This is a genomic window from Curtobacterium sp. NPDC089185 (assembly GCF_040685235.1).
Lineage (GTDB): Bacteria > Actinomycetota > Actinomycetes > Actinomycetales > Microbacteriaceae > Curtobacterium > Curtobacterium citri.
This window is the reverse complement of sequence record NZ_JBFBHK010000011.1, coordinates 1-57266: the sequence shown is the minus strand read 5'-3', so window position 1 is coordinate 57266 and position 57266 is coordinate 1. Positions and strand designations below refer to the sequence as shown.

55 protein-coding genes, 1 rRNA gene and 1 pseudogene are annotated in these 57266 nt (G+C 69.2%); 22 read left to right on the top strand and 35 right to left on the bottom strand.

Annotated elements, in window-relative coordinates; genetic code table 11:
* Positions 1-43: 43 nt before the first annotated feature.
* The 8 genes from AB0N84_RS12230 to AB0N84_RS12195 all read left to right on the top strand — a co-directional run bounded on the left by AB0N84_RS12230 (position 44) and on the right by AB0N84_RS12195 (position 7432).
* Positions 44-436 (top strand): hypothetical protein, encoded by a 393-nt coding sequence (locus AB0N84_RS12230; RefSeq protein ID WP_363546623.1) that lies wholly within the window; start codon positions 44-46, stop codon positions 434-436.
* Positions 437-580: 144 nt separating this feature from the next.
* The gene (locus AB0N84_RS12225; RefSeq protein WP_363546620.1) at positions 581-1117 is read left to right on the top strand and encodes an AAA family ATPase; all 537 of its coding nucleotides are present in this window, start codon (positions 581-583) and stop codon (positions 1115-1117) included.
* Positions 1118-1164: 47 nt separating this feature from the next.
* Entirely contained in the window at positions 1165-1383 is a 219-nt protein-coding gene (locus AB0N84_RS12220; protein ID WP_363546730.1) for a cold shock domain-containing protein, read from the top strand.
* Positions 1384-1423: 40 nt separating this feature from the next.
* Positions 1424-2314, top strand: coding sequence for a chromosome condensation regulator (locus AB0N84_RS12215; protein WP_363546617.1), 891 nt, complete (start codon positions 1424-1426; stop codon positions 2312-2314).
* 752 nt (positions 2315-3066) lie between these two features.
* The gene (locus AB0N84_RS12210; RefSeq protein ID WP_363546614.1) at positions 3067-4269 is read left to right on the top strand and encodes an FAD-dependent monooxygenase; all 1203 of its coding nucleotides are present in this window, start codon (positions 3067-3069) and stop codon (positions 4267-4269) included.
* Positions 4270-4298: 29 nt separating this feature from the next.
* A complete protein-coding gene (locus AB0N84_RS12205) occupies positions 4299-5786 on the top strand; it encodes an MFS transporter (protein WP_363546611.1) in 1488 nt (495 codons plus the stop codon).
* Positions 5783-6241 (top strand): MarR family transcriptional regulator, encoded by a 459-nt coding sequence (locus AB0N84_RS12200; protein ID WP_363546609.1) that lies wholly within the window; start codon positions 5783-5785, stop codon positions 6239-6241. The genes AB0N84_RS12205 and AB0N84_RS12200 overlap by 4 nt, the downstream gene beginning before the upstream one ends.
* A 495-nt stretch (positions 6242-6736) precedes the next feature.
* On the top strand, positions 6737-7432 hold the full coding sequence (locus tag AB0N84_RS12195; RefSeq protein ID WP_363546605.1) for an alpha/beta hydrolase: 696 nt from the start codon (positions 6737-6739) through the stop codon (positions 7430-7432).
* 285 nt (positions 7433-7717) lie between these two features.
* On the opposite strand, the gene AB0N84_RS12190 is transcribed toward AB0N84_RS12195, so the two are convergent.
* The 9 genes from AB0N84_RS12190 to AB0N84_RS12150 all read right to left on the bottom strand — a co-directional run bounded on the left by AB0N84_RS12190 (position 7718) and on the right by AB0N84_RS12150 (position 16851).
* Positions 7718-8377, bottom strand: a complete 660-nt coding sequence (locus tag AB0N84_RS12190; protein WP_363546603.1) for an HAD family phosphatase — start codon at positions 8375-8377, stop codon at positions 7718-7720.
* Entirely contained in the window at positions 8374-9267 is an 894-nt protein-coding gene (locus tag AB0N84_RS12185; protein ID WP_363546600.1) for an ROK family protein, read from the bottom strand. Before AB0N84_RS12185 ends, AB0N84_RS12190 begins: the two co-directional genes overlap by 4 nt.
* A gap of 10 nt (positions 9268-9277) precedes the next feature.
* Positions 9278-10315: an SIS domain-containing protein gene (locus AB0N84_RS12180; protein WP_363546598.1), complete on the bottom strand. Its 1038-nt coding sequence runs from the start codon at positions 10313-10315 to the stop codon at positions 9278-9280.
* A gap of 11 nt (positions 10316-10326) precedes the next feature.
* Positions 10327-11868, bottom strand: coding sequence for a GMC family oxidoreductase (locus AB0N84_RS12175; protein ID WP_363546595.1), 1542 nt, complete (start codon positions 11866-11868; stop codon positions 10327-10329).
* A 28-nt stretch (positions 11869-11896) separates the two neighbouring features.
* Entirely contained in the window at positions 11897-13354 is a 1458-nt protein-coding gene (locus AB0N84_RS12170) for an APC family permease (RefSeq protein WP_363546592.1), read from the bottom strand.
* 156 nt (positions 13355-13510) lie between these two features.
* Entirely contained in the window at positions 13511-14275 is a 765-nt protein-coding gene (locus tag AB0N84_RS12165) for a DeoR/GlpR family DNA-binding transcription regulator (protein WP_363546589.1), read from the bottom strand.
* Positions 14276-14388: 113 nt separating this feature from the next.
* Positions 14389-14937, bottom strand: coding sequence for an isochorismatase family cysteine hydrolase (locus tag AB0N84_RS12160; protein WP_363546586.1), 549 nt, complete (start codon positions 14935-14937; stop codon positions 14389-14391).
* Between the two features lie 13 nt (positions 14938-14950).
* Entirely contained in the window at positions 14951-16354 is a 1404-nt protein-coding gene (locus AB0N84_RS12155) for an MFS transporter (protein ID WP_363546583.1), read from the bottom strand.
* A gap of 47 nt (positions 16355-16401) precedes the next feature.
* Entirely contained in the window at positions 16402-16851 is a 450-nt protein-coding gene (locus tag AB0N84_RS12150; RefSeq protein WP_363546580.1) for a MarR family transcriptional regulator, read from the bottom strand.
* A gap of 187 nt (positions 16852-17038) precedes the next feature.
* Between AB0N84_RS12150 and AB0N84_RS12145 the strand changes: the two genes are divergently transcribed.
* Together AB0N84_RS12145 and AB0N84_RS12140 are read left to right on the top strand one after the other, a co-directional pair.
* A complete protein-coding gene (locus AB0N84_RS12145) occupies positions 17039-17239 on the top strand; it encodes a hypothetical protein (RefSeq protein WP_363546577.1) in 201 nt (66 codons plus the stop codon).
* 204 nt (positions 17240-17443) lie between these two features.
* Positions 17444-17794: a hypothetical protein gene (locus AB0N84_RS12140; protein ID WP_363546574.1), complete on the top strand. Its 351-nt coding sequence runs from the start codon at positions 17444-17446 to the stop codon at positions 17792-17794.
* A gap of 73 nt (positions 17795-17867) precedes the next feature.
* Here the strand turns inward: AB0N84_RS12140 and AB0N84_RS12135 are convergent.
* Positions 17868-18452: pseudogene (locus AB0N84_RS12135) on the bottom strand (recombinase family protein).
* Between the two features lie 510 nt (positions 18453-18962).
* On the opposite strand from AB0N84_RS12135, the gene AB0N84_RS12130 reads away from it, so the two are divergent.
* Both AB0N84_RS12130 and AB0N84_RS12125 read left to right on the top strand, forming a co-directional pair.
* Positions 18963-19343, top strand: a complete 381-nt coding sequence (locus AB0N84_RS12130; protein WP_363546571.1) for a hypothetical protein — start codon at positions 18963-18965, stop codon at positions 19341-19343.
* A gap of 174 nt (positions 19344-19517) precedes the next feature.
* On the top strand, positions 19518-20057 hold the full coding sequence (locus AB0N84_RS12125) for a hypothetical protein (RefSeq protein ID WP_363546569.1): 540 nt from the start codon (positions 19518-19520) through the stop codon (positions 20055-20057).
* A 354-nt stretch (positions 20058-20411) separates the two neighbouring features.
* Here the strand turns inward: AB0N84_RS12125 and AB0N84_RS12120 are convergent, their stop codons facing one another.
* The 5 genes from AB0N84_RS12120 to nrdH all read right to left on the bottom strand — a co-directional run bounded on the left by AB0N84_RS12120 (position 20412) and on the right by nrdH (position 25944).
* Positions 20412-21584 carry a protein kinase family protein gene (locus tag AB0N84_RS12120; protein ID WP_363546566.1) on the bottom strand — a complete coding sequence of 391 codons (1173 nt, stop codon included), beginning with the start codon at positions 21582-21584 and terminating at the stop codon, positions 20412-20414.
* A gap of 379 nt (positions 21585-21963) precedes the next feature.
* Positions 21964-22965, bottom strand: coding sequence for a class 1b ribonucleoside-diphosphate reductase subunit beta (gene nrdF / locus AB0N84_RS12115; protein WP_065963154.1), 1002 nt, complete (start codon positions 22963-22965; stop codon positions 21964-21966).
* A gap of 94 nt (positions 22966-23059) precedes the next feature.
* On the bottom strand, positions 23060-25165 hold the full coding sequence (gene nrdE, locus AB0N84_RS12110; RefSeq protein WP_141719021.1) for a class 1b ribonucleoside-diphosphate reductase subunit alpha: 2106 nt from the start codon (positions 25163-25165) through the stop codon (positions 23060-23062).
* A 17-nt stretch (positions 25166-25182) separates the two neighbouring features.
* Positions 25183-25599, bottom strand: coding sequence for a class Ib ribonucleoside-diphosphate reductase assembly flavoprotein NrdI (gene nrdI, locus AB0N84_RS12105; RefSeq protein ID WP_182046291.1), 417 nt, complete (start codon positions 25597-25599; stop codon positions 25183-25185).
* Between the two features lie 111 nt (positions 25600-25710).
* Positions 25711-25944 (bottom strand): glutaredoxin-like protein NrdH, encoded by a 234-nt coding sequence (gene nrdH, locus AB0N84_RS12100; RefSeq protein WP_058727719.1) that lies wholly within the window; start codon positions 25942-25944, stop codon positions 25711-25713.
* A gap of 377 nt (positions 25945-26321) precedes the next feature.
* Here nrdH and AB0N84_RS12095 point away from each other — a divergent pair, with 377 nt between their 5' ends.
* Positions 26322-27527: an MFS transporter gene (locus AB0N84_RS12095; protein ID WP_069713515.1), complete on the top strand. Its 1206-nt coding sequence runs from the start codon at positions 26322-26324 to the stop codon at positions 27525-27527.
* 116 nt (positions 27528-27643) lie between these two features.
* Complete coding sequence (locus AB0N84_RS12090; protein ID WP_363546559.1) at positions 27644-28462, top strand: aldo/keto reductase; 819 nt, start codon at positions 27644-27646, stop codon at positions 28460-28462.
* Between the two features lie 55 nt (positions 28463-28517).
* On the opposite strand, the gene AB0N84_RS12085 is transcribed toward AB0N84_RS12090, so the two are convergent.
* A complete protein-coding gene (locus AB0N84_RS12085) occupies positions 28518-28856 on the bottom strand; it encodes a hypothetical protein (RefSeq protein WP_182047612.1) in 339 nt (112 codons plus the stop codon).
* Positions 28857-28957: 101 nt separating this feature from the next.
* On the opposite strand from AB0N84_RS12085, the gene AB0N84_RS12080 reads away from it, so the two are divergent.
* Both AB0N84_RS12080 and AB0N84_RS12075 read left to right on the top strand, forming a co-directional pair.
* On the top strand, positions 28958-29821 hold the full coding sequence (locus tag AB0N84_RS12080; protein WP_363546555.1) for a LysM domain-containing protein: 864 nt from the start codon (positions 28958-28960) through the stop codon (positions 29819-29821).
* A gap of 65 nt (positions 29822-29886) precedes the next feature.
* Entirely contained in the window at positions 29887-30408 is a 522-nt protein-coding gene (locus AB0N84_RS12075) for a ribonuclease H (protein WP_363546552.1), read from the top strand.
* A gap of 6 nt (positions 30409-30414) precedes the next feature.
* Here the strand turns inward: AB0N84_RS12075 and AB0N84_RS12070 are convergent, their stop codons facing one another.
* From AB0N84_RS12070 to AB0N84_RS12060, 3 genes are all read right to left on the bottom strand, one after another.
* Positions 30415-30666 carry a DUF6458 family protein gene (locus tag AB0N84_RS12070; RefSeq protein ID WP_069713507.1) on the bottom strand — a complete coding sequence of 84 codons (252 nt, stop codon included), beginning with the start codon at positions 30664-30666 and terminating at the stop codon, positions 30415-30417.
* A gap of 65 nt (positions 30667-30731) precedes the next feature.
* Entirely contained in the window at positions 30732-31232 is a 501-nt protein-coding gene (locus AB0N84_RS12065) for a GNAT family N-acetyltransferase (protein ID WP_182047609.1), read from the bottom strand.
* Positions 31233-31234: 2 nt separating this feature from the next.
* Positions 31235-33796, bottom strand: a complete 2562-nt coding sequence (locus AB0N84_RS12060) for a DUF3516 domain-containing protein (RefSeq protein WP_363546548.1) — start codon at positions 33794-33796, stop codon at positions 31235-31237.
* 120 nt (positions 33797-33916) lie between these two features.
* On the opposite strand from AB0N84_RS12060, the gene AB0N84_RS12055 reads away from it, so the two are divergent.
* Positions 33917-34924, top strand: coding sequence for an LLM class flavin-dependent oxidoreductase (locus AB0N84_RS12055; RefSeq protein WP_363546545.1), 1008 nt, complete (start codon positions 33917-33919; stop codon positions 34922-34924).
* Between the two features lie 410 nt (positions 34925-35334).
* Here the strand turns inward: AB0N84_RS12055 and AB0N84_RS12050 are convergent, their stop codons facing one another.
* A complete protein-coding gene (locus tag AB0N84_RS12050) occupies positions 35335-37818 on the bottom strand; it encodes a glycoside hydrolase family 3 C-terminal domain-containing protein (RefSeq protein ID WP_363546542.1) in 2484 nt (827 codons plus the stop codon).
* Positions 37819-37958: 140 nt separating this feature from the next.
* Here AB0N84_RS12050 and AB0N84_RS12045 point away from each other — a divergent pair, with 140 nt between their 5' ends.
* Both AB0N84_RS12045 and AB0N84_RS12040 read left to right on the top strand, forming a co-directional pair.
* Entirely contained in the window at positions 37959-38558 is a 600-nt protein-coding gene (locus AB0N84_RS12045) for a TetR/AcrR family transcriptional regulator (RefSeq protein WP_363546539.1), read from the top strand.
* A gap of 114 nt (positions 38559-38672) precedes the next feature.
* Complete coding sequence (locus tag AB0N84_RS12040; protein ID WP_363546536.1) at positions 38673-39536, top strand: NAD(P)-dependent oxidoreductase; 864 nt, start codon at positions 38673-38675, stop codon at positions 39534-39536.
* 43 nt (positions 39537-39579) lie between these two features.
* Here AB0N84_RS12040 and AB0N84_RS12035 read toward each other — a convergent pair whose 3' ends face one another.
* Together AB0N84_RS12035 and AB0N84_RS12030 are read right to left on the bottom strand one after the other, a co-directional pair.
* Complete coding sequence (locus AB0N84_RS12035) at positions 39580-41169, bottom strand: methyltransferase (protein ID WP_363546533.1); 1590 nt, start codon at positions 41167-41169, stop codon at positions 39580-39582.
* Complete coding sequence (locus tag AB0N84_RS12030) at positions 41166-41531, bottom strand: helix-turn-helix domain-containing protein (protein WP_069713503.1); 366 nt, start codon at positions 41529-41531, stop codon at positions 41166-41168. The genes AB0N84_RS12035 and AB0N84_RS12030 overlap by 4 nt, the downstream gene beginning before the upstream one ends.
* A 106-nt stretch (positions 41532-41637) precedes the next feature.
* Here AB0N84_RS12030 and AB0N84_RS12025 point away from each other — a divergent pair, with 106 nt between their 5' ends.
* Positions 41638-42888 (top strand): MFS transporter, encoded by a 1251-nt coding sequence (locus AB0N84_RS12025; RefSeq protein ID WP_363546529.1) that lies wholly within the window; start codon positions 41638-41640, stop codon positions 42886-42888.
* A gap of 13 nt (positions 42889-42901) precedes the next feature.
* On the opposite strand, the gene AB0N84_RS12020 is transcribed toward AB0N84_RS12025, so the two are convergent.
* Both AB0N84_RS12020 and AB0N84_RS12015 read right to left on the bottom strand, forming a co-directional pair.
* On the bottom strand, positions 42902-43369 hold the full coding sequence (locus AB0N84_RS12020; RefSeq protein WP_363546526.1) for a TIGR02611 family protein: 468 nt from the start codon (positions 43367-43369) through the stop codon (positions 42902-42904).
* A gap of 203 nt (positions 43370-43572) precedes the next feature.
* On the bottom strand, positions 43573-43905 hold the full coding sequence (locus AB0N84_RS12015) for a TraR/DksA C4-type zinc finger protein (RefSeq protein WP_289460041.1): 333 nt from the start codon (positions 43903-43905) through the stop codon (positions 43573-43575).
* Positions 43906-43977: 72 nt separating this feature from the next.
* Between AB0N84_RS12015 and AB0N84_RS12010 the strand changes: the two genes are divergently transcribed.
* Entirely contained in the window at positions 43978-45009 is a 1032-nt protein-coding gene (locus AB0N84_RS12010; protein WP_363546523.1) for an LLM class flavin-dependent oxidoreductase, read from the top strand.
* 134 nt (positions 45010-45143) lie between these two features.
* Positions 45144-45587 (top strand): DUF2510 domain-containing protein, encoded by a 444-nt coding sequence (locus AB0N84_RS12005; RefSeq protein WP_363546520.1) that lies wholly within the window; start codon positions 45144-45146, stop codon positions 45585-45587.
* A 180-nt stretch (positions 45588-45767) separates the two neighbouring features.
* On the opposite strand, the gene AB0N84_RS12000 is transcribed toward AB0N84_RS12005, so the two are convergent.
* From AB0N84_RS12000 to rrf, 11 genes are all read right to left on the bottom strand, one after another.
* Positions 45768-46772 (bottom strand): site-specific tyrosine recombinase XerD, encoded by a 1005-nt coding sequence (locus AB0N84_RS12000; protein WP_363546727.1) that lies wholly within the window; start codon positions 46770-46772, stop codon positions 45768-45770.
* A 55-nt stretch (positions 46773-46827) separates the two neighbouring features.
* Positions 46828-47418: a DUF1349 domain-containing protein gene (locus AB0N84_RS11995; protein WP_363546517.1), complete on the bottom strand. Its 591-nt coding sequence runs from the start codon at positions 47416-47418 to the stop codon at positions 46828-46830.
* Positions 47415-47999 (bottom strand): NUDIX hydrolase, encoded by a 585-nt coding sequence (locus tag AB0N84_RS11990; RefSeq protein ID WP_363546514.1) that lies wholly within the window; start codon positions 47997-47999, stop codon positions 47415-47417. The genes AB0N84_RS11995 and AB0N84_RS11990 overlap by 4 nt, the downstream gene beginning before the upstream one ends.
* A gap of 97 nt (positions 48000-48096) precedes the next feature.
* A complete protein-coding gene (locus AB0N84_RS11985; protein WP_363546511.1) occupies positions 48097-49818 on the bottom strand; it encodes a CTP synthase in 1722 nt (573 codons plus the stop codon).
* A gap of 159 nt (positions 49819-49977) precedes the next feature.
* Positions 49978-51672: a DNA repair protein RecN gene (gene recN, locus AB0N84_RS11980; RefSeq protein WP_289460036.1), complete on the bottom strand. Its 1695-nt coding sequence runs from the start codon at positions 51670-51672 to the stop codon at positions 49978-49980.
* Entirely contained in the window at positions 51669-52589 is a 921-nt protein-coding gene (locus AB0N84_RS11975; RefSeq protein ID WP_182048009.1) for an NAD kinase, read from the bottom strand. Before AB0N84_RS11975 ends, recN begins: the two co-directional genes overlap by 4 nt.
* Positions 52586-53437, bottom strand: coding sequence for a TlyA family RNA methyltransferase (locus AB0N84_RS11970; RefSeq protein ID WP_363546507.1), 852 nt, complete (start codon positions 53435-53437; stop codon positions 52586-52588). The genes AB0N84_RS11975 and AB0N84_RS11970 overlap by 4 nt, the downstream gene beginning before the upstream one ends.
* Positions 53430-53768: a hypothetical protein gene (locus AB0N84_RS11965; RefSeq protein ID WP_363546504.1), complete on the bottom strand. Its 339-nt coding sequence runs from the start codon at positions 53766-53768 to the stop codon at positions 53430-53432. The genes AB0N84_RS11970 and AB0N84_RS11965 overlap by 8 nt, the downstream gene beginning before the upstream one ends.
* A 10-nt stretch (positions 53769-53778) precedes the next feature.
* Complete coding sequence (locus AB0N84_RS11960; protein WP_182048006.1) at positions 53779-54756, bottom strand: HAD-IIA family hydrolase; 978 nt, start codon at positions 54754-54756, stop codon at positions 53779-53781.
* A 25-nt stretch (positions 54757-54781) separates the two neighbouring features.
* On the bottom strand, positions 54782-55531 hold the full coding sequence (locus AB0N84_RS11955; RefSeq protein ID WP_363546500.1) for a hypothetical protein: 750 nt from the start codon (positions 55529-55531) through the stop codon (positions 54782-54784).
* 1400 nt (positions 55532-56931) lie between these two features.
* Positions 56932-57048: ribosomal RNA gene (gene rrf / locus AB0N84_RS11950) — 5S ribosomal RNA — on the bottom strand.
* Positions 57049-57266 lie beyond the last annotated feature (218 nt).

Genomic DNA, 57266 nt, shown 5'->3' with positions numbered 1-57266 from the left:
GGTGCCAGTCGTGACACGCGTCACACTCGGAGCAGGCGCAGCCGTGCTCACGGTGCTCGCGGTCGTTGTCCTGGTCGAGGACGTCCGTGATTGGCCCTTCGCCCTCCTGCTCGTGGGCGTCACCGTTCTCATCGCTCTCCGCGGAGTTGGGGCCGGCATCAACCTCCAGGAGAACGAGCTGGTGCTTCGTGACTACCTGCTCACCACTCGGATCCGACGAGCGCAGATCGTCAGTGTCGAACGGTTCCCGGCGATCGACTGGCGCAGCGCCGGAGGAGTACCGCGAGAGACGCTGATGTGGGCGTTCGTCCGCCGCGCCGCCATGATCACCGCGCCCACAGACAGTGACCGCGCCCACGCCCGATCGATCGTCGAGAACTGGCTCCTCGACGGTGAAGAGCGCCATCACTCATCGAGCGACGAAGCACCGTCGTGAAAGCACAGCTTCGGTAAGTCGGCAAAGAAGCGTCCGATAGCCGACCCGCTACCGGGCACCGGCTGCCTGATGGCTCCTCGGACCAAGCCGACGTCGGGAGCTCACCTCGGAGCCGGATGACCGCGGACGTGATCGGATGGCTTCGTGCAGACAGTGATCCTGACCGGGATGCCCGGTGCGGGCAAGTCCACCGTGAGTCGACTTCTCGCGACGAGGCTGCCGCGCGCCGCGCGGATCGCAGCGGATGAATTGAACGCCATGATCATCGCCGGCGCCGTATGGCCACTTGGTCAACCCGCGGAAGAGGCCGCCCGCCAGGTCGAGCTCAGCTACCGGAATCTCGCTGCGCTGACCAAGAACTTCACCGAGGCTGGGTTCGTCACGGTCATCGACTGCGTCATCCCGGATGGTGCGCACCTCGATCGACTACTCGGGCATCTCTCGTCGGATCCCTTCTCTCTGGTTGTTCTTGCCCCGGGCGCAGCTGCGTGCAAGGAGCGCGACGCAGGGAGAGAAGCGAGCGAGCGGTTCACCTTCGACGGGTACGACGAACTCGACCGGTCGATTCGTCGCGGCTTCGGAGACCGCGGTTGGTGGATCGACACAAGCGATCTCAGCGCAGACAGAACGGCGCAACTCATCGCCGCCAGACTCGACCTCGAAACTCCTGCGTCTCGCTGAACGATCGGCTATCGGACGACCCAGCGCGGTAGCGTGCGCTGGTGCAGATGGTCGATGGCGTGTGTGTCTGGTGGAGTGATGAGGGCGGTTGGGGCGCTCTCCGTTCGGACGAGGTCGAGTCAGAGGTTTTCGTTCACTTCTCCAACGTCAACATGACCGGCTACCACTCACTTCGAGCCGGACAACGTGTTCGGTTCCAAGTGGAGCCATACCCTCCGGGGCAGGATGGCTACTTCTTCCGAGCCCACGACGTCGCGATCATCTGACCACTGAAGGATCCGCAGACGGACGGTCGATACCGCCACCATGATGAGGTCTATGCCTGTGCTGACAAGCGACGTCACCTCCGCGGTTGTCGCTGCCGGTCGACGTCACTCGATCGGAGTCCGATCGGACGGGACCGTGGTGGCCGCCGGCAGTCCTCGCGCTGAGGAGTGCCAGGTGCAGACCTGGGAACACGTTGTCACCGTCGCGGTCGGGAACGTGCACACCGCTCCGAACACGGGACGCTCCCACACCGTCGCGCTCACCACCCACGGTGCACTGCTTGCGACCGGGTGGAACGGAGACGGCCAGTGTGAGGTCAGCTCGTGGACAGGAGTCGCCGCTGTCGCCGCCGGCTGGCGACGCACTGTCGCGGTCCTGGAGGATGGCACGGCACGCGCTGCGGGCCGCCCGAATGAGGGAGCGTGCAACGTCGCGTCTTGGACAGACCTTCGAGGCGTAGCTGCGGGTGACTGGCACTCGGTCGGACTCAGGAGAGACGGCACCGTCCTGGCCGTCGGCAACAACCGCCGAGGACAGTGCGACGTCTCCGAGTGGTCGGGAGTGCGGGCCGTGGCCGCGGGCTACCTTCACACGATCGCTTTGACCGATCGGGGAACGGTCCTTGGCGTGGGTGACCACACGGCCGGCCTCCATGACCTCGCTCGTTGGAGAAACGTGGTCTCGATTGCGGCAGGCAGTCACCATTCGGTCGGTGTGACCAGCGACGGTCGGGTGTATGCCGCGGGTGACAACTCGCACGGTCAGTGCGACGTCGGCCTCTGGCGTGACGTCGTGCGGGTGTCCGCTGGCTCACAGCACACGGTCGCTCTACGCGCAGATGGGCACGTTCTCGCGTCGGGAAGCAACAGCTCCGGCCAGTGCGAAGTCACCGACTGGCTGCTGAGCGAGCCGGACGGGCCGTCTCGATAGCCGATGGGTTGACGGCACCGGGAACACCCCGGTGCTGTCAGCGCCCTGACCGACCAGCTCGTTCCGAGAAGATCAGCACCATGAACGCCATCACGACGCACGCTGCTCCGACGATCTTCGTCGGCACTCCTGGTGGCAACACGAAGAGCCCGACTCCGCATGCTGCCAGCAGGATCAGGAGCGTGAGAGTCAAGGGGCGGATGCGCATGTGCCTGCTTACCAGCAAGGCCCCACTGGCGTCTCGATAGCCGATCGCCTATCGGACGAAAAGCGGCCTCATCCCGTAGCGCCGGATCGGAGTAGGCACGCCGCCATGGATCATCCCGAGCTCGTCACCGTCGCTGACCGTCGCATCATGATCGGCGTCCTCGCGAACCTCGCAGCCGCCTTCCTCGACGCAGTCGATCATCCTGGCACCGCCGTCTCACTCATGCGACATATGACCGAAAGGTTCCGCAACGACCTCAGACGTGATCTTGGGCACGCTCCGACCGACCAGGAATGCTACGAGGCCGTCGAAGCACAGATCGATCGGCTCCGACACTCCATCGGGGAGTACGACCAAGCGTCCGTTAGACGGTCGTATTCGACACCGAGAGACGAGGGTCGGTCGCGCTATCAATGCGCATCCCGCCCGGGCTGAAGGCTAGCCAGCACCACCCTGTTTGTTCTCCCTGTGAAGTAGTATCACTGTGAAGTGTACTGTTCGGCGTAGCCAACCCTCCGTCTGCACAACTCCGAGAGCAGGAACCATGTCCCGTCCCCGTGTCCTCGTCACCGGCGCCAGTGTTGCCGGCCCGACCCTCGCCTGGGGCCTTACCCGCGCCGGCTTCGACGTGACGCTGCTCGAACGGTCGGCCGAGCAGCGACAAACCGGACAGAACATCGACGTGCGCGGCATCGGCAAGGACGTCCTCGACCGACTCGGCGTCCGGAGCATCGTTATGCAGCACCTCACCGGTGAGGCCGGCACCCGCTACGTCGAACGCGACGGCAAGCCGTACGCGGAGTTTCCGAAGAGCACCACCGGCGACGGCCCGACTGCTGAGATCGAAATCCTCCGCGGACGGTTCTCCAGGATCCTCGTCGATCTCGTCCCCGACAGCGTCGACCTCCGCTACGGCGACTTCATCATCGGTGTCCAGCAGACCTCCGACGTTGCGGAGGTGACGTTCGACAGCGGCGCGACCGAGCGCTTCGACCTCGTGATCGTGGCCGAGGGCAGGAGCTCTCGCACGCGTCGCATCCTCTTCGTCGAGGAGACCGAGCTGCGCGACTTTGGTGTGACGATCACCTACGGCACCATCGACCGGACCCCGGAGGACACCGAGTACTGGGACTGGTACACCGGCACCCGGGGTCGCGTGGCATCCATCCGCCCGGACAATGAAGGCACCATCCGGGCGAGCATGTCGTTCGAGTCCGAGCCGATGGGCTTCGAAACCCTCCCCGTCGAGGCGCAGCTTCACGTCCTTCGCGCGAGGTTCCGCGATGCCGGCTGGCAGACGAGCCGGATCCTCGACGGATTCGACGCTCGCCGTGACGAGTTCTACGTGCAGCGCATGGAACAGGTCGTCGTGTCCCGGTGGAGCAAGGGGCGGGTCGTCCTCGTCGGCGACGCCGCCTGGGGGTCCGGGCCGACCGGCATGGGCACCACACTCGCGCTCGCGGGCGGGTACATCCTCGCCGGTGAACTCGGCAAGACCCTCAACGGCCCGACGACGCACCACGACGCGTTCGGCGAGTACGAGCGGCTGCTCCGCCGATACGCAGACAGCGCACAGGGCCTCCCTGCTGGTGGTGCACGGCTGCTGCACCCGTCGACACGTCTCGGTCGTGCAGGCATCCAAACCCTGCACCGCGTGACGTCCGCGAAGCCGCTGCAGCGCTTCGCCGAAAAGCACCTCACCAGCGAGAAGCACGTCCCGGCCCTGCCCGCCTACGAAGCGCTCTGACCCGCCGAACCGACAGGAACACACACAGCATGACCAACACGAAAACGACGACCACTCCGGCGAGCCAGAGCACTCGGAAGTCGCGCGATCAGGAGCGGCCGCTCCGGACGGGCTGGATCCTTGCGACCCTAGCGGTGACGCAACTGATGGTCGTCCTCGACGGCACCATCGTCAACATCGCCCTGCCGAGCGCCCAAGCAGACCTCGGGTTTACCGACGCACAACGCCAGTGGGCAGTGACCTCATACGCGCTGGCGTTCGGCAGTCTGCTCCTGCTCGGAGGCCGTCTCGCGGACCTGTTTGGCCGGAAGGCGACGTTCATCACCGGCCTGGTCGGCTTCGCGGTTGCGTCCGCGATAGCGGGTGCTGCGACGAACCTGGAGTTCCTCATCGCAGGCCGCGCCCTGCAGGGGGCTTTCGGCGCGCTCGTTGCGCCGGCCTCGCTGGCGCTGCTCACCACGACGTTCACCGAACCGAAGGCACGAGCCCGCGCATTCGGGGTGTTCGGGGCAGTCGCCGGCGCCGGCGGCGCGATCGGACTCGTCCTCGGCGGCGCGCTCACCGAATACACCTCATGGCGGTTGTGCCTCCTGGTGAACCTGCTGTTCGCGGCCGTGACCATCCTCGGCGCCGTGCTGTTCATCCCCAAGCAGACCAAGCCCGAACAGACGCCCCGCCTCGACGCCCTCGGCACCGTGCTGATCGTCCTCGGTCTCGTCAGCATCGTGTACGGCTTTTCGTCCGCCGCGGAGAAAGGTTGGGGAGCTGCGATCACGCTTGTGCCGCTCGCGGCCGGTGTCGTGCTAACCGTCGCTTTCTGCATTGTCCAGACTCGGGTCGCGCACCCGCTCCTTCCGCTGCGGGTGGTCACCGACCGGGACCGAGGTGGCGCGTTCATCACCTTGGCGCTCGTCGGCGCAGCCCTGCTCAGCGTGTTCCTCTTCGTCACCTACTACCTGCAGGTCGTCCGCGGCTACACGCCGCTTCAGTCCGGTGTCGCGTTCCTCCCCATGCCGCTGAGCATCATGCTCAGCTCGGTACTGATCGCGCCGCGCCTGCTGACCAAGTTCGGCCCGAAGGTTGTCATCATCACCGGCGTCCTGTTCGCCGCAGCGGCGCTGATGATCCTGACCACGACCTCCCTCACCAGCAACTACTGGGTCACGATCGGTCTCGGCCTGTTTACCCTCGGACTCGGGCTCGGCAACATTTTCGGCGCCTCCTTCAACCTCGCGACCGCCGGCGTCCGCCCGGCCGACGCCGGCGTCGCTTCCGCGATGGTCAACACTGTCCAGCAAGTCGGCGGCGCAATCGGCACCGCCATCCTCTCCACAGTCGCCCAAGCCGTCGCCTCCGACTACGTACAAGCCAACGGCACCGGGGCCCGCCAGCAGCTCCTCGCTCAGTTGAGCAGCTACCACACCGCATACCTGGTCTCCGCGGCAGTGCTGGTTCTGATCGCCATCACCATGACGTTCGTTCTGCGTTCCAAGCGTGCGAGAGAATCAGCGTCGTGACTGACCCGCGGACCGACGTTCTGGAAGCACTTAGGTCTTACGCCATCCGGTACCAGGAGTCAGCGCACCACTTGGCGGCGTTCCTCGATCTCCCCATGAACGACGGCGCCGCCCTCGGCGAGATCCTCTGGGCAGAGAACGAAGGCAACCCGCTGTCCGCAGCCCGACTGCACTGGCGAATCGGGATGACCTCGGGCGCAACGAACGCACTGATTAAGCGACTTGAAGCGCGCGGGCTCGTCACCCGCACCCGCGAAAGCGAAGACCGCCGCATCGTGACGCTCCGCGCCACCGACGACGCCCGATTGCAGACGGCGCCGTTCCTGCACGCGTCTGCCGACGATCTGCAGGGGGCGTTGGCCTCGTACAGCGACACCGAGCTCGCTACGCACGCTGCCTTCCTGCGGCACTTCGCCTCAGTCTTGCCGCAGAGCACATCACCCAGCACCGACTGATCCTCTTCCCGCCCGCACAAACCTCGCGGGAGCCGATCAGGCGCCGCTACCGGAGCGACTAACCGTCGATGCCAGACGGCCAGCGGTCACCAGCAGCTCATCACAATCTCACCTGTAGCGCACAGGTTCGGTAGCCGCCACTCCGGCCAAATGCTCCTGGGGTCTTGAGCACCTCAGTCGGTGCGCAGAGCAGCAGGTCCAGGCCTACGGCGAATTGCCTTCGGCAACACTGCACCCTGAATCAATTTCTTGCTTCACGTCATGATTCGAACACCCCGAAAGGTCACCATGCAACGCCGACGCATCAACCCGGTCTTCTGGCTCCTCGCCAATTTAGGTTCCCGAGTCCGTTACGTTCCGAAGATCGCGGCCCCCCTCACTACGACGGAACTACCCGCGGAAACCCGGCTCCAGATCCCGACACGGCACGGAGTGATCACCGCGGTCGTCATCCGCCCTGTCGTCCCGACCGCGCGCCTAAACCAGATGCCGCCCGTGATCGTGCAGCTCCACGGCGGAGGCTTCCTCAACCGCTACCCGGAGCAGGACCGCCACATCGCCCGGTACTTCGCGGCGAAGCTCGGCGTCGTCGTCATCCTCCCCGACTACGCAACGGCGCCCAAAGCGCGCTACCCCGTAGCGGAAGAGCAGGCGTTTGACGCGGTCCGCTGGGTCCAGGACTTCGGCTTTCGCCACGGGTGGGACGGACGCCAGCTCCTCCTCTCCGGCATCAGCGCCGGTTCGAAGCTCGCCATCAACGTCTGTCAGCAGCTCCATGTCGACGGCGGAATTCGCCCGCTCGCGGTCTCGCTCATCGTCCCCGTCACCGATATGAGTCGCACCGACCGCACCTCCTCGATCTCCAGGCCAGCGATCAACCCATTCGTGCAGCGGCTAGTCAGCTGGGCTTACTTCCCCGACGCCGATCGGCGCCGTGAGCCCCTCGCCGCCCCCCGGTACGACCCAATGGTTCCCGCTGCGATGCCGCCAACCATCATCCAAACTGGCGAGTACGACACGTTGCGGCCGGAGGGGAAAGAACTGGCGGATACTCTCACCAGCAACGGCGTCGAGGTGACCTACAACGAGTACCCGAAGGCCGATCACGGCTTCTACTCCAGCGCCCCAATCGACCGCGTCGAGAGTCTCCTCGCCGCGATCACGACGTTCTTCGCAGACCGACTGCGCTGACCAGGACACTGTTCAGTCGGCTTGCGACGCGCTCCTCCTTGTCTCGCCAAGCTCGTGCGAGACAAGCGAGCGGCAGGTAACCCGACTGCACATCGTTCGCTGTCCCTTTGTTCCACCGATGTCTGCTCGTCCGCACACGGCGATCACTGGCGGCTAGCTGGCTAGACCGGTGGGGTGCTACCGACTGTTCGGACGAAATCCCGGCGACGTGGAACGGGATAGGAACCTGGTCCACGAGCCGTCCGGCAAGAAGCTTCATGTTCCATTGGGCGGCAGGCAGAGCAGTCATTGCTCGGACTGCAACGGCAGGTCGGCGAGATCAGTTACCGTCAGCCCTTCGAGAGTGTCTACGCGAGCCCACGATCGATTGAGCTCGATTGGAACATCGCATGGAACGGCAAGCACGGCTGCACCGCTGCGCACTGCTGCCTGCAGTCCGGTGGGTGAGTCTTCGATCGCGACACAATGGTGGATCTTGACCCCGAGGCGCTGGGCCGCGAGCAGGTACGGCTGCGGGTCGGGCTTGCCGCGCTCGACGCTTTCCTCGGTGACCAAGACGCTGATGGCACCGGCGGGCAGGGCGGCGACGACGATCTCGACGATGTTCATCGGCGAGGTCGTGACGATCGCCTGCGGTACACCGGCGTCCCGCAGGGCTCGGACGAGAGCGACGGCTCCTGGTCGCCACCGGATCTCGCCGCGCAACGCGTCTGCGACGCGCTCGGTCAGTACTCGGCTGATGTCCTCGGCGCTTCCGGGGACCCCCTTCGCGCTGATCGCCGCGGCGGTCGTCTCCATGTCGGACCCGATGAGCGCGAAACCGTCACCGTCGGACCAGGTGCCGCCGTGCTGCTCGACGAGGGTGCGCTGCGCGAGGATCCACGACGGCTCTGAGGCGATGAGCGTGCCGTCCATGTCCCACAGCACTGCCCGCAGCTCGCTCACGACTGTCCCTCCGGTCCGATGAGCAGCGCGGCGCCGATGGCGCCGCCGAGGTCATCGAGTGCCGTACCGGTGATCTCCGGGACGGGTGCGGACGTCATCGCGGACACCGTCTGCTGCATCGCATCCGCGAAGTCGGGCAGCAGCGTGGCGGCGCTGCCACCGAGGACGACCCGGTCGGGTCGGTACTGGGTCGCGAGTTCGATGATGCCCTCGCCGACCCGGGTGCCGTAGTCCTCGAGCACGCGTCGAGCTGCAGCATCGGTGGTGGCCGAACGTTGCAACGCCTGCAGGTCCGAGACACCCGTCACGGTACGAGCACGACGTTGCAGACCGGACCGTGATGCGGTCTGCTCGAGGCACGTCGCACGACCGCAGTAACAGGGTGCCGGTCCGTTCGGAACGGTGATGTGGCCGGCTTCGGCGTGGAGGCCGTCGCCGCCCCGGAGGATCGCTCCGTTGCGGACGACGGCCACCCCGACACCGGTACCCAGCGTGAGCAGGAGCATCGCTGCAGCGCCGATCCCGGCACCGACCCGGTACTCCGCCAGCGCGGCAGTGACCGCGTCGTTGTCGACGACGACCGGCACCCCGAACGCTCCACCCAGCTCGCTCGGAAGGTCGATCCCGGTGAGCGCTAGCAACGTGTCCTCGTTCCGGATGACCCCGTCACGATCGACGGGCCCGCTGGCTCCGACACCGATCCCGGTGATCGGGCGCGCTGCACGCTGCAGCAGCGATCCGATCGCCGTCCGCAGCTCCGTCACAGCGGTGGTGTGGGACGCCGGAGTGCTGATGGTGACGGCGTCGACGACATCGGTGTCGGCGACGAGCGCGATGCGGGTCGCCGTGCCACCGATGTCGAGGCCGACGCGGGCCGTTGTGGTGCTCATCGGTCGCTGATCACAGCGCCGTCGTGACTTTGCTGCCGAACGCGAACGCGCCGGGCTCGACCCCGTTCTCACGAGCGAGGTCCACGGCGAGCAGCTGCGCGACGACAGCCCCCGTCGCGAGGCCTTCCAGCCGCGAGGAGGACGGTGCAGCCAGCGTGACGGCTCCGTCGATCTCGAGGTCACCGACGAGGACCACTTGCGCGCCGGTCGCGACGAGGTCCGTGGCGAGGCGTCGGACGCTGCCGTCGGTGTCGTTGGAGCGTGCGCCGTAGAGCACACCGGTGAAGCCGAGGCCAGCGAGTTCGAAGGGGCCGTGGCGGAACTGCCCACCGACGTGGCCTTCTGCAGCGACCTTCGAGGACTCCTTGGTGATGAGCCCGGCGAACAGCGCGGTGGCAGCGTCGTCACGGTTGCCGACCGTGGCGAACCGGGGGCGGTCGGCGCTGAGGGTCGTGGCGGCGATGGCGGCGGTCGGAGTGTTGTCGATGACGTGCTGCACGGTGTCCGCGATGCGAGCCGCCTCACGCTGCGCAGCAGTGACGTCACCCCCGGTGGCGGCGGCGATGAACGCTTCGTGCGCGACGAGCGTGTTGAGGTAGCTCTTCGTGCTGACCGTCGCTTCCGGACCGCTGTGGAGCGGCAGGAACAGGTCAGCGCGCTGCGCCAGGGGACTGTTCTCGTCGGCAGCGATGCCGATGACGGCGCCGGGGCGCTTGCCACCGTCGATGCGGTCGAGGAGCTCGACGACTTCACCGCTGGCACCCGACTGGGACGTGGCGACGAGCAGCGTGTCGTCGGTGAGGAGCTCCGGTGTGTCCAGGAGCTGGCCGGCGTCGACGGCCCATGCGGTCCTGCCTGCTCCGGTCAGGGCCCTCCAGGTCGGGATGCCGGCGAAGTGGGAGCTGCCCATGCCGGTCAGCACGATGCGGCTCCAGGGGCGCGCCGTGAGGTCGGTGAGCTGTTCGGGCAGAGCAGCTTCCGCGATGCGGTGCAGTGCGGCGGGCTGGTCGAGGATGTCGGCTTCGAACGGGGTGATGGCGGTGGTCACGGGTGTTCCTTTCACGCGCTCGGGGCGAGCACGTCGAAGACGCGGCTGGTCTCGATGCCGAGCATCTTCACGGCGATGTTGGCACCGATCATGGCGGTGGGGAGGTTGATGTTGCCGCGGGTGATCGACGGCATGATCGAAGCGTCCGCGACGTAGAGGCCGTCGACGCCGTGGACCTTCCCGTCGGCGTCGACGACAGCCTGCGGGTCGTGTGCGGGCCCCATCTTGCAGCTGCCTGCGGGGTGGCAGTAGTTGACGATGTCGTCCAACGGCGCGTGGCCGCGGGGCACCGGGTCGCCGAGGACGGCGGCGAGTTCGGGCTGTTCGGTCATCCGATGGAGCAGCTCGAGCGACTCGGCGAGGACCTGCCGGTCGTAGCCCTCGGGGTCGGTGCCGTACCGGTGATCGACGACCGGCTTGCTGATGTCGAGATCCTTGTTCAGGGTGACGACGCCCTCCGACTTCGCCCGCATCGCGCCGCCGTAGAGCGAGATGGGCGGCAGCCCCGGGTGGCCGGAGTTGCTGCCGGCGACCATGAACACGTGGATGTCGTACGGCCCGTCGTCGCAGCGGCTGGATCGTGCACGTCCGACGGTCTGCTCGTCCGGGAACCACCCGAGCTTCTCGAGGTCGGTCACGAGACCAGGACGGCCGGCGAAGTCGACCGCGACGCAGGAGTGGTCGAGGAGGTGCTTGCCGACGCCAGCGACGTCGGCCGTGACCGGGACGCCGAGTTCATCGAGCTCGGCGGCGGGGCCCACGCCCGATTTCAGGAGGATGGCTGGGGAGTGGTAGGCCCCGGCCGCGACGACGACTCGTCCCGCGCTGATGTAGTGGGAGCCGGTGCCCGTCGTGAGCCAGGCGCCGACGGCGACGCCGTCCTGGACGTCGATGCGCTCGACGGCGGTGAGTCCGGCGATGGTGAGTCCGGGTCGGTCGCGGACGGCGTCGAGGAACGCGAAGGCGGCGTTGTAGCGGACGCCGTCGACGATGTTGACCGGCATCGGTCCGATGCCTTCCGCGGCGGCGATGTCGTCGAGGTCGTCGGCGAAGGGCAGCCCTGCTGCGGTTCCGGCGTTGACGAAGGCGCGCTGCGGTTCGGTGAGTTCGGTCATCGTGTAGCGGCGGGACTTGAAGCGGTCCCGCACCGTCTCGAGGATCGGAACCACCGATGCTGCTTCCCAGCCGGGGTTGCCCTCGGCTGCCCAGCCGTCGTAGTCGGCTGCGGCGCTGATCGAGACGGTGCAGCCGTTGTGTGACGAGCAGCCGCCGACGACCCGTGCGCGCGGGAGGTCGAGGACGCCGTCGCCGGAAGTGTTGTGGGTGGTGATGTCGTAGTCGTGGGAGAGCGGGATGGTACGGGCGTCGAGGACGTCCTCGGGCCAGTTCCCGTCGGCCCGGGGGCCGTAGTCGGGTCCTGCTTCGACGAGGAGGATCTGCTCATCGCTGTTGCCGGCGAGGGCGGCGGTGAAGGCGGCGCCTCCGGTACCAGCGCCGATGACGAGGGTGTCGACGCGTGCAGGGAGTGTCGGGGTGGGCAGTGCAGTGCTCATGGTGTTCCTGGTTCCGTGCGGAGGTGGCTCAGTCGATGTCGGGGAGTTCGCCGGCGTGTTCCATCCAGCCGCGCTTGCCGGGGCGGAGGTTGCGGGCGAAGAGGATCACGAGGCCGCTGATGACGTACGCGGCGGCGATGAACGGGGCGAACAGGATCGGGGACGCTGGCAGCGGGACGATGCTGTTGTAACCGATGAGGATCAGTGCGGCGGTGGAGATGATCGGGGCGACGACGTGCGCCCAGATGCTGAACTCGCCGGGTACGCGCTTCCGGAAGAAGAGGAACGCGGCGATGTTCATCATGATGAAGATCGGGATGTAGACGAAGGTGCCCGTGGTGCCGAGCATGTTGAACAGGTTCACCGGTCCGAGCGGAACCCCGACGCCGAGGCAGATGATCAGCGCGACCGCGGACTGCAGCACGACGGCGACGAGCGGGGTGCGGTACTTCTCGTGCACGATGGTCAGCGCCTTGGGGAGAGCGTCGGTGCGGGCGATGCCGTAGAGGGTGCGCGTTGCGCTGGTGGTGCACGCGATACACACGCCGAGGCCGGAGTTCACCAGGGCGATGAGGACGATGATCGAGCCGCCCGCCCAGAGCCGGTCGGAGAGGACGAAGGCGGGAGCGGTTGCTGATGTTGCCAGGGAGTCGAGCTTGTCGGTGCCCCAGCCGATCTGCAGTCCCCACGCGGTGACGACGTAGAAGACGCCGATGAGGATGAGGGATCCGATGATGGCCTTCGGGATGATGCGCTTGGGGTCGCGGGATTCCTCGCCGACTGCTGCGGCGCTCTCGAACCCGGTGAACGCGAAGATCGAGAGCACGACGGCGAGGAAGAAGCCAGAGGAGCTCGGGATGCTCGTCGGGTTGAAGCCGGAGACGTTGACTCCGCCGGGGCCGGGCGAGAACAGGCCGGTCACTGCCAGACCGAGGCCGACGACCATCTCGAAGCAGGTCATGACGACGAGGAACCGGACCGAGATGGTGATTCCTCGGTAGGCGCAGGCGAAGCAGATCACGAGGATCACTGCCGAGTACACCCACCAGGGGACGCCGAAGCCGTACTTGCCAGCGAGCTCGCTCTCGAGGACGGAGCCGGTGAAGGCGGCAAGCGCGGCGGGGACGATCGCGACGGACAGGCCGTACAGCCAGCCGACGATGAAGCCCGACTTGGGGCCGATGCCCGCGGAGACGTACGTGTAGAAGCCGCCCGCGGAGGGCAGGTGCCGTGCCAGCCCGACCATGGGCGCTGCGAGCACGAGGCAGATCAGGAAGGCCGCGAGGTAGGTCAACGGGGCGGCTCGGCCGGCCTGCGAGGTCGTGAACGCGATCGTGTAGAAGATGCCGAGCGTCGGCGAGATCTGCGCGATGGCTTGCATCAGCGCTCCGCCGAGGCCGATCGAACCGGTGCCGAGATCGGTCGAGATCGTGTTCGGTGCCGGGTCCGTGCCGGTCGTGACTCGTTGAGCGTCGCTGGTGGTCATGAAGGTCTCCGTCAGTGGGCGTCGTTGCCGATGCGGGAGAACATAGCACAGATAGGGCGTTAGTTCGAACATCGGCAATGTTCATTAGACCGACTGGATGTTCGCTTTGGTGTTTCCGCCTGGTTACGAGTGTGTTCCAGAGCTCGTGGGACGCGGCTAGGAGGCCAGGTGAACGGACTGGGTAGCTTGTTGGAGCGCGGACAAGGCGCCACCGGGCAGGTCGTCGCTCGTGACGACGCAGTCGGGCTTGTCGATCGCGCAGACATCGGCGAACGCGAGGCGCCCGAACTTGCCGGCGTCCACGGCCGCAACGCACGTCGCAGCGCTGGCAAGCGCAGCGCGTTTGACCGCTGCGTCCTCGGCGTTCCACTCCGTGAAGCCCTCGGCGATGGTGAAGCCGCTCGCCGTGAGGAGGTAGCGATCGAAGTGGTGCCGTCCGAGGTAGTCGATCGTCTCGGATCCCGTGAGGCTGAGCTCCCCGGGCCGCGCCACACCCGGCGGGAGGAGCAGGGTGACGCTCGTGGACCGTTCGAAGGCCCATGCCACCCGAAGACTGAGAGGGCAGATGGTCACTCGACGGGTGGACAGCTCGGCTGCAAGGGCGAGCCCCGTCGACCCACCATCAAGGACGACGGTCTCACCGTCACGGACCAGGCCTGCGGCAGCGGCTGCCACGGCACGCTTCTGCGACGCGTTCATCCGCTCACGCAGGACGAACGGCGGTTCGAAACTCGCTCTGGGCGTCAGCCGGGCTCCACCGTGGAACCGTTCGATGAGTCCGTCCTGCTCGAGGACCTCGAGGTCGCGGCGGACCGTCATCTCGGTCACATCGAGTACGCGCGCGAGCTCCGCGACACCCATGGTCTGCTGCCGCTGGAGGGCAGCGAGGAGGGCTTGGTGGCGGTCATCCTTAGCGCTCATCGCAGCTTCAAGCCCTTCTCGAGTACCCCCTCACCGTAGCGAACGAGACCGTCGCTTCTATCCCGGGTATCTCAAGATCCGGCGGTCGGTTGAGACGCTTGCCCGGACAGTCGCTAGAGCTGCGCAAGGACCTCGGCGGTGGTACCGGTCTCACCAAGCATCGGAAAAATCTTGGTGACGGCATGCTCGTGCGCGTCTCCGTCGTGATCGGTCATCGCGTCGGTAACGAGGGTTACGTTGAAGCCGGCGGAGTGTGCTTCGCGGGCGGTGCTGTCGACGCCGAAGCCGGTAGCAACGCCGGCGATGACCACATTCGTTACGCCGCGGGTACGGAGCCGGTCGGCGAGGTCGCTGTTGTGGAATGCACCCCAGGTGGTCTTGGTCACGGTGAGGTCGTCGGGCTGCTGGTCGAGCTCGGGCAGGAGCTCGTTCCAGTTGTCGGGGAACTGCATGTCTCCGGTCGGGGCTGCGGTGCGCCCCTCGGGCATACCGCCGACGTTGACGAGAACGACGGGGAGGTCTCGTTCACGGAACGCGGTGGTGAGCTTGGTGGTGTTCTCGATGACCGTGTCGAGGTCGTGGTGGTGCGGGAGGGACCGCTGGATTTCTTGCAGGTCGACGACGATGAGGGCGGCGTTGGGGTCGATCGTGGTGATGGGCACGAGGTTCTTCCGTTCAGGTGGAGGGGGTGGCGCGGCGGATGGTGCGGTCGCCGAGGGTGAGGGCTCCGGCGGCGAGGGTGACGCCGAGCATGATCAGGCCGAGGGTGCGCATGCCGTGGTCGGTAGCGCCGTCGCTGAAAACGACGCCGGTGACGGCGGTTGCGGCGATGGAGCCGATGTAGCTGAAGGTGCGGAACAGTCCCGATGCGGTACCGAACTGGTCGGCTGCGGCTCTGCTGTAGAGGGCGGTCTGCCCGCCGCTGGTGCTGGCACCCATGACGATCCCGAACGCGACGGTGATGACGATCACGATCCAGAGCGGCGTCGTGGAGGTCAGCAGGCAGGTCGCTGCGGCCGCGAGGACGCTGAGCCCGGCGGCCCAGAGCAGGGGGCCACGAACCGCGTTCCGACGAGCAATTGGGATGATCACGATCCCGCCGACGAGGGTCATCGGGAGCAGCAGCAGCCCCGCGGCAGTTTCGGTGACGCCGACGGCTGATTGCAGCCAGGCGGTCAGGCCGTAGAGGAGGACGGCGATGCAGAACATTACGAGGCCGAATCGAAGGTAGGTGGCGCTGAGTGCCTGGTTGGTGATGAGGAGCCGGACGTCGATGAAGGGGCTGAATGCGCGCCCTTCCCAGAGCACCATGCCGACCCAGAGAACAGCGGCGACAGCGAGGAGGGTCCAGTTCGCGTGTGGCAGCCCGAAGAGGAAGAGCAGGGTGGTGGTCATCGCGGCGGCGAACGCGACGATGCCGACGAGATCGAGCTTCCGGGCCAAGCCGGCGAACGTGAGCCGTTCGGAGCGGGTCTCGCTGGCTGGCACCCAGATGAGCGCGGAAACGAGCGTGATGGCGGCGACAGGAAGGTTCACGAAGAACACTGATCGCCATCCGAATGCTCCGACGAGTGCACCCCCGATGGGCAAGCCGAGAGATGCGATGGCGATGCCGGCGATTTGAAGGGCGCCCATGATCCCGCCGGGTGGTCGATCTAGGCCGGCGTCGGTGGCGCGGCGACGGATGAGCAGCATCGCGGTCGGGTACGCGCAGGACGTACCCAGGCCGATGAGGATGCGGGCAACGACGAGCATCAGCAGGTTCTGACCGAAACCGCCGAGCGTTCCGCCGAGGAGGACCAGGACGATGCCGGTGAGGAACACCCGGCGGGGGCCGAACACTTCCGCGGCCTTGCCGGCGGTGGGCTGCGCGATGGCGGTCGCGAGGTAGAGGACGGTGACCAGCGCGGTGGTCTGCCCGAGGGGTACTCCGATGCCGTGCGCGATCGGTGCGAGGGCGGTGGCGATCAGGGAGCTGTTGATCGGGTTCAGAGCCGAACCCAGGAGCATCGGCAGCGTGAACCGCAGTGGGAACGGCTTGCCGATCGTCGGGGCCGTGACCGTTTTTGGGGACGACAAAGAAACCCCTCTCAGGGTGTTAATGAGTGCGGCGGTACGCCGGAGGGTTAGTGCAGCTTCGTGCTGAGGGTTTGCAGCAGCGTCGCTGCCTCGTCCAGCACACGGATTTCGCGGGTGCTGAGTGAGGTGGTCATCGCTTCTGCGATGGCGACAGTGAGAGCGGTCCTCCCGGTCGTGATCCCGTCTCGGCCGGCGGCGGTGATCTGTATGATCACTCGTCGCCCATCGGTCGGGTCCGGTGTCTTGGCGACGAGCGCGAGGGCTTCCAGGCTGGCCACTGTTGTGTTGACTGCCTGCGGGCTGATCTGCTCACGTCGAGCTATTTCCGCCCCGGTGAGGCCGGATGGTTCACGCTCGAGCTGCGACAGGACTGCGAGTTGTGGGCCGCTCAGGTCACCGTCCGCCTTGAGGTCTTGCAGGCGTCGTCGAAACGCTCCGACCCCGACGCGGAGCGCACTCGCAACCGCTGAAACGTCCCGGGCCCTATCCTCACTCATATCATCAGGCTAGATTGATCAAGTTCGGTTGTTAACTCGAACCCTGCTAGGGGTTCTCGATAGCCGATCGGTGGACGAGACAGGGGTGGGTACAGCGAAAGCTGCTTGGCTTGGCGAACCAGCAGCAGCACGAACAGCGGAGGTCACGGGAATGGATGCAGTTTGGCCGCTGTGGATCGTCGGAGGCGTGTTCCTCCTGCTCGGCGTGATCTTCGCAGCGGCCCCGGAGGAGGGTCGCGAGTTCTTCGCGCGGCAGGTCAGGGTCTTCTACGGCGAACGAGCCGCACAACGCTACCGAGCTTTGCCTACTGCTCTCTTTCGCGCGGTCGCGCTTGGGATGGTGGCAATGGGCGTTGTCCTCGGCTGCTTCGCGGCCGGACTGCGATGACGTCGGCCCCAGGACTGTCCAACTGAGTGGTGCTGCGGCCGTCCGGTAGCCGATCGCCTGCCGGACACGCACGACGTACGCGTCGTGGGGAGCCAGAACCAGTTCGGAGCTACCCTCTATCGTCGGATGATGCAGACGCGGTTCGATGACTGGAGCGGACCCGACGTTGCCGGACCTACTGACCTGCAGCGACGGTCCAGGGTAGTGTCATTGGCCGACTTGGCAGTCACGGCGGCCAGCCTGGTGATGGCGTATCTGGCCACGCCAGTCGCCTGGTTCTGGGTTCTCCTCAGTCAAATGGCGTTCGACGGATGCGCGGCGGAGACCGCGCATTGCAACTACCAGGCAGGGTCGATAGTGCTCATTGGGCACCCGCTCATCACCATCGCCGCGCTTGTGTTCGGGTCACACTGGGCAGTAGCGCGTCGTCGGGAACGGCGGCTTGCCTCGTTCGTCGGTCTGAGCACCCTCGGCGGTGTGATCGTGATCTTCTTCGTAGCCGAGTTCGCCACGCACGTAGCTTCGGGCGGACGCCTCTTCGGTGCACCTGCCTAGACGGCGGGAGTGACCGGCTGTCCGGCAACGGATCCGCTCTCGGACGCGTTTGCCCGAGAGCGGATCGGTCTGGTCAGCGGTCGGGGTGAGCTTGGCGGTCGATGCAGCGGTAGACGGTTGCTCGTCCGATGCCGAACAGCTCGGCGAGCTCGGCGACCGAGTGCGTGCCGGCTTCGTGCACCTCGAGGAGATGTCGTTGCTGCGCGGCGCTGAGCTTGGGCTGTCGCCCGCGGAGGTGCCCCTTTGCCTTGGCGATCTGTATCCCCTCGCGCGTTCGGGCTCGAATCAGGTCTGATTCGAACTCAGCCACCATCGCGAGGACGTTGAACAGCAGCCGGCCCACGGGGTCGTTGGGATCGTGGACAGAGCCCCCGATGTTGAGCTTGACGTTCTTCGCGGTGAGTTCATCGACGATGTCCTTCGCGTCGCGGAGGCTCCTGGCTTATCGGTCCAGCTTCGCGATCACCAAAGTGTCGCCGTCACGGCAGGAAGCGAGCGCTTCGCGGAGACCGGGTCGTGAACGATTCGTGCCGGTCAGGCCGTGGTCGGTGTGGATGTTGGTCGGAAGGACTCCAAGCCGTTCAAGCGCAACGCGCTGGGCGGTGAGGTCTTGTTCGTAGGTTGAGACGCGGACGTACCCGATGAGGAGAGCGTTCATGGCGCGAAGATCGGCTTCCTGCGCCTGGCTTGCGTCGTCTCACGCCGGATCCTCTACCGGCCTCTCGGCCATGGACGTTCGCTTTGATTACTCACGTCTAGGCCGGACGGGCCCATGCAGTGCGAAGCCGATCGCTCCCACCACCGCGAGCACCAATCCAAAAGCAGCGATGACCAGCCCGGCCGCCACGAGTCCGAGGTAGTCCTCCCCAAGACCGACGCCGAGAAGCGCCATGACAGGGCCTCCTGCCAGTGCCCCCGCGCCGATCGCAAGGCCGAGTACACGAGGCGGGAGCCGAGACAGCATGGTTGCATTCAACTCCTCACGATCGGTGGCCGATCATCGTTCGGCCCCGTCTCGATAGACGATCGGCTACTGAGACGGCAGCTTCGCCGCGAACGGCGAGGTCGGCCAGGTCGAACCGCGTTGTCGTCGAGATCGTTGAGAAGCCCGTGTTGCCTTCGCGCACACCGCCGCCATCGTCGCCAGTGGAACTGACAGGATCGACCTGTGACCGCCGCCCCCAGACCGCGCGAACTTCCGAACGTCGACTTGGACGCGGTCGCCGCGGGCATCCGCTCGCGAATCGAGACCTGGACGCGCGCCGGCCTTGACGTGTCTGCACTGACGTGGCGTGACGCCCGTGCGTCGTGGCCACAACCGCTGCCGACCGAGAGAGCTGAGGTCATCGAGCCAGAGTCGGTGGGCGTCATTGTGCGAGCAACCGACGGCCGAAGCGTCGAGCTCGTTCTTTGGCGCGGCGGATGGACGGACGGGTTCGTGCACACGACTGCCGGCAGTGTGCCGCTCATGGCCGACGTCACGGACTTCACCGACGTGGCCTCCTGCCTCCGCATGGTCGATGAGTCGATTGAGCTGCTCACTGGCTGACGCATCGTGGCGACCGACCCCGGGATGGCCTCCGCGCGCACACTGCTTCTCGGTCGGTTCATCTGACTAGTTCGCGGTCGACCGTCGAAGCGTCCGTTAGTCGATCGGCTAGCGGACAACCCAACTCTCGTGTTTGAGTCATCATCAGCAGTAGGTTCCCCAGAGGAGGGGCAGATGGCCAGCCACAACTTTCAGAGCTTGCGGGCCGCGGTGATTGCTGGATCACGGGCTAGCACCTGGGCGGCCCCGGTCGCGGAGTGGGAAGTGGCTGGCTTGGAGGAAGAACCAACGAGCACCGGGACCTGCGTGTGCGGCAACACCGGACTTCGCTACCTCTACGCAATCCGCAATCCGGGCACTGGCCACGAGCTAGCTCCTATCGGAAGCGTGTGCGTCGAGTACTTCGAGGTTCCCGAGTTGACGGAGGGCGTGTCTGCCCTCCGGAGGCCGTTTGACCTCCGAGCTGCGTACGTGAACCTCCGGCCCGTCGCCCTCACGACCGAGTACTCCTCTCGCGCGCTGCTCGCTGACCTGTGGGAGAACGGCGCCTTCCCCGACAACGGCTACAGGAACAACGGGGAGAACGACTACCGGTTCCTTCTTGACTGGTTCAATAGCCACAGTGCGCCCAGCCAGAAGGAACGGCGGAAGATTTGGGTCCTGGTGAACAGGACCATCCCGCAGTTCGTCCTGAGTGACGAGCGGCTGAGCTAGCGCGTAGTCCGGGCTGACCGGAGAGAAGACCCGGGGTGGTCAGTAGCCGATCGGTCACCGGTCTAGCGCCAGCGATAGAACGCTCACTTTGAGAAACCAAGCACCCGGCAGGCCACCGCGATCGGGATCCGGTGTGCGGCTCAAGCGAGTGGTGGCCGGCAGGCCTTTCAGTTTCCGGGCGCCGGTGACCGACCCGGCTGACAACTCGGTGGCCGCCCGTCCCTTCAGGGTTGTCTTCTACAACGGCTTCATGCCCGTCTCGGTCGACTATGGCAGCAAGACCAGCGGCGTCATCGTCGACGAGAAGGAGTCACGAAGTAGGCATGAGATGGCAGCCGAGGACTACGGCAATCGTCACGCCGAGGTCTGGGCTGGAGCGGCGGCCAGCTGCTCTACGGCCCCGATGAGTTCCAGGACAGACGCGAACCGCTTGTTGACGTCATGCGCTGTGCACTTCTGCACGACCTTCGCAACCTCATCCTCGCCGGTGAGCAGCGACTCCCGCCCAGAGAAAATGTACGACAGCACCCACCCGATCGAGTACATCTCGTTGGCCAAGCTGTAGCTCTTGAAATCATGCAGGACCGGGTCGCGGATGGTCCCACGCATGTCCGTCTCAGTGCGAGTGAATGTCGAAGCCTGAGCCTTGACGAGCCCGAAGTCGGACAGCTTCACGAGAACGGCCTCGCTCGCGTACACCTTGATCAGCACGTTCTGAAGGCTGACATCACGATGCAGGTGGCCCTGACTGTGGATGTAGTTCATCCCGTACAGGAACTGCAACGCCATGCGCTTTCGCGACGAAAACGACAGCGCTGCGTTGCGCTTGGAGATGTAGGCGCGGAGCGTGTCGTCACAGAACTCCATGCGGTACTCATTGCGGACCTCGTCGAACCTGAACACCTGGACGACGTACGGGAAGCTCAACGACTTCATCACGTCAAACTCCTGGCGGAATCGTTGAAGATCTCGATCGCTGATGCCGCGCTTGGCCGTCTTGACCGCGAACTTGATGTCATAGTTGGGATCAACGTAGCTGTAGACGTTCGCGTACGATCCGCTGCCGACCATCTTCAGTGCGGACGGCGTTGCCGCGGTCTCGAGGCGCACTGTGCCGTCACTGACAGTGAACACGGCATCGTATCGGCGTACGTCGACAGGTTCGTAGTCATCTGGAACGGTGCTGCCACCGCTTGGGGACAGCCAAAGCCCCGCATCCTCGAGTGCCTTTTCGTACTCAGGAAGCAAGATCACGTCAACGCCAGCGAGGGACAACTCGTGCAGGTCCTGCTTGATGTCAGCGATCAGCCCAAGCAACGCACGGCTGGGGTCTGCCCAGTAGTGCTGCGTCGTCTTCGCACGGTCGTTGATGGAAGTGAAGTGACTGTTCAACTGCTCGTGCAGGACGGCGAACATGTGCCCGAAGGCCGGGTCGTTCTCGTACAGGCGCGTGTACTGCCGCGAGGCCGCGATCTGCTTGTACTTCTCCCGCAGGTCGGCCAGCCGCATTTCGCTGAGGCTCGGCATCAATCGCTCCGTTCGCAGATCGGGCCGCGGCAGGTTGCTCGTGACCAACGCTGATACTGACAGATCTTCGTCTCAAACTGGTGGGCGAATTGGTCCGCCGATCGATCACCTAATGGTCGCGCCGCGGCCCCGCGGTGGAAACGGAGATTCGCTGTGATGCTGAAGCCGCGCGGGATTTGAGGGTTGTCAAAGCAGAGGGGCCGCAGACGCCCACAGACTGACCGCTTCGCGGTCCTGGACGCAGACCGCCTGTCTCACATGACCCGTCCGGAGACGTTCTCGGTGAAGGGGCGCCATCCGGACACGTCCACGGCTCGGGGAGAACGAGAACGCCCCGCCAGCCGAAGCCAGCAGGGCGCCCCCACGAGTCACACCGGGATCAGAAGTCCCAGTCCTCGTCCTCCGTCACGACGGCCTTGCCGATGACGTACGACGAGCCCGACCCCGAGAAGAAGTCGTGGTTCTCGTCCGCGTTCGGCGACAGCGCCGACAGGATCGCCGGGTTCACGTCCGTCGTCTCCTTGGGGAACATCGGCTCGTAGCCCAGGTTCATCAGCGCCTTGTTGGCGTTGTAGTGCAGGAACTTCTTGACGTCCTCGGTCAGCCCGACGCCGTCGTAGAGGTCCTGCGTGTACTGCACCTCGTTCTCGTAGAGCTCGAAGAGCAGGTTGAACGTGTAGTCCTTGATCTCCTGCTTGCGCTCCTCGGAAGCGCCCTCCAGGCCCTTCTGGAACTTGTAGCCGATGTAGTACCCGTGGACGGCTTCGTCGCGGATGATCAGGCGGATCAGGTCGGCGGTGTTGGTGAGCTTCGCCCGCGAGGACCAGTACATCGGCAGGTAGAAGCCGGAGTAGAACAGGAACGACTCGAGCAGCGTCGAGGCGACCTTGCGCTTCAGGGGATCGTCACCGGTGTAGTAGTCGAGGACGATCTGAGCCTTCTTCTGCAGGTTCACGTTCTCGGTGGACCAGCGGAAGGCGTCGTCGATCTCGGGCGTCGAGGCGAGCGTCGAGAAGATCGACGAGTAGCTCTTCGCGTGCACCGACTCCATGAACGCGATGTTCGTGTAGACGGCCTCTTCGTGCGGGGTGATCGCGTCGGGGATCAGGCTGATCGCGCCGACGGTGCCCTGGATGGTGTCGAGCAGCGTCAGGCCGGTGAAGACCCGCATGGTGAGCTGCTGCTCCTCCGGCGTGAGCGTGTTCCACGACTGCACGTCGTTCGACAGCGGCACCTTCTCGGGCAGCCAGAAGTTGTTGACCAGACGGTTCCAGACCTCGACGTCCTTGTCGTCCTGGATGCGGTTCCAGTTGATGGCACTGACCGCACTGATCAGCGGGATGGACTTGCCCGTGGCGTGGACCGGGTCGGTGAGGGTCATGGCTTTCTTCCGGGTGGTGGTGGACAGAACGATCAAGCGGACTGGAGGCGCGGGGCGGGGCCCGCCCCGCGCCTCCAGGGAGAGAGCAGCGGCTCTACAGCATGCAGCTGACGCAGCCCTCGACCTCGGTGCCCTCGAGGGCGAGCTGGCGCAGACGGATGTAGTAGATCGTCTTGATGCCCTTGCGCCATGCGTAGATCTGCGCCTTGTTGATGTCGCGCGTGGTGGCGGTGTCCTTGAAGAACAGCGTCAGCGACAGGCCCTGGTCGACGTGCTGCGTCGCCGCGGCGTACGTGTCGATGATCTTCTCCGCACCGATCTCGTACGCGTCCTGGTAGTAGTCCAGGTTGTCGTTCGTCATGAACGGCGCCGGGTAGTAGACGCGGCCGAGCTTGCCTTCCTTGCGGATCTCGATCTTCGACGCGATCGGGTGGATCGACGACGTCGAGTGGTTGATGTACGAGATCGAACCGGTCGGCGGGACGGCCTGCAGGTTCTGGTTGTAGATGCCGTGCTCCTGGATGGACGCCTTCAGCGCCTTCCAGTCGTCCTGCGTCGGGATCGCGATGTTCGCGTCGTCGAACAGCGAGGCGACGCGCTGGGTCGCCGGCGTCCACGCCTGCTCGGTGTACTTGTCGAAGAACTCCCCCGACGCGTACTTCGAGTCGCGGAAGCCGTCGAACGTCTCCCCCGTCTCGATCGCGATGTTGTTCGAGGCACGCAGGGCGTGGAACAGCACCGTGTAGAAGTAGATGTTCGTGAAGTCGATGCCCTCTTCGGAGCCGTAGTACACGCGCTCACGAGCGAGGTAGCCGTGCAGGTTCATCTGGCCGAGGCCGATGGCGTGCGACTTGTCGTTGCCGTCCTCGACCGAGCGGACCGACGAGATGTGCGACATCTGCGACACCGAGGTCAGGCCGCGGATCGCGGTCTCGATGGTCTTGCCGAAGTCCGGCGAGTCCATCGTCAGCGCGATGTTCAGCGAGCCGAGGTTGCAGGAGATGTCCTTGCCGATCTCCTTGTAGGAGAGGTCCTCGTTGAAGGTCGTCGGGGTGTTGACCTGCAGGATCTCCGAGCACAGGTTGGACATGTTGATCCGACCCTTGATCGGGTTGGCCTTGTTCACCGTGTCCTCGAACACGATGTACGGGTAGCCCGACTCGAACTGGATCTCGGCGATGGTCGTGAAGAAGTCACGCGCCTTGATCTTCGTCTTCTTGATGCGCGGGTCGTCGACCATCGCGCGGTAGTTCTCGGAGATCGGGACGTCGCCGAAGGGGACGCCGTAGACCTTCTCGACGTCGTACGGCGAGAACAGGTACATGTCCTCGTTGTTCTTCGCGAGCTCGAACGTGATGTCCGGCACGACGACACCGAGCGACAGCGTCTTGATGCGGATCTTCTCGTCGGCGTTCTCGCGCTTGGTGTCGAGGAACTTCATGATGTCCGGGTGGTGCGCCGACAGGTAGACGGCACCGGCACCCTGACGCGCACCGAGCTGGTTCGCGTACGAGAAGGAGTCTTCCAGCAGCTTCATCACGGGGATGATGCCCGAGGACTGGTTCTCGATCTGCTTGATCGGGGCGCCGGCCTCGCGGATGTTGGAGAGGAGCAGGGCCACGCCGCCGCCGCGCTTCGAGAGCTGCAGCGAGGAGTTGATGCCGCGCGAGATCGACTCCATGTTGTCCTCGATGCGGAGGAGGAAGCAGGAGACGAGCTCGCCGCGCTGGGCCTTCGCCGTGTTGAGGAACGTCGGGGTCGCGGGCTGGAAGCGGCCGGCGACGATCTCCTCGACGAGGTCGATCGCGAGCTGCTCGTTGCCCTGCGCCAGGCCGAGGGCGGTCATGACGACGCGGTCCTCGAAGCGCTCGAGGTAGCGCTTGCCGTCGAACGTCTTGAGCGTGTAGCTCGTGTAGTACTTGAACGCACCGAGGAACGTCTGGAACCGGAACTTCTTCGAGTACGCCAGGTCGTTGAGCTGCTGGATGAACTCCAGCGAGTACATGTCGATCGTCTCGCGCTCGTAGTACTCGTTCTCGACCAGGTAGTCGAGCCGCTCCTTCAGGTTGTGGAAGAAGACGGTGTTCTGGTTGACGTGCTGCAGGAAGAACTGCTTGGCAGCCTCACGATCCTTGTCGAACTGGATGTTCCCGTTCGCGTCGTAGAGGTTGAGCATCGCGTTGAGGGAGTGGTAGTCCATCCCCGTCTGCGGCGACGTCAGATCGACGTCTGCAACTGCTGCGTCCAAAATGCATCCAATCCTTGGTTGACCGCCTGGACGTCGTCCGGCGTTCCGAAGAGTTCGAACCTGTAGAGCAGAGGGACGCCGCACTTCTGCGCGATGACGTCCCCGGCGAGGCCGTAGGCCTCGCCGAAGTTCGTGTTGCCCCCGACGATCACGCCGCGGATGAGCGAGCGGTTGCGTTCGTCGTTGAGGAACTTGATGACCTGCTTGGGCACCGCGCCCTGCCCGTTGCCGCCCCCGTACGTCGGCAGGACGAGCACGTAGGGCTCGTCGGCCTGGAGGAACGGATCACGCGGGTGGAGCGGGATGCGGTCCGCGTCCCTGCCGAGCTTCTCGACGAAACGGGCCGTGTAGCCGGAAACGCTGGAGAAGTAGACGAGGCGACTCATGCGCGCGCTCCTTGGGAGAGGTGCGGACAGCAGATCGGGGGTGGCCCGTCGGAGGCGGTGCGTGCCTCCAGGCCGGCGGAGGTGCGGGTCCCGTGACAGGACCCGCACGCATCACGCGAGTTCGGCGCTGAGCGTCGCGATCTTGTCGGGACGGAAGCCCGACCAGTGGTCGTCGTCGGTGACGACGACGGGGGCCTGCATGTAGCCGAGGCTCTTGACGTGCTCGAGCGCTGCCTCGTCCGCGGAGACGTCGAGGACCTCGTACTGGATGCCCTTGTTGTCGAGGGCGCGGTACGTCGCGGTGCACTGGACGCAGGACGGCTTGGTGTAGACGGTGACGGCCATGATCTCCCCTGGTTCTTGCTGGGTGTTCCGATGCTGTGGAGGTGGTGCTGATGCTTGTCCGCAGACACGGTCCGGGAGGGGCCGCTGCGATGACTCCACACTACATCTAGTGGCTGGCCGCCGCACCGACCACAAGAGGAAGTGTTACAGCCGTGTAGTTCTCCACAAGCTCTCCACAGTGTGAACACCTCGGGGAGGCCCGTGATTCCGCCAGTCTGGGGCCGACCACCGACACTTCCCCACACACGTGGACAGGTTCGATCCACATGTGTGGAATCCGACGATCGGCGTGTCGCGGAGGGCCCTCCGGAGGTCGCTCGTCCCCAGCGCCCCCGGACGGGTGACAGCCCCTTCCGTCCGGTCCGTACACTCGTCTCGTGAGTGCCTACGGACCCCTGCTGAAGACCCCCGGCGTCGGTCGCGTCATCGCTGCGCAGCTCACCGCCCGGTTCCCGTTCGGCATGCTGTCGCTCGCGTACCTGCTGCACGTCGAGCACATCTTCGGCTCGTACGGCGCCGCCGGTCTCGTGCTCGCGACGACCAGCATCGGCCAGGCGATCGCCGGACCGCTCACCAGCCGGTGGATGGGCAGCTGGGGCATGCGCCCGGTGCTCGTCCTGACCAGCGCGGTCGCGCTCGTGAGCATGGGCGTCGTCGCGTTCGTGCTCATGCCGCTGTGGGCCTACGTGGTCGTCGGGTTCCTCGGCGGCCTCGCGGTGCCGCCCGTGCAGCCCGCGGTGCGCACCATCTACCCGAAGATGGTGACCTCGTCGCAGCTCACGCCCCTGTTCTCCCTCGACGCCAGCGCGCAGGAGCTCATCTGGGTGGCCGGGCCCGTCATCACGACGTTCGTCGCGACGCAGATCGGGACCGTGCAGGCGATCGTCGTCGCCATGGTGTTCCTGGTCGTCGGCGGCGTGTGGTTCATCGCCTCCCCCGAGCTCGGCCGCGTCCGCATCCCCCGGTCGAAGCGCGCGTTCGGCGTCGTGCTCCGGCGCCCCTCGGTCGTCGTGGCGACCCTGACCGGTCTGCTGCTCATCGGTGCGTGCTCCGCGGTCGAGGCGAGCGTCACGAGCGTCTTCGGCGAGGGCAGCCCGAACGCCGGCATCGTCCTCGCCGTGTTCGCGGTCGGGTCGCTCGCGGGCGGCCTCGCGCTCGGACACCGCCCGATCTCGCGCAACACCCTCTGGGCCCGCATGTCGATCGTCTTCGTCGGCCTCGCCCTGGCGGTCGGCGGCACCGACTTCTGGTGGCTCTGCCTGGCGCTCGTGATCGCCGGCGCCGGCATCGCGCCCGCCCTCGCGGTCATGTTCGGCTCGGTGTCGGCGACCGTGAAGTTCTCCGACACCGCCGAGGCCTACGGCTGGATGGGGACCGGGCAGCTCATCGGCGCGGCCGGCGGCTCCGCGGTGGCCGGGTTCCTCATCGACGCGAACGGCCCCACCGGCGGCATGACCGTCGGCGCCGTGATGGCCGCGGCCGGGGTGCTGCTCCCGCTGTTCACGAAGCGGTGGCTGCCGGACCTGCGCGGTCGCGACGCGAGCCCCCTGCCGGACACCGAGCCGGTCACGCTCCCGAGCTGACGCGGCACGCCGACGGGGCGGGCGCGCCTGGTCGGACCGGGCGTCCCTGGTCGGACCGGGCGTCCGCTCAGCCGGGAGGCACGACGCACCACCGCCACGGTCGGCAGGATGGGTGCATGGTCACCTCTCTCACCCTCCGTGACGGCGCGACGATCCCCGCGGTCGGGTTCGGCGTCTACAAGGTCGACGACACCGATGCCGAGACGGCCGTCGGTCTCGCCCTCGATGCCGGGTACCGGCACGTCGACACCGCCGAGATGTACGGCAACGAGACGGGCGTCGGGAAGGCGATCCGTGCCTCCCGACTGGACCGCGACGACGTCTTCGTCACGACCAAGGTGTGGAACGACCACCAGGGGCGCGACGCGACCCTGCGGGCGTTCGACGCCAGCCTCGAGCGGCTGGGACTCGACGCGGTCGACCTCTACCTGATCCACTGGCCGGCGGCGGCGAACGACCGCTACGTCGAGACCTGGCGGACGCTCGTCGAACTGCGCGAACAGGGTCGGGCACGGAGCGTCGGCGTCTCGAACTTCCAGGTGCCGCACCTGCAGCGCGTGATCGACGAGACCGGCGAGGTGCCGGCCGTCAACCAGGTGGAGCGGCACCCGTGGCTGCCGCAGCGGGAGCTGATGGCCTTCCACGCGCAGCACGGCATCGTGACCGCGGCGTGGTCGCCGCTCGGACGCGGGCGGCTCGTCGACGACCCCGTGCTCAGCGGCATCGCGGCGGCGCACGGGGTGAGCGTCGCGCAGGTCCTCGTGCGGTGGAACGTGCAGCAGGGGGTCGTGGTGCTGCCGAAGTCGGTCACGCCCGCGCGGATCCGGTCGAACCTCGACGTCGACGGCTTCGTGCTGACCGACGAGGACCTCGCGGCCATCGCGACGCTCGAGTCCGGCCAGCGGACGGGGTCGCACCCGGACGCCGTGTCCTGACGGGGCAGGACCGGCGTCGACTCGCCGGACCCTGACAGCGCGGGGCTGGCGCCGGTCAGCCCTTCCGGTCCTCCTCGGACTGCCACGGCAGGTGCAGGTCACCGGGCTCGGGCTCGACGTCACCGGCGTCGTCCGCACCACCGGTGCCCGGCGCAGCGACGACCCGCGACGGGTCGATCCCGTCCTGCTCGAGGTCCTCGTCACTGCGCTGCTGCGTCTGCGACGCGACGGTCTCCCGCTCACTCGACGGGCTGTAGGAGGTGTCGGCGGCGCGCTGCTCGGACTCGCTCACGCCGTCGCGGTCGTCGCCGTGCGCAGCGTCGCGCAGCGCGTCGTTGCGCGCGCGGTCGTCGGACGGCTCGGGGCCGCGGACGTCGGGGGTGTTGTCGCTCATGCCCCGCACAGTAGGCGTCGACCCTGGGGTACCGGTTCGGTCACGACGGCGCTGATCCGGTTCCCGCTCGGGTACGGTCATCCCGACGAAGGGGGATGTCGATGGGTCGGACGAGGACACGGGGCGCGACGGCCGTCGCGCTGGTGGGCGTGAGCACGCTGCTGTTGACGGGCTGCTCGCTGTTCGGCGACGACGCACCGTTGCCGGCGCCCACCGGACACGCGGCACCGAGCGCCTCCGCGACGCCGGGGCCCGTCGACGGGTCGGCTGCCGCCGACGCCACCGCTCAGCCCGTCGCGGCGCCGCAGGCGGTCCCGACCGGAACGGTGGTCGCGGAGACCGACGCCGTGTCGAAGTCCGGCGACACCGCGGTCCACGTCGAGGTCGTCGCGAACGACCACGGCACCTTCGACGCGGAGCTCTCCGGCTACCGCACCACGCAGCCGCAGCCGATGTCGGTGGAGTTCCGGCGCACGGCGCAGTACGGGGACGGCTACGACGGCCGCGCCGTGAGCACGACGAGGTGGGGCGCGCAGGAGCAGCCCCCGGCCGTCGTCAGCCTGGCCGCAGCAGGGGCGGATCCGGACTGGCTGCGCACCGTCGTGCTCGTGCCCGACCAGTCCGACGGTGACGACAGCGACCGCCCGTGGGTCCAGAAGGTGCTCGCGATCGGCACGCTGTCGTGGTCGATCCCGGACCCGGAGCCGGATCTCCACGTCACGCTCGGCAAGGCTCGCCCGGGCGCCTACGGCTACGCGTTCGACGCCGCCGACGAGACCCTCCGCGGGACCACCGGCACGCCGGTCAGCTACCGCGTCAACCAGGGTGACGACCTGATCACGATCGCGAAGCGCTTCGGCGTCACCGTCGCCCAGTTGCGGTGGCTGAACCCGCAGATGGAGACGGAGGGCGACGACTGGGTGATCAAGGGGACCCTGCTCAACCTCGACCCCGCCACGCGCTGACACCGGGCGCGGGCGCTGGTCCGTTACGCTCGACGGGCAGTCCGCACCACCCAGGAGGTCCCACCGTGACGATCGTCGCAGCCGCAGACGGCTCCGCACTCGGCAACCCCGGCCCGGCCGGCTGGGCCTGGTACGTCGACGACGACCGGTGGGCAGCCGGCGGATGGCCGAGGGCGACGAACAACATCGGTGAGCTCACGGCCGTGCTGCAGCTGCTCCGCGCCACGAAGGACACCGGCGAGCCGCTGCACATCCTGTGCGACAGCCAGTACGCGATCAAGGCGTGCACCGAGTGGCTCGCCGGGTGGAAGCGGAAGGGCTGGCGCAAGGCCGACGGCAAGCCGGTGCTGAACGTCGAGATCATCAAGGAGCTCGACGCCGAGCTGCAGGGCCGCAAGGTCACGTTCGAGTGGGTGCGCGGGCACGTCGGTCACGAGATGAACGAGGCGGCCGACGTCCGTGCCCGCGGCGCTGCGACGGCCTACCAGAACCGCACCGAGGTCCCGACGGGGCCGGGCTGGCCGGGCGTCGAGGTCACGGAGCCGTCGGCCCTCCCCGAAGCGACCCCGCCCGCGACGCTGTTCTGACGCGCGTCAGTACGTCCCGTCCCGCCGGTCCTGCCGCGTGATCTGCTCCCCCGACGCCGGGTCGACGCCCGACCGGGTGGTGGTCGTGGTCCGACGTCCGCCGAAGCCGACGGCGAGACTGATGATGAGCAGCACGACCCCGGCCGCCATCAGGATGTAGCCGATCAGGCGCAGGTCGACGCCCGCCACCTGGAAGTCCAACGCGAACGCGACGATGGCGCCGATCACGATCAGGGCGATGCTCGAGCCGATGCGCATGGCAGGTCCTTCCGATGGTCCCGACCGCCGGGTGGCTCGGGGTTCCCACCGAACCTACCGAGAGTTCAGCAGCGACGTTCCCACAGGGCGACGGTGCTCCGCAGGTGGTCGTACCGGTACGGCTTCGTCTCCCCGGTCGGCTCGTACCCGAGGGCCCGCCAGAACGGCTCCGCCACGGCCGCGTTCGTCGCGACGATCCCGAGCCGCAGCCGGGTGACCGTCGAGGCCGAGCGCGCCAGGTCCACCACGGCGTCGTGCATCCGACGACCGAGCCCACGGCGGTGGGCACCGCCCCGCACGACGAGGAGGCCGACGAACGCGACGGCAGGGTCCGGGTACCCGACGAGCACGTCCGTGAACGCCACGAGCTCGCCCCCGTCCCACAGCCCGAGGCCGTGCTTGCCGGACGGGTCGAAGCCGTCGGGCACCGAGATGAGCGCGCTCAGCCCGTCGGACGGCCCCGGCGGGTACCCGGTGATGCGTTCCGCGTACGACGGCACACTCTCGAGCAGGCCCTGCAACGCCTCGACGTCGTCGGGACCCAGCAGACGGAGCGACAGCGCCACGATCAGTCCACGTCCACCTCGGACCAGCCGTCGAAGCGGCCGATCTCGGTCACCCGCACGACGGCCTCGCCGGTCTCGTCCGACGCGTCGAGGTCGATCGTGGCCGAGAACCCGAAGTCCTTGTCCCCGGACGGGTCGGCGAAGATCTGCCGCGCCCGCCAGGTGCGCCCCGCGCCGTCCTCGTCGAGCACGAGGTACTGCATCGAGCGGGCGTCCCCGTCGGTGCCGATGGTGTCGTGCTCGTCGTAGTACTCCTCGAGCACGGCGTCCCACTCGTCCTGACCGAAGCCCGCTGCACCGTCGAGGGCGGCGAGCCCCGCGACGTCGTCCGCCGCCGCGAGCAGCACCCGCTGGAAGAGCGCGTTCCGCACGAGCACCCGGAACGCCCGCGGGTTGCCGGTGAGCCGGGCGGGCTGCGGCGGTGCGATCTCGTCGTGTTCCGCTGCGGCCTCCGCCACGTCGCCGTTGACCAGGGCCTCCCACTCGTCGACGAGCGACGAGTCGGTCTGCCGGACGACCTCGCCGAGCCACTCGATCAGGTCGTCGAGTTCGGGGGTCCGCTGTTCCTCGGAGATGGTCTGCCGCATGGTCCGGTACGCGTCGGACAGGTAGCGGAGCACGAGTCCCTCGGAGCGGGTGAGCTGGTAGAACCGCACGAAGTCGCCGAAGGTCATCGCCCGCTCGTACACGTCGCGCACGACGGACTTCGGGGAGAGCCGGAAGTCGAGCACCCACGGCTGCTCGGCGGCGTACGCCTCGTAGGCGGCGGTGAGCAGCTCGTCCAGCGGCTTGGGCCACGTGACCTCCTCGAGCAGCTCCATCCGCTCCTCGTACTCGATGCCCTCCTGCTTCATCCGGGCGACGGCCTCGCCGCGCTCCTTGAACTGCTGCTGCGCGAGGATCGCCCGTGGGTCGTCGAGGGTCGCCTCGACGATGGACACCATGTCGAGCGCGTACGTGGGCGACTCCGGGTCGAGCAGCTCGAACGCGGCGAGCGCGAACGGCGACAGCGGCTGGTTGAGGGCGAAGTTGACCGGCAGGTCGACGGTCATGCGGTACTGCCCGTCGATCTTCTCGATCACCCGGGCGTTCACGAGCGTCCGTGCGATGGACAGCGCGCGTCGGGCCATGTCGAGCTGTCGCGCGCGCGGCTCGTGGTTGTCGAACACGAGCGAGCGCACCGACGCGAAGGAGTCGCCACCTCGTGCGACGACGGCGAGCACCATCGCGTGCGTGATCCGCATCCGCGACACCATCGGTTCGGGTTCCGCCGCGATGAGCCGGTCGAACGAGGCCGGCCCCCACGACACGAAGCCCTCGGGCGCCTTCTTCTTCTTGACCTTGTTCTTCTTCTTCGGGTCGTCCCCGGCCTTGGCGACGGCGCGGGCGTTCTCGATCTCGTGCTCGGGGGCCTCGGCGACGACGTCACCCTCGGTGTCGTACCCGGCACGGCCGGCGCGACCGGCGATCTGGTGGAACTCGCGCGCGGACAGCTGCCGCATGCGGGACCCGTCGAACTTCGTCAGCCCGGTGAGCAGCACGGCGCGGATCGGCACGTTGATCCCGACCCCGAGGGTGTCGGTGCCGCAGATCACGGGCAGCAGTCCCCGCTGCGCGAGCTGCTCGACGAGCCGCCGGTACTTCGGCAGCATCCCCGCGTGGTGCACGCCGATGCCGGCGCGGATGAGTCGCGAGAGGGTCTGCCCGAAGCCGGCGCTGAAGCGGAACCCGGCGATGGCGTCGGCGATCTCGTCGCGCCGCTCTCGCGATGCGACCTTGACCGACATGAGCGCCTGCGCCCGCTCGAGCGCCGCCGCCTGCGCGAAGTGCACGATGTAGACGGGCGCCTTGCCCTCCTCGAGCAGCCGTTCGACCGTCTCCTGCACGGGCGTGAGCACGTACTCGTACGACAGCGGCACGGGCCGCGAGACCCCGGTCACGCGAGCGGTCGGACGCCCGGTCCGGCGCGACAGGTCGTCGGCGATGGTGGTGACGTCACCGAGGGTGGCGGACATGAGCAGGAACTGCGCCCGCTCGAGCACGAGCAACGGCACCTGCCAGGCCCACCCGCGGTCGGCGTCGCCGTAGAAGTGGAACTCGTCCATGACGACGACGTCGACCTCGGCGTCCGGACCCTGCCGGAGCGCGGTGTTCGCGAGGATCTCGGCCGTGCAGCAGATGATCGGGGCGTCGGCGTTGACGCTCGAGTCGCCCGTCACCATGCCGACGTTCTGCGCGCCGAACAGGTCGACGAGCTGGAAGAACTTCTCGGACACGAGCGCCTTGATCGGTGCCGTGTAGTAGCTGCGCTTCCCCTCGGCCATCGCCGCGAAGTGCGCGCCGGCGGCGACGAGCGACTTGCCGGTACCGGTCGGAGTGCTGAGCACGACGTTCGCGCCCGACACGAGCTCGATGAGCGCTTCGTCCTGCGCCGGGTAGAGCGGTCGTCCGCCGGCCTCGGCCCAGTCGGCGAATGCCTGGTAGACCGCGTCGGGGTCGACGGCGCCGTCGACCGCCGCCGGCAGGGCGGCGACGAGTGGCGGGGCGGTGGTGACGTCGGTCATGGGTCCATCCTCCCAGGTGGGTGGTGACCGGGCGACGGACGGGAGGCACGGTGCGGCCCCGCCACGCGCCTCCCGGCCGACGCCCTGTCGCCTTTCAATGCATTCGCATACGATCGAGGCGTGCGCGAACTCGGCTTCCTCTCCTTCGTCCCCAACCACGGCGGCACCGCGGGTGCGGCCGCAGCGCTGGAGGACGGCCTCCGCCTCTTCGCGACGGCCGAGTCCCTCGGCTACGGCACCGGCTGGGTGCGCGGGCGCCACTTCGAGCCGTTCCTGACGAGCCCGATGACCTTCTTCGCCGCCGCGGCGCAGCGAACGAGCACCATCGGGTTCGGCACCGCCGTGCTCGGCATGCGCTACGAGGACCCGGTGCGCCTCGCCGAGGACGCCAGCACGGTCGACCTGCTCAGCGGCGGCCGGGTGCAGCTCGGCATCAGCACCGGCATCGCGGGGTACGGGCCGATCCTCGACCCGGTCTTCGGTGCGTCGGAGCGCAGCTTCCGCGACGAGGCCGAGGCCCGCGCGGCCCGTCTGCTCGAGGTCCTGCAGGGCGATCCGCTCGGCAGCGCCGGCAAGGGGTACGAGAGCATCCCGGCCGGCGCCGACCTCACGCTGCAGCCCCTGTCGCCGGGCCTGCGCGACCGCGTGTGGTGGGGCGGCGGCAGCACGGGCACCGCGATCCGCACGGCCGAGAAGGGCCTGCTGCTGCACTGCTCGACGCTCAACACCGAGGACACCGGGGCGCCGTTCGCCGAGGCGCAGGCCGACCAGGTCCGGGCGTACCGCGAGCGCTTCGCCGAGCTGCACCCGTCCCGAACCCCGAAGGTGGCGGTCGGTCGGATCGTCGTCCCGCTGCTCGACGACCACGACCGACAGGTCCACGAGGAGTTCCTCACCGGCTACGCGAGCGGGATGGACGACGAGGGTCGCCCCCTGAACGGGCCGCCGTTCCGGTTCAGCAAGGTCGTGTCCGGCGGCGTCGACGAGATCGTCGACGCACTGTCCGCGGACCCGGCGGTGCAGGCGACCGACGAGCTCGTCATCACCCTGCCGGCGAACGGCGACGCGGCATCGCACGAGCGGATCCTGCGGATCGTCGCCGAGGAGATCGCTCCCCGAGTGGCCTGACGCCCGCTCCCCGAGGGCACCCGGCCGGGGCACTGGTGTGGTGAGGACCCGGTCCCCGGCCGGATGGCCATCCCGTTCCTGATCCGCACGGGATGGTCGTTCCACTCTCCCACCGAGTGGAGTGTTTGTCACTATCGGGAACCGGACAAATGAGGATCATTCGGAGCATCGCCAGCCGGCTCACGGAGCGGGCGGCGCCGAGCGGTGTGCCGCGCCGGGACGACGAATGCGCCCCCGCGCGGACGCGGGGACGCATTCTGGACGCATCGGGACCGAAGGGGCTCCGCGACCGGATCAGGAGGTCACTTCGCACGCACGACGATCCCTCGATGATGCGCGCGCCGACGGTAACCAGCCGTCAGGCGCAGAACAATGGTACTGAACGAAACCCTTCGTGCGCGGAAACCGGATCACTCCAGTTCGAGGGGAGTCGAACCGACGATGTCCGCGACCGACGCCCCGACGTGGAGCTCGAAGGTGCCGGGCTCGTACCGCCAGGCACCGTCCCAGTGCGCGAACGCCCGTGCCGGCACCTCGATCGAGACCTCGGTCGACTCGCCGGCACCGAGCCGCACGGGCGCGAAGCCCACGAGCCACCGCACCGGCCGGTCCACCGCGGACTCCGCACGCGAGGCGTAGACCTGCACGACGTGCTTGCCGGCGCGGTCCCCCGTGTTCGCCACCGTCGCGGTCACGATCGCGGCGTCCCCCTCGGTCACGGTCGGCGAGGCCGAGACCCCGTCGATCGTCCAGGTGGTGTAGCCGAGGCCGTGGCCGAACGGGTACGCGGGCTCGGTGCCGGCGCGGAGCCAGGCCCGGTAGCCGACGTGCACGCCCTCGTCGTACGCGACCTTGCCGTCCACCGGGGTCACGTCGAGCACCGGGACGTCGGCCATCGTCGCCGGCCAGGTGGTGGGCAGGCGCCCGCCGGGCTCGGCTGCACCGGTCAGCACGTCGGCGAGGGCGTTGCCGTACTCCTGCCCGCCGAACCAGGTCAGCAGCACCGCGGCGACGTCGTCCCGCCACGGCATCTCGACCGGCGACCCGGAGTTGACCACCACGACGGTGTTCGGGTTCGCGGCGGCGACGGCGCGGACCAGGTCGTCCTGGTGCCCGGGCAGCGCGAGCGACGAGCGGTCGTACCCCTCGGACTCCACCTTGCTGTTCGTCCCGACCACGACGATCGCGACGTCCGCGCCGGTGGCGGTGGCCACGGCCGCGTCGATGAGCGTCGCCGGGTCCTCGTCGCTCGGCTCGGTGCCGAACTGGTACGCGAGCACCCCACCGAGCGCCTCGTCCTGCACGATGTCGTACTCGATGCGTATCGCGACCTGCTGGCCGGCCTCGACCGACACCGGCACCGAGCGCGCCGGCGGGTTGAGGAACGCGGCGCCGAGCTGGTCGCCCTCGTACGGCACCGTCTCGTCGAGCAGGAGCTCGCCGTCGATCCACAGGCGCGAGTGACCCGCGGCACCGATGCCGATGCGCACGGTGCCGGTGGTCTCGGCGGTGTACGTGGTGGTGATGTCGAGCCGGTCGGCCTCACGGGTCGGGGCATCGCCGCCGAACCAGAACAGCGCGGTGGCGCGACGGTCCTCGACGTACAGCTCCTCGCCGCCCTTGACGAAGGCGACCCGCGCGCCCGGCTCGCCGGTGGACGGGTTCGTGATGGCCGACAGCGGGAACTCCGCGATGCCCTCCTGCACCACCGCACCGATGGCGTAGTCGACGGTCGCACCCGGGAACGCGGCGCGGATCCCCTCGATCGGGGTGACCACGCGCTCCGGGACCACGGTCGCCGAACCGCCGCCCTGGGAGCGGGCCTGGTCGGCGTTGTGCCCGACGAGTGCGATCCGCGACACGGCGCCGGCGTCGATCGGCAGCGCCCCGGTGTTGCGGACGAGGACGGTGCCCTCGGCCTCGGCCTCGCGGACGAACGCGACGCCGTCCTCGACGTGCACGGGCTGCGCGGCCACCGGCTCGAAGCCCTCGAGCGCGCCGACGCGGGCCGCCAGCGTCAGGATGCGGCGCACCTTCCGGTCGATCGCGTCCACCGGGACCTCACCCGACTCGACCGCCGCCAGCAGCGGGCCCTCGCTCCACCACGGGTTCGGCCCGGGCATGGCGACGTCCTGCGACGCCTTCGCCGAGTCGACCGAGCGCACGCCGGTCCAGTCCGACACGACGATGCCGTCGAAGCCCCACTCGGAGTTCAGCGGGGTCTCGAGCAGGTCGTTCTCGGACGCGGTGACGCCGTTGATCGCGTTGTACGACGACATGACTGCCCAGGCGTGTGCCTCGGTCACCGCCTTCTCGAACGCGAGCAGGTACAGCTCGCGGAGCGCACGGTCGGACACCTCGGTCGACGCGGTGAAGCGGTCGGTCTCGTAGTCGTTCGCGATGTAGTGCTTCGGGGTCGCGGCGACGCCGTTCTCCTGCACGCCCGCGACGTAGGACGCCGCGAGGTCGCCGGTGAGCACCGGGTCCTCGCTGAACGCCTCGAAGTGGCGGCCACCGAGCGGTGAGCGGTGCAGGTTGATGGTCGGGCCGAGCACGACGTCGACGCCCTTCCGACGGGCCTCGACCGCGGCGGCGGCGCCGTAGCGCTTCGCGATCGCGCGGTCCCAACTGGCGGACAGCGCCGTCGCGGACGGCAGGTTGAGCGAGGGGTCGCGCTCGTCCCACACCTCGCCGCGGACACCCGACGGGCCGTCGGACATGAGGATGCGGCGCAGCCCGATCTTCTCGATCGGCCAGGTCGTCCAGAAGTCACGGCCGGTCAGCAGCTGGACCTTCTCCTCGGTCGTCAGCTGCGCGAGGAGCGCCTCGATGCGCTCGGTCAGCGGCGCGGCGGTCGGCCGGGAGGCGCGGGTGGTGTCGTCCACGGTGGTCACGATGGTCGGTCCCTTCGTTGTGCGACGGGCGCCGGGGCATGACCTCCGCGCGCCATCGTCGGCGGCTGGCGTCAGCGTAGCAGGCAAAACCTATCGGAGGTAGGTTTCTTCGCCGACAGACAGGGCGGTACGCTCGCGCCATGACACGACGGGGTTCGTACGCGAAGGGCATCGCGAAGCGCGAGGAGATCCTCACGGTGGCGCTCGACCTCGTCGCCCGCCAGGGCTTCCGGCGGACGAGCATCAAGGACATCGCCGACGCGGTCGGACTGACCCAGGCCGGGCTGCTGCACTACTTCGACTCGAAGGACGACCTGTGGGTCGAGGTCCTCCGTCGCCGCGACGAGATCGACAACACGACGGAGTGGGACGCGGCGGACCCGGCGGAGCTCCTCGCCGCCATCGTGCGGCACAACGCCGAGGTCCCCGGCCTCGTGCAGATGTTCGTGAACCTGTCCGCCGCAGCCGCGACCGATCCCGAGCACCCCGCCCACGAGTACTTCCGGGAGCGCTACGCCAGCTCCCGCCGGAACCTCGCGGCGGACTTCCGGGTCATGCAGGAGGACGGCCGCCTGCGTCCCGACGTCGACGTCGAGCAGCTCACGAGCGTGCTCCTGGCGATCTCCGACGGCATGCAGATCCAGTGGCTCTACGACCCGTCCCGCGACATGGCCGAACACGTCGAACTCGTGGCACAGCTCGCCATCGCCCGCGCGTCGACGGCGACCGCGCCCTCCTGACACCCCGACGCGTCCGCCGGACAGGTACCGCCAGTGCCTGGTCCCCTCCGAGCGTCGCGCGGCAGGATGGGACCCGGCCGACCAGGCCGTCCGACGACGATGTGGAGTGACGCGATGACGCGTGTTGTGGTGACCGGTGGCAGCGGCAAGCTCGGGCGGGCGGTCGTCCGCGACCTCGACGAGCACGGGTACGACGTGGTCCTGCTCGACCGAGTGCCGTCGCCGGACAAGCCGGAGCGGGTGCCCTTCGTGCGCGTCGACCTGAGCGACTACGGCCAGGTGCTCGGCGCACTCACCGGCATCGACGACCGCTACGACGCGATCGACGCCGTCGTGCACCTCGCCGCCGTGCCCGCCCCCGGCCAGGTGCCGGACGTGGCGCTCATCACGAACAACGTCACCGCGTCGATCAACGTCTTCCACGCGGCCCGCGTCGCGGGCATCAGGAACGTGGTCTGGGCGTCGAGCGAGACCCTGCTCGGCATCCCGATGGGCGAGCACCACCCGCCCTACCTGCCCGTCGACGAGGAGTTCCCCGTCCGGCCGCAGTCGTCGTACTCCCTCGGCAAGGCCGTCGAGGAGGAGATGGCCCGCCACTTCACGCGCTGGGACCCGGAGCTGAAGATGATCGGTCTCCGGTTCTCGAACGTCATGGACGAGACCGACTACCCGTCGTTCCCGTGGGACGCCTCCCCCGAGGCCAAGACGTTCAACCTGTGGTCGTACATCGACTCCCGCGACGGCGCCCAGGCCGTGCGGAAGGCGCTCGAGGCCGACCTCACCGGGTTCGAGGCCTTCGTCATCGCGAGCCCGGACACCGTGATGGACACCCCGACGATCGAGCTCGTCGAGCGCTTCGTGCCGGACATCGAACGGCGTACGGACATCGACGGCACGAGCTCGCTCCTGTCGTCCGACAAGGCCCGCGAGCTCCTGGGCTACGCCCCCGAGCACACGTGGCGGAACCACCGCCCCTGACCCCGACACGCACCGCGGGTGCGGACGGGAGGCGCGGCTCGCCTCAGGACGTCGGTGCGAGCAGCAGGCCGTCCAGCACCAGGTCCCGCACCCGCGGCAGCAGGTCGGCCGTCAGCGCGTCCTCGTCGACCCCGGTGATCTGCGCGATCGCCCCGATGATCGCGGCGGCCGAGAGCTCCCCGTCGCAGGCCCCGACGAACGCGGCGAGCGCCGTGTCCGCGTCGACCCGTCGACCGAAGCCGCCGCCCTGCACCAGCGTCATCACCGTCGGGTCGTCGTTGCCGGGCCAGTAGTGGCGCTCCTCGGTGACGTCGCCGGCGACCCGCAGGTGTGCGGCGGCGAGCGCGGTGTCGTCGTGCGACGCGAGCCACTCGGCAGCGTCCAGCACCCGGGCGACCGTCGCGCCGAGCCCCGCGGGGTTGGACCCGAGCGCCTCGGGGATGCGTTCGGCGCGACGGAGGCCGGCAGTCCCTCCCGTCCGAGCCCGCACCACGACGTAGCCGAAGCCCACCCCGGTCACGCGCCGCGTGGCGAAGTCGTCGAGCCAGGCGTCGACGAGCGTGTCGAACTCGGCCGTGCCCGGCTTCGTCCCGCCGTCCCGGATCCAGGTCTCGGCGTAGGCGGGCGGGTCCTCGCGCTCCCGCTCGACGACCCAGGTGTCCAGGCCGTGCGCGTCGTCGAACCAGGAGCGCACCCGGTCGAGGCCGTCGACGCCCCAGTGGTACTCCCAGTTGCCGAGCAGCTGCGCCGTCCCGCCGGGCTCGAGGTGGTCGGCCAGTCCGCGCAGGACCGTCTCGACGAGTGCGTCCCCGACCATCCCGCCGTCGCGGTACTCGTACGCGGGCACGCCCTCGCGCCGCGGGGTGATGACGAAGGGCGGGTTCGACACGATCCGGTCGAACCGCTCCCCCGCCACCGGCTCGTACAGCGAACCGAGCCGGAACTCGACGCCGTCGATGCCGTTCAGCTGCGTGTTGAAGCGGGCGATGTCGAGGGCACGGCGGGAGATGTCGGTGGCGACGACCTCGTCCGCGAAGCGTCGGGCGTGCATGGCCTGGATGCCGCACCCGGTGCCGAGGTCCAGCACCCGGCGGACGGGCACGGGGACCTGCAGCCCGGACAGCGTGGTCGAGGCACCGCCGATGCCGAGCACGTGCTCCTCGCCGAGCGCGGTCCCGAGCGCGAGCTCCCCGAGGTCCGACACGATCCACCAGCTGCCGGCGCCGAGGTCGTCGACGAACGCGTAGGGCCGCAGGTCGACCGTCGGGTGCACCAGGACGTGGTCGGCGTCGGGCAGGCCGGTGTCGTCGCGGTCCTCGTCGATCCGGAGCAGGCCGGCGGCGAGCACCGCGTCGAGCCCGGTGGACGGGAACGCCCGCTCGGCGTCGGTGCGGTCGACGGGCAGGCCGAGCACGAACAGCGTGGCGAGGGTCGTCAGCGGCGTGGTCTCCCGCGCGGCGAGTGCCCGGAGCGCGGCGACCCGCGAGCCGCGGTGCAGCGACGCGGCGGCCTCGGTGCCCCAGAGCCCGTCGATGCGGTCCACGGTGAAGCCGGCGGCGTCGAGGTCCGCGGCGAGCGCGGTCGTCACCACCGGACCGGCGACGATCGTGGGCAGGGCGTGGGCGACGCTCACGCCGGGACCGCCTCGCGCATGATCGCGGCCGGTACCTGCCACGCCGCGACCAGGTCGAGGAGTCCGGGGAACCGCTGCTGCACGTCCTCGACGCGCACGCGGCTCGAGCGGGTCAGCCCCTCCTGGTGCTGCTCGAGCAGGCCGGCCTCGCGCAGCACGCGGAAGTGGTGGGTGAGCGTGGACTTCGGGCGGTCGATGCCGACCCACCCGCAGCTCCGGACCCCGCCGGCGGCGTCCACCAGGTAGCGGTGCAGGATCGCGAGGCGGATCGGGTCGCTCAGCGCATCGAGCACGACGGGCAGGTCCAGCTCGGCGACGGCGGGTTGGGGCAGCCGTTCCGGGGCGTCGACGTTCGCGGGCATGCCCGAGACGGTAGCACCGTTCCGGTCATGTACGACTTGCGTCGTACTGCGGAACTGCTGTACGAATGCTCTCGTACAGCAGCTCGTCCGACGGGAAGGTGCCACCATGCAGTCAGCACGCGGAGTCGCGGGGTTCTGGATCCTCGCCGCCATGCTCTTCGTCGCGATGGCCTCGTCCTCGGTCCCCTCGCCGATCTACCCCGTCTACGCCGCCGAGTGGCAGCTGACCCCGCTCATGCTGACGGCGGTCTTCGCGATCTACGTCGCGGGGCTCCTCGCCACCATGCTCGTGGCCGGCCGGTTGTCCGACCACGTCGGCCGGAAGCCCGTCCTCGTCGCCGGGGGCCTGTTGCTCGTGGTCTCGCTCGTGCTCTTCACCGGAGCGGACGGGTTCGTCGCGCTCGTCGTCGACCGGATCGTACAGGGGGTCGCCGTCGGACTGCTCATCGGTGCCCTCGGCGCGGCGCTCATCGACAACTCGCTCGAGCGCCACCCGTCGCTCGCGGGCGTGCTGAACGGCGCCGTCCCGCCCTTCGCCCTGGCGACCGGCGCCGTGTCGAGCGGCGCGCTGGTCGAGTGGGGACCGGCACCGGAGCAGCTCGTCTACGTGCTCTTCGGCGCACTCCTCCTGCTGCTCGTCGCCGCGCTGTTCGTCGTGCCCGAGCGGGTCACCCGACGGCCCGGCGCGCTCCGTTCCCTGCGCCCGACGGTGTCCGTCCCACGGGCCTCGCGGACGCTCTTCCGCGGAGTCGCCGGCGCACTCGTCGCCAGCTGGGCGCTCGGCGGGCTCTTCCTGTCGCTCGTCCCGTCGGCACTCGGTGCCGTGTTCGGCATCCACGACCACTTCGCGGCCGGTGCCCTGATCGCGGTCGTCACCGGGGTCGGTGGACTCACCGGGCTCGCGATCCAGCGCCTCGACACGCGTCGGAGCCTGTTCCTCGGACTCGTCGCACTCATCGTCGGACCGGTCGTGACCGTGTCGTTCGTGTTCGCCCACTCGCTGCCCGGGCTCGTCGTCGGCAGCGCGATCGCCGGTGTCGGCTTCGGCGCCGGGTTCCAGGCGCCCCTGCGGATGCTGCTCGCCACGGCGGCGCCGACCCACCGCGCCGGACTGCTGTCGTCGGTCTACGTCGTCAGCTACCTGGCGTTCGGCGTCCCGGCCGTCGTTGCGGGGCTCGTCGAACCGGCGTTCGGCTTCGTACCGGTGCTCGCCGGGTACGGCGCGTTCATCGTCCTCGCGGCGGCGATCGCGCTGGTGCTGCAGCTCGTCGCACGCGACGCTGCAGCGGTCGAGGAGCGCGCTGCCGAGGCGGTCGAGCGGACCGCGACCGGCTCCGTCCGGACCGTCGCGGAGTAGCGCTGCGCGAGGGTCAGTGCCCCGCTCGTGCCCGGTTGGGACGCTGAGCACGCACCCCGGTGCTGCGGTGCGCATCAGCGTGCGCGGCGTCCACGTCGGCCTTCCCGCGGTCGGCCGCGTTCCGCAGCCACTGCGGGCCGTGACGCTTCGCCCAGTCCCAGAAGCGGTGCAGCTGCGCGCGGAGCCACGTGATGATCCGGTGGAAGAAGTGGAACTCGCTCGCGAGGATCGTCAGCCCGATGAACACCACCAGCCACCCGGGTCCGGGCAGCGGCACGAGGATCAGCCCGATGACCACGACGAGCCCACCGACGATGCCGACGAGCACCTTGTAGAACAGGTGCCAGCCCGGGCGTGCGTGGATCCACGCACGCATGCGGCGGAACCAGCGGAAGCGCTGGGAGCGGTCTTCGCCGTCGGTTCCGGGGGCCTCGGTGTCGGCACGCACGACCGCGTCGGGTCGCTCGTGGGTGTCGTCCATGTCGGCACCGTAGGGCGCGCGGCTGGGAAACGGCGGCGCAACCGGTCCACGCCACGTGAGCGGCGGGACGGGCGCGTGCTGCGCCTCCCGTCCGCCCTTCCGCCGAGACGCCGCGGCCCCACCGAGACGGTCCTGGAAGCGGCGGCGTCTCACGCGCCGCGCGGCGTCCCACGCAGACGGGCCCGTTCCGGCCGGGAGGCTCGTCAGGCGTGGGCGACGCAGGTCGCCGCCCACGGGACGGCGGCCAGGCGGGCCTCGGGGATCGGTTCCCCGCCGACGGCGCACCGCCCGTAGGTGCCGGCGTCGAGCCGCGCGAGCGCGGCGTCGACCATCCGGATGCGGTCGCGGGCGGCGTCGCGGACCGCGCCCAGCGACCCGCGTTCCCAGGCCAGCGTCGCGCCCTCCGGGTCGTGCTCGTCGTCGGAGTTGGCGTCCTGCCGCGCATCGCTCACGTCGCGCATGCTCCGCTCGACGTCGGCGAGCAGGCGCTCGTTGCGCTGCCGCTCCGTCGTCAGTGCGTCACGGGGATCGTCCATGGCGACGACGGTAGTCCCAGCGTCGCACCGGCCGGGTGGAATGGCGGCGCCGCAGCATGCGTTCGCATCGGCATGACGAAGATCGGGTTCCTGTCCTTCGGGCACTGGCGCGACGTGCCGGGCTCGCGTGTCCGCAGCGGCCGTGAGGCGCTCGTGCAGGCGATCGACCTCGCCGTCGCCGCCGAGGAGGCCGGGGTCGACGGCGCGTACTTCCGCGTGCACCACTTCGCACCGCAGCAGGCCGCTCCGTTCCCGCTGCTCTCGGCCATCGCCGCCCGCACCAGCCGGATCGAGATCGGCACCGGTGTGATCGACATGCGCTACGAGAACCCGCTGTACATGGCGGAGGAGGCGGCCGCGACCGACCTCATCTCCGGCGGCCGACTGCAGCTCGGTGTCTCGCGTGGGTCACCCGAGACCGCCCTCGCCGGGTACCAGCAGTTCGGGTACGTGCCCGAGGCGCACGACCAGAACGGCGGCGACATGGCGCGCTCGCACACGGACGTGTTCCGCCGCGCGATCGCCGGCGAGCCGATGGCGCACGCGAACCCGCAGATGACCGGCTCGGCCGGGTCGCTCGCGGTGTCCCCGCTCTCGGACACGCTCGGTGAGCGGATCTGGTGGGGCGCCGGCACCCGCGCGACCGCCGAGTGGACGGCGGAGCAGGGCATGAACCTCATGTCGTCGACGCTCCTCACCGAGGACACCGGTGTGCCGTTCGACGAGCTGCAGGCCGAGCAGATCCAGCGCTTCCGGTCGACCTGGGCCGAGATGGGCTGGGCGCGCGAGCCCCGCGTCTCGGTCTCGCGCAGCATCATCCCGATCACGGACGACGAGTCGCGCCACTACTTCGGCGTGCGCGCGCAGGTCGAGGGGCAGGACCAGGTCGGGCACCTCGACGGTGGTCTCGCCCGCTTCGGACGGTCCTACATCGGGGAGCCGGAGCAGCTCGTGGCCGAGCTCGCCGCCGACGCCGCGGTTCGTGCCGCCGACACCGTGCTCGTCACGGTGCCGAACCAGCTCGGTGTCGACTTCAACGCCCGGCTGCTCGCGGCGACGAAGGCCGTGATGGACGAGGTGGACGCCGCGCCGGTCCCCGCCTGACGCGTCCGACGACGCCACCGCCGGGGTGGACCGGCGTCCCCCTTGTTGCCGACACCCGCTGTGGGACTGTGGACGCGCCTCCCGTCCGCGTAGCGTCGTCGTGCACCATCCACCGCACCCTCCAGGAGCACCCCGTGACGCTGCCGGCAGCCGGCTGGTTCCCGGACCCGCAGGACACCCACCGCCTGCGGTGGTGGGACGGCCACGCCTGGGGAGGCGAGACGCGGGTCCTGCAGGAGCGGACCGAGCCCGTCGCCCCCGCGGTCGTCGCGCCGGCCGGGCCGTCGTTCTCGGTCGAGGGTGTACCCGTGCACGCGGCGTCCTGGGCGTCCGGCAGCACGGTGCAGCGCGTCGGCGTCACGGCCGTCGCAGCGGTGCTGCTCGCGGTCCTGTCCGTGGTCTGGAACCCGGAGGGCGTGGCGAGTGCAGCGACCCTGGTCGCCGCCGTCGTCGGCATCGTGCGCCCCGGGGCCACGGGTGGATGGCGGGTGCTCGCGCGGAGCGCTGCGGCGAGCGCCCTCGTGGTCGCGGTCGCGACGGCGGCGGTCGCTGCCTCGCTGCAGTTCCACCTGTTCTGACGCTGCCGGCGCCGAGCGCCCGGCGCCCCGCGCCCCGGCGCTCGTCGTCCGCACAACGGGGAGCACCTCGCGCCACGCGATCACGCGGCGCGACGTGCTCCCCGTTGTGCACGGGCACCCCGCACCGCCGCAAGCCGCACGCCACCCCGGCCCCCGGCCCCCGGCGCCGCGCCCCCGGCGCTACCGCCGCGCCCTCGGGTGTGCCGTCTGGTACACGTCCCGCAGCATGTCCGCCGTGACGAGCGTGTAGATCTGCGTCGTCGCGACGCTCGCGTGCCCGAGCAGCTCCTGCACGACACGGACGTCCGCCCCGCCCTCGAGCAGGTGCGTCGCGAACGAGTGCCGGAACGTGTGCGGCGACACGTGCGCGGCGAGTCCGGCACGATCCGCCGCCGCCTGGATCACGAGCCAGGCGCTCTGCCGCGACAGTCTCGCTCCCCGCGCACCGAGGAACAGCGCCGGCGTCGAGGCCCCGCGCGCGGCGAACACCGGTCGCGCCCGCACCAGGTAGGCGTCCACCGCGGCCCGCGCGAAGCTCCCGAGCGGCACGACGCGCTGCTTGTTCCCCTTGCCCGTGACCCGGACCACGGCGAGCCCGTCGCCGCCGTCGTCCTCGTCCTCGTCCTGGGGATCGGACAGCGTCGTGACGTCGTCGACCGACAGCCCCACCGCCTCCGAGATGCGCGCACCCGTGGCGTAGAGCAGCTCGAGGAGCGCCCGGTCCCGCAGCTGCACGGGGTCGTCGTCCGCCGTCCCCACGGCACCGAGCAACCGCTCCATGTCGTGCACCGAGATGGCCTTCGGCAGCCGCGACGGCGCCTTCGGCGGGCGGACGGCGGTGCCCGGGTCCAGGGGCAGCCACCCCTCGGCGGCGGCGAACGCGGTGAAGGACCGCACCGAGCTGAGCATCCGGGCGACCGACCGCGGAGCGAGGGGCTGCTCCGGACGGGTGGTCAGGTGTGCGACGAAGCCGGCGACGTCCGCACGGGCGAGGCGCCCGACGTCGGCGACCGCGTCCGCTCCCCCGGCGCGGTCCGCACCGTCGGACTCGACCGCCGGCGCCGAGGCGAGCCACTCCGCGAAGACCGCGAGGTCTCGTCGGTACGCCGAGACGGTGTGCTGCGAGAGTCCCCGCTCGACCGCGACGTGCCGCAGGTAGGTGTCGACGGCACGACCGAGCGGGATCACCCCACAACGCTATCCGCGCCGACGCCCGGCGACGCCGCGCCCCGCTCGCCGATCAGTGCAGCGATGCGTCCGGCTCCCCGAACCGGCACCCCGTGAAGGACACGGTGAGCCCGGACCGTGTCGGCGCCGCGCAGAACAGCCCGGCGGCGACCACCGCACCGGGGTCGAGGTGCGCGACCCGGACGAGCCGGGGCTCCTCGCCCTCGGCCCACGCCCGGATCGTCACGGCGTCGCCCGAACGGCTCGCCCGCACCGTCACGGTGCGGCCCGTCCACGCCGGCACCGGTCCGACCGACCAGTCCGACGTGCCGTGCGTGACCACGGCGCCGACCTGCGGCACACCGTCGGACCGTTCGACGCCGGCCTTGATCCACTCCCGCTCGTCGACGCGCAGGAAGAGCCCGGCCTGGTCGAACTGCTCCGTGAAGTCGAGGACGAATGACACCTCGACGGAGAACGCTCCGTCGGTCGGGCGGAGCAGCGCGTGCTCGGAGTCGTGCACGAACCCGTACGAGGTGGTCCGCCAGGCGTCGCTGCCCTCGACCGCGGTGACGCGCAGGACCTCGCCGTCGAGCTCGGCCGCCGCCGGCTCGTGCGTCCACCGACCGTCCGTCAGCAGCGCGTCGAGCCCGGAGGCACTCACCGGCCGGCGCGCCGTTCGATCGCCTCGACCGCGAGCGTCGCCGCGACCAGGGCGGAGTTGTGCAGCCGTCCGTCGAGGATCGCGTCCACCAGTTCCCCGCGCGGCACCCAGCGGGTCACGATGTCGGCCTCCTCGGCCTCGCGCTCGAACGCGCTCGCCGTCGCCCGGACCCCGCGTGCACGGAAGATCTCGATGAACTCGTCGCTGCCACCGGACGACGTGTTGTACGTCAGGAGCGGCTCCCAGTGGTCCGCCGCGAGGTCTGCCTCCTCGCCGAGCTCCCGCTGTGCTGCCGTGAGGTGGTCCTCGCCCTCCTGGTCGAGCAGCCCGGCCGGCAGCTCCCAGTCGCGCAGGCCCACCGGGTGCCGGTACTGCTGGATGACGAGGACGCGTCCCTCGTCGTCCTCGGCGTAGACCGCGACGGCTCCGGTGTGGTCGACGTACTCGCGCACCATGTCGTGCCCGTTGTAGTCGACGTGGTCGCGGCGGATGTCCCACACCACGCCCTCGTACACGACGGTGGACTCGGTGACCTCGTACGAGGCCGGTTCGTCGGCGATGGGGGCGTCAGCGTCAGTCACGTCCCCATCCAAGCACGCGTCGCCCACGACGCACCCGCAACGGACGGGAGGCGCGGTGCCAGCCGGCACCGCGCCTCCCGGCCGTCGAGCAGTCGCGTTACGCGACGACCTCCGCCGACTCCTCGGCCGGGTCGAAGAGGCTGGACGCCTCGTGCCGCGCGATCGCCGCGTCGACGAGCCCCGCGAACAGCGGGTGCGCGTCCGTCGGCCGCGAGCGCAGCTCGGGGTGCGCCTGCGTGGCGATGTAGAACGGGTGCACGTCGCGCGGCAGCTCCACGTACTCGACGAGGGTGCCGTCGGGCGAGGTGCCCGAGAAGACGAGCCCGGCGTCCGCGATCTGCTGCCGGTAGGTGTTGTTCACCTCGTAGCGGTGACGGTGACGCTCCGAGGCCTCGGACGCGCCGTACAGCTCGGCCGCGAGGGACCCGTCGGAGAAGTGCGCCGGGTACAGGCCCAGACGCATCGTGCCACCCATGTCGCCACCGGCGATGATGTCCACCTGCTCCGCCATGGTCGCGATGACCGGCGTCGAGGTCTCCGGGTCGAACTCGGTGCTCGACGCATCGGTCAGGCCGGCCTCGTGGCGCGCGTACTCGATGACCATGCACTGCAGGCCGAGGCACAGGCCGAGCGTCGGGATGCCCTGCTCACGCGCGAACCTGAGCGCGCCGAGCTTGCCCTCGATGCCGCGCACGCCGAACCCGCCGGGCACGCAGATGCCGTCGACGTCGCCGAGCTGCTTCGCGGCACCCTCGGGCGTGGTGCAGTCGTCGGACACGACCCACTTCAGCGTGACCTTGGCGCTGTGGGCGAAGCCGCCGGCGCGCAGGGCCTCGGTGACCGACAGGTACGCGTCGGGCAGGTCGATGTACTTGCCGACGAGGGCGATCGTGACGGCCTTCTTCGGCTCGTGCACGGCGTCCAGCACCGGGTTCCACGCCGACCAGTCGACGTCGTGGGCGTCGAGCTTGAGCGCGTCGATGATGACCTGGTCGAGGCCCTGGTCGTGCAGCAGCGTCGGGAGGTCGTAGATCGACGGCACGTCCACGGCGTTCACCACGGCGTCCTCGTCGACGTCGCACATCAGGGCGATCTTGCGCTTGTTCGAGTCCGACACCGGGCGGTCCGAGCGGAGCACCAGGGCGTCCGGCTGGATACCGATCGAGCGGAGCGCGGCGACGCTGTGCTGCGTCGGCTTCGTCTTCTGCTCACCCGAGGCGCTCATGAAGGGCACGAGCGACACGTGCACGAAGAACACGTTGTTGCGGCCGAGCTCGTGGCGCACCTGCCGCGCCGACTCGATGAACGGCTGGGACTCGATGTCGCCGACCGTGCCGCCGACCTCGGTGATGATGACGTCGGGCTGCGGGTCGTTCTCGGCCTGCTCGCGCATCCGACGCTTGATCTCGTCGGTGATGTGCGGGATGACCTGCACGGTGTCGCCGAGGTACTCGCCGCGACGCTCCTTGGCGATGACGCTCGAGTAGACCTGGCCGGTGGTCACGTTGGCGGCCTGCGACAGGTTGATGTCGAGGAAGCGCTCGTAGTGGCCGATGTCGAGGTCCGTCTCGGCACCGTCGTCGGTCACGAAGACCTCGCCGTGCTGGAACGGGTTCATGGTGCCCGGGTCCACGTTGAGGTACGGGTCGAGCTTCTGCATGACGACCTTGAGGCCGCGCGCCGTGAGCAGGTTGCCGAGGCTGGCCGCCGTCAGGCCCTTGCCGAGGGACGAGACGACCCCGCCGGTCACGAAGATCTGCTTCGTGACCTTCGGGGTCGAGGTCGAAGAATTGGTTCCGCCGCTGAGAGTGTCCGCCACGGGGTTCCATCGTACGTCAGAACGGCCGGGAGGCGCGACCCGCGTTCGCCGCGGGCGTTGCGTCCGGCACCGACGTCGGACTGCAGGCGCGTGGCGGGCCCGCCACGCGCCTCCCGTCCGGTCCGGTCCGGTCCGGTCCGGTCGGTGGACACTCGATGTCTACGCGCGCTGGCCGGCGACGTCGAGGAGCTCGCGCGCGTGCTCGATGCCGCTCGCGCTGTCGCCGAGGCCGGACAGGAGCCGTGCCATCTCCTGTAGGCGGTCCTCGCCCTCGAGCCGACGCACGCTCGACGAGGTGACCGCGCCGCTGGCGTCCTTGACGACGTTGAGGTGGTTGTTCGCGAAGGCCGCGACCTGCGCGAGGTGCGTGACGACGATGACCTGCGTCCGCTCCGCGAGCTTGGCGAGCCGCCGCCCGATCTCGATGGCGGCCGCACCGCCGACGCCCGCGTCCACCTCGTCGAAGACGAAGGTGGGGACGGTCGTGCTGCCGGCCATCACGACCTCGATCGCGAGCATCACCCGGCTCAGCTCGCCACCGGAGGCGCCCTTGCCGATCGGCCGGGGGTCCGTGCCCGAGTGCGGCTGCAGCAGGATCGCCACCTGGTCGCGGCCGTGCCGGCGGTACTCGCCGGCGTCGGTGACCTCGACGACGAGGGTCGCCCCGGCCATCGCGAGGGTCCGCAGCTCTGCGGTGACCCGCTTCGCCAGGTCCGTCGCTGCCTTCGTCCGAGCGGTCGTGAGGGCAGAAGCGGCCTGCTCGAGCGCCTGTTCGTCCTGTTCGACGGCCTGCTGCAGACCCACGATGCGGTCGTCGTCACCGTCGAGCTCGAGCAACCGGTCGCTCGCCCGCTGCCCGTACGCGATGACGTCGTCGACGGTGTCGCCGTACTTGCGGGTGAGGTTCGCCAGCAGCGCGCGACGCTCGTTGATGAGCTCGAGGTCGTGTCCCGCGTCGGGCTCGAGCGAGCCGAGGTAGCTCGACAGGCTCGCCGAGGCCTCCGACGCCTGGATGCCGAGTTCGGTGAGCTGCTCGAGGACGGGCTGCAGCGCGGCGTCCGAGCCGGCGACGCGTTCGACCGCGCGGCGGGCGGACTCGACGAGCCCGATCACGTCCGGGCTGTCGTCGAGCGACTCGCTCGACAGCGCCTCGTGCGCCAGCCCCGCGGACAGCCGGAGCTCCTCGAGGTTGCCGAGCCGTTCCGCACGCTCCGCGAGCTCGACGTCCTCACCCGGCTGCGGGTCGGCCGCCTCGATCTCGTCCGATGCCGCGCGGATCCGCTCGGCCTCGGCCACGCGGTCGTCGCGGTCGCGCACGAGCGTCTCGAGCTCGCCGGTGTGCTCCTGCCACGTGTCGTACGCGGTGACGTACCGCGCGAGTGCCTTCGCGAGCGCCGCACCGCCGAAGCCGTCGAGCGCCGCACGCTGCGCCGACGCCGAGGTCAGGCGGATCTGGTCGGACTGCCCGTGCACCGTGACGAGCTGGTCGGCGAGTTCACCGAGCACCGCGACGGGCGCGCTGCGGCCGCCGACGGTCGCCCGGCTGCGTCCCTCGGCCGAGACCGTGCGCGTGAGGATGAGCTCGCCGTCCTCCACCGTGCCGCCGGCGTCCTCGACGCGTTCCGCGACGGCGTCGTGCTCGGGGACGTGCCAACGGCCCTCGACCACGGCGCTCGGCGCACCGCGGCGCACGGAACCGGCGTCCGCGCGCGCGCCGAGCAGCAGTCCGAGCGCGGTGACGATCATCGTCTTGCCCGCACCGGTCTCCCCCGTGACGACGGTGAACCCCGGCCCGAGCTCGAGCGTGGTCTCGCCGATGACGCCGAGGTCGGAGATGACGATCTCCTCGATCATGCGTCGTCCTCGACGGCGGGTCCGCGCCACCCCGCGACCGGCAGCTGGAACTTGGCGACGAGACGGTCGGCGAACGGGGCGTCCTTCAGCCGCGCGACCCGCACGGGGTCCGACGACCGACGGACCTCGACCCGGGCGCCGGGCGGCAGGTCGTGCGTCCGGCGGCCGTCGCACCACAGCACGCCGACGCCGCTCGTGCGGCGGAGGACCTCGACCGCGAGGGTGCAGTCCGGTCCGACGACGATCGGACGGGCGAACAGGGCGTGGGCGCTCAGCGGCACCATGAGCAGGGCGTCGACGTCGGGCCACACGATGGGTCCGCCGCCGGAGAACGAGTACGCGGTCGACCCCGTGGGCGTGGCGATCACGACACCGTCGCAGCCGAACGAGGACAGCGGCCGGCCGTCGACCTCGGTGACGACCTCGAGCATGCGCTCCCGCGACGCCTTCTCGATGGTGGCCTCGTTGAGCGCCCACGACGTGTAGACGACCTGGTGCCCGACGACCACGTCGACCTGCAGGGTGACGCGCTCCTCGACCTTGTAGTCACCGCTCAGGGCACGTTCCACGGTCGCACGCAGGCCGTCGCGCTCGCTCTCGGCGAGGAAGCCCACGTGCCCGAGGTTCACGCCCACGATCGGAGCGCCGGTCCCGCGGACGAGCTCGGCCGCACGGAGGATCGTGCCGTCGCCGCCGAGGACGATGACGATCTCGAGCTGGTCCGCCTGCACGTCCACGCCGAGGATGTCGACCTGCCCGACCGAGGCCTCGGCCCGGCGGACGTCCGCGTACTCGTCGAACGGCATGACCGGGGTGAGGCCGGCTGCGTGCAGGAGGTCGCAGACCTCGACCGCAGCGTCGATCGAGTCCTGTCGGCCGGTGTGGGACACGAGCAGGATGTGCCGGTCGTCGCTCATGCGAGTCCTTCGGTGAGTTCGGTGGCCCGACCGATCCAGACCGTCGGGTTCCCCCATCCTGCCGGATCACCCCCGACACGACGCTGGAAGTGGGCGAGGTACTCGTGGTTGCCGTGCGTCCCCACGATCGGCGACGACGCCAGCCCGACCGTGCCGAGCCCGACGTCCCACGCGGACCACAGCACGTTCATGAGCGCGTCGTTCCGGAGTCCGGCGTCGCGGACGATGCCCTCGCGCACACCGCCCCGACCGACCTCGAACTGCGGCTTGACCAGCAGCACGAACTCGTCGGCGGGTACGGCCTCGGCGAGGACGGGCAGCACCAGGCGCAGCGAGATGAACGACAGGTCGCCGACGACCAGGCTCGTGCGGGGTGCCGCGGCGTCGAGCGCCGCGTAGGCGTCCGGGGTGAGCTCCCGGGCGTTGCACCCCTCGACCACGCGCACGCGGTCGTCCAGGGCGAGCACCGGGTCGAGCTGCCCGTGCCCGACGTCGAGCGCGATCACCCGCTCGGCGCCGTGGTGCAGGAGGACCTGGGTGAACCCGCCCGTGCTCGCGCCCACGTCGAGCACGACCCGACCGTCCGGGTCGACGCCGAACACCTCGAGGGCGCTGACGAGCTTGCGCGCCGCCCGCGAGACCCACTCGTCCTCCGTGTCGACGACGAGCTCGGCGTCCGGGGCGACCGCGGTCGACGGCTTCACGACCGCGGTGCCGGACACGGTCACCCGGCCGGCCTGGACGAGCTTGGCGGCCGCGGTGCGGGACCGGACGAGTCCGCGGGCCGCCAGCAGGGCGTCGAGGCGCACTGGTGCACCCGCGCCGTCCGGGAGGCCGGCTTCAGGCACGCTGTCCGCCGTCGCGACGACCGCTGCCCCACACCTGACCGGCGCCGGCAACGCGGCCCGAGGTGTGCCCGGTGGTGGGCTCTGTGGTGTGCTGGGTCCTGCGCTCTGCCGGCGGTGCCTGGCCGCTCTCGAGACGGGTGCGCAGCTCGTCGTGCAGCGCGGCGAAGGCGTCGGCGCGTTCGGGCAGCGGCAGGTCCTCCGCAGCGGCGGTGCGGGCGGCGAAGTCGTCCGGGCCGGGCTGCTGCTCGTCCTCGTCCTGGTCCTGGTCCTGCACCCGCTCTGCCGGCACCTGGTCCTGGTCCTGCGCCTGCTCCGTCTGCTCCTCTGGCACGTCGGTCAGGCTACTCGCCGCCGTACAGCGTCGGGTCGACGTCGAGCCCGTAGATCGCCAGGCCCGACTCCCAGATCAGCGCGGCACCGGCGCGGAGCCGGTCGATCGGTTCGCCGCGGTCCAGCACGCGGACGACGTGCCCGTGCATCGCGACGGTGGCGTCGCCGACGGAGACGTACCGGGTGCCGTCCGGGTCCTGCCGTCGGACCGTCACCGGGTAGGGCGCCGAGAGCCCGCGCAGGTCCTGCAGCAGGTACGTCGGACGCGACCGCTGGTCTGCGGCGAGCACCTGCTTCGCCTGGTCGATCCCGGTGAGCACGAGCACGCTCGGGATGCCGGCGTCGTTGGCGCCCTTGATGTCGGTGTCGAGCCGGTCGCCGATGAACAGCGGGTGCTCCCCACCGAAGCGGGCGATCGCCGCGTCGAAGATCGGTCGCTCGGGCTTGCCCGCCACCACCGGCATCCTGCCGACCGCCTGGTGCACGGCGGACACGAGCGTGCCGTTCCCCGGCGCGATGCCGCGCTCGACCGGGATCGACCAGTCCATGTTCGTCGCCACCCACGGCACGTCGGGGTCGGCGAGGGCGAACGACGCCTCGGCGAGGTGGGTCCACCCGAGGTCCGGCGAGAACCCCTGGATGACCGCCGCCGGTGCGTCCTCGGCGCTCGTCGTCACCGTGAAGCCGGCCTCCTCGACGATGCTCGTGAGCCCGAGTCCGCCGGTGACCAGGACGGTCGAGCCGGCCGGCACCAGGGTCTCGAGCAGCCGGACGCCCGCCTGCGACGAGGTGACGACGTCGTCCGCGGACACCTCGAGCCCGTAGCGCTCGAGGTGCTCCGCCACGTCGGCCGGACGACGCGACGCGTTGTTGGTGATGTAGCCGACCCGAGCGTGCAGGGACGCGCGCGTGAGCGCCTCCACGGCGTGCGGGATGGCGTTCCGGCCGCGGTAGACGACGCCGTCGAGGTCGGTGAGGACGACGTCCACACCGTCCGTCGGCGGCCTCGGCGTGTCAGCCGGCTGCGGAGCCGTCGACGTCGCGGGGGTTGTCGTCGTCGATCTCGCCGAGGTCGTCGTCGGGGTCGTCGCCGCCGAGCTGGTCGGTGTCGTCGAGTCCGTCGGCCCCGTGCTCGGGAGCGCCGAGCTCGTCCGCGCCGGGCTCGTCGGGCTCGTCGGTGCCGCGCTCGTCGTGTCCTTCGACTTCTTCCTCGACCACATCAACAGTCTCCCATGCGTTCTCGTCGGCGACCTCGGCGAGTGCTGCGGCCGCACGGTCGACCCGTGCCCACCACTCGTCGGCCTCGTCCTGGCGGCCGAGCTCCTCGAGCGTGGCCGCGTAAGCACTGTAGAGCGCCGGGGACCAGCTGTAGGCCGTGGTGGGGTCGAGCTGTGGGATCTCGAGTTCCCCCAGCGCCGCCGTGGGGTTCCCCAGGTCGAGTCGGGCGCCCGACATCGCGATCGCGAGCTCCACCTGCACCGCGGTGTCCAGCGCGGCACGGTCGATCGACCGCCCGAGCTCGAGCGCACGCTCCGGACGGCCCAGGCCGCGCTCGCAGTCCACCATCATCGGCAGCTGGTCGTTCTTGCCGGCGATGCGCCGGTACGTCCGCAGCTCCCGCAGCGCCGTCGCGAAGTCACCCGTGCGGTAGGCCGTGATCGCGGCGGTCTCCCGCACGACGGCGACGCGACCGGCACGACGAGCGGCGCTCAGGGCGTGCTGGTTCGCCGTCTCCGGGTCGTCGTCGACGAGCAGCGCGGCCATGACGAGGTGCTTCGCGACCCAGTCCGCGTTGTCCTTGCTCAGCGTCTTGAGCTCGGCACGGGCGGCCGGGTCGAGGTCGCGCGCCGAGACGCTCTCGTCGATCTCGGGGTCCTCGTGCCGGGGGCGGATCGACTTGGTGCCGTAGGGGTCACGGTCCTCCCAGTCGTCGCGCGCCGACTCACCGAAGCGAGCGCCGGCGTGCCGGGAGCCGTCACCGAAGCGGGGCCGCGCGCCGCGGTCGTCGTCGCGACGGGGCCGGTCGTCGCCGCGGAAGGGACGACGCTCACCGTCACGCTGCGGACGACGGTCGTCACCACCGGAACGGTAGGGGCGGTCCCCGTCACGCGGCGGACGACGGTCATCGCCACCGCCGCGGAACGGACGACGCTCACCGTCACGCTGCGGACCACGGTCGTCACCGCCGGAACGGTACGGACGGTCGCCGTCACGGGGCGGACGTCGGTCGTCACCACCGCTGCGGAAGGGACGACGCTCCCCGTCACGCGCGGGACGACGGTCGTCACCACCAGAGCGGAAGGGACGACGCTCCCCGTCACGAGGCGGACGTCGGTCGTCACCACCAGAGCGGTACGGACGGTCGCCGTCACGGGGCGGACGTCGGTCGTCACCACCGCTGCGGAAGGGACGACGCTCCCCATCACGCTGCGGACGACGGTCGTCACCACCAGAGCGGTACGGACGGTAACCGTCGCGCTGCGGACGACGGTCGTCACCACCGGAACGGTACGGACGGTCGCCGTCACGCGGCGGACGACGGTCATCGCCACCGGAACGGTACGGACGGTCGCCGTCACGCGGCGGACGACGGTCATCGCCACCGGAACGGTACGGACGGTCGCCGTCACGACGAGGCCGGTCGGCGCCGCGCGGACCGTCACCCCGAGGAGGACGCGCACCACCGGAGCGCTCACCCTGGCCGGCCGGGCGCCGCCCACCGGAGCCGAACGACCGGTCCCCGTCGCGGAACGACCGACGCTCGTCACGAGCAGGACGGTCGCCGTCCCGCCGCGGACGATCGGCCTCGCGCCGTTCGAAGTCTCGAGGACCGGACGACCAGCGACCGCCGTCGCGACGAGGGCCCCGGTCTCCGCCCCGATCGGGACGACCTGCGCGATCTCGGTCGTTGCGCTGCTGCTCGTCGTCGTTCGCCACCGTTGCTCCTCATCGCGTGCCCGTGCCGAGAGGCCGGGCTGTCGTCCGCTGTGTCGTTGTGGGGGTACTGCGCGGTCGATCGCGCTCGTCATCCAGTCCATCACGAACCAGACCGCGCGTCGAGCGACCCACAGCACAAACAGATGTGGCCACCGACCCACCTCGAGAACGAGGGTCTCCCCTACGAGTTCTCGATGGAGGGCCGATGGCCACATCACTTACGTTGAGTCCGGCGGCGTCCTACTCTCCCACAAGGTCCCCCTTGCAGTACCATCGGCGCTGAGAGGCTTAGCTTCCGGGTTCGGAATGTGACCGGGCGTTTCCCTCTCGCTATGACCACCGGAACATGTTCGACCCAAACCTGGATCCGAACCTGTCCTTCAAGCCGTTGCTGAAGTATTCAGTTCGATTCCCGATCGTCTGTCGGGAACCACAAAGTGGACGCGAGCCCCACACCCGAAGGTGTAGGAAATAGTTGTGTTGTCAAGTCTTCGGCTTATTAGTACCGGTCAGCTCCACGGGTCGTTAGTCCCCGCTTCCACATCCGGCCTATCAACCCAGT

Bases quoted from the DNA above. Each gene is read 5' to 3' on its own strand.
- AB0N84_RS12220 (WP_363546730.1), top strand. From the start codon at position 1,165: ATGGTCGATGGCGTGTGTGTCTGGTGGAGTGATGAGGGCGGTTGGGGC.
- AB0N84_RS12215 (WP_363546617.1), top strand. From the start codon at position 1,424: ATGATGAGGTCTATGCCTGTGCTGACAAGCGACGTCACCTCCGCGGTT.
- AB0N84_RS12210 (WP_363546614.1), top strand. From the start codon at position 3,067: ATGTCCCGTCCCCGTGTCCTCGTCACCGGCGCCAGTGTTGCCGGCCCG.
- AB0N84_RS12205 (WP_363546611.1), top strand. From the start codon at position 4,299: ATGACCAACACGAAAACGACGACCACTCCGGCGAGCCAGAGCACTCGG.
- AB0N84_RS12185 (WP_363546600.1), bottom strand. From the start codon at position 9,267: ATGAGCACCACAACGGCCCGCGTCGGCCTCGACATCGGTGGCACGGCG.
- AB0N84_RS12175 (WP_363546595.1), bottom strand. From the start codon at position 11,868: ATGAGCACTGCACTGCCCACCCCGACACTCCCTGCACGCGTCGACACC.
- AB0N84_RS12170 (WP_363546592.1), bottom strand. From the start codon at position 13,354: ATGACCACCAGCGACGCTCAACGAGTCACGACCGGCACGGACCCGGCA.
- AB0N84_RS12165 (WP_363546589.1), bottom strand. From the start codon at position 14,275: ATGAGCGCTAAGGATGACCGCCACCAAGCCCTCCTCGCTGCCCTCCAG.
- AB0N84_RS12150 (WP_363546580.1), bottom strand. From the start codon at position 16,851: ATGAGTGAGGATAGGGCCCGGGACGTTTCAGCGGTTGCGAGTGCGCTC.
- AB0N84_RS12125 (WP_363546569.1), top strand. From the start codon at position 19,518: ATGGCCAGCCACAACTTTCAGAGCTTGCGGGCCGCGGTGATTGCTGGA.
- AB0N84_RS12120 (WP_363546566.1), bottom strand. From the start codon at position 21,584: ATGCCGAGCCTCAGCGAAATGCGGCTGGCCGACCTGCGGGAGAAGTAC.
- nrdF (WP_065963154.1), bottom strand. From the start codon at position 22,965: ATGACCCTCACCGACCCGGTCCACGCCACGGGCAAGTCCATCCCGCTG.
- nrdE (WP_141719021.1), bottom strand. From the start codon at position 25,165: ATGGACTACCACTCCCTCAACGCGATGCTCAACCTCTACGACGCGAAC.
- nrdI (WP_182046291.1), bottom strand. From the start codon at position 25,599: ATGAGTCGCCTCGTCTACTTCTCCAGCGTTTCCGGCTACACGGCCCGT.
- nrdH (WP_058727719.1), bottom strand. From the start codon at position 25,944: ATGGCCGTCACCGTCTACACCAAGCCGTCCTGCGTCCAGTGCACCGCG.
- AB0N84_RS12090 (WP_363546559.1), top strand. From the start codon at position 27,644: ATGGTCACCTCTCTCACCCTCCGTGACGGCGCGACGATCCCCGCGGTC.
- AB0N84_RS12085 (WP_182047612.1), bottom strand. From the start codon at position 28,856: ATGAGCGACAACACCCCCGACGTCCGCGGCCCCGAGCCGTCCGACGAC.
- AB0N84_RS12080 (WP_363546555.1), top strand. From the start codon at position 28,958: ATGGGTCGGACGAGGACACGGGGCGCGACGGCCGTCGCGCTGGTGGGC.
- AB0N84_RS12070 (WP_069713507.1), bottom strand. From the start codon at position 30,666: ATGCGCATCGGCTCGAGCATCGCCCTGATCGTGATCGGCGCCATCGTC.
- AB0N84_RS12060 (WP_363546548.1), bottom strand. From the start codon at position 33,796: ATGACCGACGTCACCACCGCCCCGCCACTCGTCGCCGCCCTGCCGGCG.
- AB0N84_RS12045 (WP_363546539.1), top strand. From the start codon at position 37,959: ATGACACGACGGGGTTCGTACGCGAAGGGCATCGCGAAGCGCGAGGAG.
- AB0N84_RS12040 (WP_363546536.1), top strand. From the start codon at position 38,673: ATGACGCGTGTTGTGGTGACCGGTGGCAGCGGCAAGCTCGGGCGGGCG.
- AB0N84_RS12030 (WP_069713503.1), bottom strand. From the start codon at position 41,531: ATGCCCGCGAACGTCGACGCCCCGGAACGGCTGCCCCAACCCGCCGTC.
- AB0N84_RS12025 (WP_363546529.1), top strand. From the start codon at position 41,638: ATGCAGTCAGCACGCGGAGTCGCGGGGTTCTGGATCCTCGCCGCCATG.
- AB0N84_RS12020 (WP_363546526.1), bottom strand. From the start codon at position 43,369: ATGGACGACACCCACGAGCGACCCGACGCGGTCGTGCGTGCCGACACC.
- AB0N84_RS12015 (WP_289460041.1), bottom strand. From the start codon at position 43,905: ATGGACGATCCCCGTGACGCACTGACGACGGAGCGGCAGCGCAACGAG.
- AB0N84_RS12010 (WP_363546523.1), top strand. From the start codon at position 43,978: ATGACGAAGATCGGGTTCCTGTCCTTCGGGCACTGGCGCGACGTGCCG.
- recN (WP_289460036.1), bottom strand. From the start codon at position 51,672: ATGATCGAGGAGATCGTCATCTCCGACCTCGGCGTCATCGGCGAGACC.
- AB0N84_RS11975 (WP_182048009.1), bottom strand. From the start codon at position 52,589: ATGAGCGACGACCGGCACATCCTGCTCGTGTCCCACACCGGCCGACAG.
- AB0N84_RS11955 (WP_363546500.1), bottom strand. From the start codon at position 55,531: ATGGCCGCGCTGCTCGTCGACGACGACCCGGAGACGGCGAACCAGCAC.